At 63.2% G+C, this 56,174-nt stretch carries 53 protein-coding genes and 1 pseudogene (1 of these 54 running past the window's edge); 25 read left to right on the top strand and 29 right to left on the bottom strand.

What is annotated here, in order from left to right; genetic code table 11:
• Nucleotides 1–196 carry the 5' end (the start) of an inorganic phosphate transporter gene (locus NKI20_RS16445; protein WP_352831977.1) on the bottom strand. The gene continues 809 nt to the left of window position 1, outside the view, so only the first 196 of its 1,005 coding nucleotides appear in the window; its start codon is at nt 194–196; its stop codon lies off the left edge, out of view.
• 3 nt (nt 197–199) lie between these two features.
• Complete coding sequence (locus tag NKI20_RS16440) at nt 200–841, bottom strand: DUF47 domain-containing protein (protein ID WP_352733630.1); 642 nt, start codon at nt 839–841, stop codon at nt 200–202.
• Between the two features lie 151 nt (nt 842–992).
• Between NKI20_RS16440 and NKI20_RS16435 the strand changes: the two genes are divergently transcribed.
• The 9 genes from NKI20_RS16435 (at nt 993) to NKI20_RS16395 (ending at nt 9,684) form a co-directional block, all read left to right on the top strand.
• Nucleotides 993–1,892, top strand: a complete 900-nt coding sequence (locus NKI20_RS16435) for a LysR family transcriptional regulator (protein ID WP_023758219.1) — start codon at nt 993–995, stop codon at nt 1,890–1,892.
• A 137-nt stretch (nt 1,893–2,029) separates the two neighbouring features.
• Complete coding sequence (locus tag NKI20_RS16430) at nt 2,030–2,503, top strand: formate dehydrogenase subunit gamma (protein ID WP_502898127.1); 474 nt, start codon at nt 2,030–2,032, stop codon at nt 2,501–2,503.
• Entirely contained in the window at nt 2,500–4,056 is a 1,557-nt protein-coding gene (locus NKI20_RS16425) for a formate dehydrogenase beta subunit (protein ID WP_352831974.1), read from the top strand. The genes NKI20_RS16430 and NKI20_RS16425 overlap by 4 nt, the downstream gene beginning before the upstream one ends.
• A 10-nt stretch (nt 4,057–4,066) precedes the next feature.
• Nucleotides 4,067–6,979 (top strand): formate dehydrogenase subunit alpha, encoded by a 2,913-nt coding sequence (gene fdhF, locus NKI20_RS16420; protein WP_352831972.1) that lies wholly within the window; start codon nt 4,067–4,069, stop codon nt 6,977–6,979.
• Nucleotides 6,980–7,205: 226 nt separating this feature from the next.
• Nucleotides 7,206–8,036 (top strand): formate dehydrogenase accessory sulfurtransferase FdhD, encoded by an 831-nt coding sequence (gene fdhD, locus NKI20_RS16415; protein ID WP_352604021.1) that lies wholly within the window; start codon nt 7,206–7,208, stop codon nt 8,034–8,036.
• Nucleotides 8,026–8,337: a formate dehydrogenase subunit delta gene (locus tag NKI20_RS16410; protein WP_023758224.1), complete on the top strand. Its 312-nt coding sequence runs from the start codon at nt 8,026–8,028 to the stop codon at nt 8,335–8,337. The genes fdhD and NKI20_RS16410 overlap by 11 nt, the downstream gene beginning before the upstream one ends.
• 312 nt (nt 8,338–8,649) lie before the next feature.
• Entirely contained in the window at nt 8,650–8,799 is a 150-nt protein-coding gene (locus NKI20_RS16405) for a hypothetical protein (RefSeq protein ID WP_352831970.1), read from the top strand.
• Between the two features lie 82 nt (nt 8,800–8,881).
• Entirely contained in the window at nt 8,882–9,244 is a 363-nt protein-coding gene (locus tag NKI20_RS16400) for a nuclear transport factor 2 family protein (RefSeq protein ID WP_352604015.1), read from the top strand.
• A 125-nt stretch (nt 9,245–9,369) separates the two neighbouring features.
• On the top strand, nt 9,370–9,684 hold the full coding sequence (locus tag NKI20_RS16395; protein WP_352604013.1) for a hypothetical protein: 315 nt from the start codon (nt 9,370–9,372) through the stop codon (nt 9,682–9,684).
• A gap of 131 nt (nt 9,685–9,815) precedes the next feature.
• Here the strand turns inward: NKI20_RS16395 and NKI20_RS16390 are convergent, their stop codons facing one another.
• From NKI20_RS16390 to NKI20_RS16360, 7 genes are all read right to left on the bottom strand, one after another.
• Nucleotides 9,816–10,307: an ester cyclase gene (locus NKI20_RS16390; protein WP_352831967.1), complete on the bottom strand. Its 492-nt coding sequence runs from the start codon at nt 10,305–10,307 to the stop codon at nt 9,816–9,818.
• Nucleotides 10,308–10,342: 35 nt separating this feature from the next.
• Nucleotides 10,343–11,770 (bottom strand): gamma-aminobutyraldehyde dehydrogenase, encoded by a 1,428-nt coding sequence (locus NKI20_RS16385; protein WP_352831965.1) that lies wholly within the window; start codon nt 11,768–11,770, stop codon nt 10,343–10,345.
• Between the two features lie 103 nt (nt 11,771–11,873).
• Complete coding sequence (locus tag NKI20_RS16380; protein WP_352732749.1) at nt 11,874–12,689, bottom strand: ABC transporter permease; 816 nt, start codon at nt 12,687–12,689, stop codon at nt 11,874–11,876.
• A complete protein-coding gene (locus tag NKI20_RS16375) occupies nt 12,679–13,644 on the bottom strand; it encodes an ABC transporter permease (protein ID WP_352732751.1) in 966 nt (321 codons plus the stop codon). The genes NKI20_RS16380 and NKI20_RS16375 overlap by 11 nt, the downstream gene beginning before the upstream one ends.
• A 223-nt stretch (nt 13,645–13,867) precedes the next feature.
• Nucleotides 13,868–14,866, bottom strand: a complete 999-nt coding sequence (locus NKI20_RS16370; protein WP_352831962.1) for an ABC transporter ATP-binding protein — start codon at nt 14,864–14,866, stop codon at nt 13,868–13,870.
• A 216-nt stretch (nt 14,867–15,082) separates the two neighbouring features.
• Nucleotides 15,083–16,237, bottom strand: a complete 1,155-nt coding sequence (locus NKI20_RS16365; RefSeq protein ID WP_352831960.1) for an ABC transporter substrate-binding protein — start codon at nt 16,235–16,237, stop codon at nt 15,083–15,085.
• Between the two features lie 217 nt (nt 16,238–16,454).
• On the bottom strand, nt 16,455–17,300 hold the full coding sequence (locus NKI20_RS16360; RefSeq protein WP_352831958.1) for a class I SAM-dependent methyltransferase: 846 nt from the start codon (nt 17,298–17,300) through the stop codon (nt 16,455–16,457).
• A 75-nt stretch (nt 17,301–17,375) separates the two neighbouring features.
• On the opposite strand from NKI20_RS16360, the gene NKI20_RS16355 reads away from it, so the two are divergent.
• Entirely contained in the window at nt 17,376–17,867 is a 492-nt protein-coding gene (locus NKI20_RS16355; RefSeq protein WP_352732763.1) for a helix-turn-helix domain-containing protein, read from the top strand.
• Here the strand turns inward: NKI20_RS16355 and NKI20_RS16350 are convergent.
• The gene (locus NKI20_RS16350; RefSeq protein ID WP_352604124.1) at nt 17,864–18,769 is read right to left on the bottom strand and encodes a LysR family transcriptional regulator; all 906 of its coding nucleotides are present in this window, start codon (nt 18,767–18,769) and stop codon (nt 17,864–17,866) included. The two genes, NKI20_RS16355 and NKI20_RS16350, sit on opposite strands and share 4 nt — an antisense overlap.
• A gap of 69 nt (nt 18,770–18,838) precedes the next feature.
• Complete coding sequence (locus NKI20_RS16345) at nt 18,839–19,615, bottom strand: DeoR/GlpR family DNA-binding transcription regulator (protein ID WP_352732765.1); 777 nt, start codon at nt 19,613–19,615, stop codon at nt 18,839–18,841.
• Between the two features lie 403 nt (nt 19,616–20,018).
• Here NKI20_RS16345 and NKI20_RS16340 point away from each other — a divergent pair, with 403 nt between their 5' ends.
• Nucleotides 20,019–20,906, top strand: coding sequence for a phosphotransferase family protein (locus NKI20_RS16340; protein WP_023758238.1), 888 nt, complete (start codon nt 20,019–20,021; stop codon nt 20,904–20,906).
• Nucleotides 20,903–23,356: a GcvT family protein gene (locus NKI20_RS16335; protein ID WP_352831955.1), complete on the top strand. Its 2,454-nt coding sequence runs from the start codon at nt 20,903–20,905 to the stop codon at nt 23,354–23,356. The genes NKI20_RS16340 and NKI20_RS16335 overlap by 4 nt, the downstream gene beginning before the upstream one ends.
• 1 nt (nt 23,357) lies before the next feature.
• Here the strand turns inward: NKI20_RS16335 and NKI20_RS16330 are convergent, their stop codons facing one another.
• Complete coding sequence (locus tag NKI20_RS16330; protein ID WP_352831953.1) at nt 23,358–23,990, bottom strand: class I SAM-dependent DNA methyltransferase; 633 nt, start codon at nt 23,988–23,990, stop codon at nt 23,358–23,360.
• 102 nt (nt 23,991–24,092) lie between these two features.
• Between NKI20_RS16330 and NKI20_RS16325 the strand changes: the two genes are divergently transcribed.
• Nucleotides 24,093–24,995, top strand: a complete 903-nt coding sequence (locus tag NKI20_RS16325) for a phosphotransferase (protein ID WP_352831951.1) — start codon at nt 24,093–24,095, stop codon at nt 24,993–24,995.
• Nucleotides 24,996–25,069: 74 nt separating this feature from the next.
• On the opposite strand, the gene NKI20_RS16320 is transcribed toward NKI20_RS16325, so the two are convergent.
• The 3 genes from NKI20_RS16320 to ilvD form a co-directional block, all read right to left on the bottom strand.
• Nucleotides 25,070–25,993 (bottom strand): DMT family transporter, encoded by a 924-nt coding sequence (locus NKI20_RS16320; protein ID WP_352831949.1) that lies wholly within the window; start codon nt 25,991–25,993, stop codon nt 25,070–25,072.
• Nucleotides 25,994–26,205: 212 nt separating this feature from the next.
• Nucleotides 26,206–27,486 carry an amidohydrolase family protein gene (locus tag NKI20_RS16315; protein WP_352831947.1) on the bottom strand — a complete coding sequence of 427 codons (1,281 nt, stop codon included), beginning with the start codon at nt 27,484–27,486 and terminating at the stop codon, nt 26,206–26,208.
• Between the two features lie 69 nt (nt 27,487–27,555).
• A complete protein-coding gene (gene ilvD / locus NKI20_RS16310) occupies nt 27,556–29,400 on the bottom strand; it encodes a dihydroxy-acid dehydratase (RefSeq protein ID WP_352831945.1) in 1,845 nt (614 codons plus the stop codon).
• Nucleotides 29,401–29,673: 273 nt separating this feature from the next.
• Here ilvD and NKI20_RS16305 point away from each other — a divergent pair.
• Nucleotides 29,674–30,143: pseudogene (locus NKI20_RS16305) on the top strand (VOC family protein).
• Nucleotides 30,144–30,303: 160 nt separating this feature from the next.
• Here NKI20_RS16305 and NKI20_RS16300 read toward each other — a convergent pair.
• Nucleotides 30,304–31,896 carry a peptide chain release factor 3 gene (locus tag NKI20_RS16300; RefSeq protein ID WP_352831944.1) on the bottom strand — a complete coding sequence of 531 codons (1,593 nt, stop codon included), beginning with the start codon at nt 31,894–31,896 and terminating at the stop codon, nt 30,304–30,306.
• Between the two features lie 238 nt (nt 31,897–32,134).
• Here NKI20_RS16300 and NKI20_RS16295 point away from each other — a divergent pair, with 238 nt between their 5' ends.
• Nucleotides 32,135–33,208, top strand: a complete 1,074-nt coding sequence (locus tag NKI20_RS16295) for an NAD(P)/FAD-dependent oxidoreductase (RefSeq protein ID WP_352831942.1) — start codon at nt 32,135–32,137, stop codon at nt 33,206–33,208.
• Here the strand turns inward: NKI20_RS16295 and NKI20_RS16290 are convergent.
• The 3 genes from NKI20_RS16290 to NKI20_RS16280 form a co-directional block, all read right to left on the bottom strand.
• Nucleotides 33,202–34,575: an amidase gene (locus tag NKI20_RS16290; RefSeq protein WP_352831940.1), complete on the bottom strand. Its 1,374-nt coding sequence runs from the start codon at nt 34,573–34,575 to the stop codon at nt 33,202–33,204. The two genes, NKI20_RS16295 and NKI20_RS16290, sit on opposite strands and share 7 nt — an antisense overlap.
• Before the next feature lie 282 nt (nt 34,576–34,857).
• Nucleotides 34,858–35,082, bottom strand: a complete 225-nt coding sequence (locus NKI20_RS16285; RefSeq protein WP_023758248.1) for a hypothetical protein — start codon at nt 35,080–35,082, stop codon at nt 34,858–34,860.
• Nucleotides 35,083–35,180: 98 nt separating this feature from the next.
• Nucleotides 35,181–35,423 (bottom strand): hypothetical protein, encoded by a 243-nt coding sequence (locus tag NKI20_RS16280; protein WP_023758249.1) that lies wholly within the window; start codon nt 35,421–35,423, stop codon nt 35,181–35,183.
• Nucleotides 35,424–35,744: 321 nt separating this feature from the next.
• On the opposite strand from NKI20_RS16280, the gene NKI20_RS16275 reads away from it, so the two are divergent.
• Nucleotides 35,745–36,695: a hypothetical protein gene (locus NKI20_RS16275; RefSeq protein WP_352831938.1), complete on the top strand. Its 951-nt coding sequence runs from the start codon at nt 35,745–35,747 to the stop codon at nt 36,693–36,695.
• A gap of 147 nt (nt 36,696–36,842) precedes the next feature.
• On the opposite strand, the gene NKI20_RS16270 is transcribed toward NKI20_RS16275, so the two are convergent.
• Nucleotides 36,843–37,640 carry a class II glutamine amidotransferase gene (locus NKI20_RS16270; RefSeq protein ID WP_352831936.1) on the bottom strand — a complete coding sequence of 266 codons (798 nt, stop codon included), beginning with the start codon at nt 37,638–37,640 and terminating at the stop codon, nt 36,843–36,845.
• Nucleotides 37,641–37,656: 16 nt separating this feature from the next.
• Complete coding sequence (locus tag NKI20_RS16265; RefSeq protein ID WP_352604123.1) at nt 37,657–37,905, bottom strand: DUF6356 family protein; 249 nt, start codon at nt 37,903–37,905, stop codon at nt 37,657–37,659.
• A gap of 114 nt (nt 37,906–38,019) precedes the next feature.
• Between NKI20_RS16265 and NKI20_RS16260 the strand changes: the two genes are divergently transcribed.
• The 6 genes from NKI20_RS16260 (at nt 38,020) to NKI20_RS16235 (ending at nt 41,800) form a co-directional block, all read left to right on the top strand.
• Nucleotides 38,020–38,493 (top strand): Lrp/AsnC family transcriptional regulator, encoded by a 474-nt coding sequence (locus tag NKI20_RS16260; protein ID WP_352831934.1) that lies wholly within the window; start codon nt 38,020–38,022, stop codon nt 38,491–38,493.
• Between the two features lie 75 nt (nt 38,494–38,568).
• Entirely contained in the window at nt 38,569–39,054 is a 486-nt protein-coding gene (dut, locus tag NKI20_RS16255) for a dUTP diphosphatase (protein ID WP_352831932.1), read from the top strand.
• Nucleotides 39,054–39,713: an HAD family hydrolase gene (locus NKI20_RS16250; protein WP_352831930.1), complete on the top strand. Its 660-nt coding sequence runs from the start codon at nt 39,054–39,056 to the stop codon at nt 39,711–39,713. Before dut ends, NKI20_RS16250 begins: the two co-directional genes overlap by 1 nt.
• A 68-nt stretch (nt 39,714–39,781) precedes the next feature.
• Nucleotides 39,782–39,907 (top strand): hypothetical protein, encoded by a 126-nt coding sequence (locus NKI20_RS16245; protein WP_352831928.1) that lies wholly within the window; start codon nt 39,782–39,784, stop codon nt 39,905–39,907.
• Between the two features lie 76 nt (nt 39,908–39,983).
• Nucleotides 39,984–40,787, top strand: a complete 804-nt coding sequence (locus NKI20_RS16240) for an isocitrate lyase/PEP mutase family protein (protein ID WP_352831926.1) — start codon at nt 39,984–39,986, stop codon at nt 40,785–40,787.
• A gap of 14 nt (nt 40,788–40,801) precedes the next feature.
• The gene (locus NKI20_RS16235) at nt 40,802–41,800 is read left to right on the top strand and encodes a proline racemase family protein (RefSeq protein WP_352831924.1); all 999 of its coding nucleotides are present in this window, start codon (nt 40,802–40,804) and stop codon (nt 41,798–41,800) included.
• 7 nt (nt 41,801–41,807) lie between these two features.
• Here the strand turns inward: NKI20_RS16235 and NKI20_RS16230 are convergent, their stop codons facing one another.
• Both NKI20_RS16230 and NKI20_RS16225 read right to left on the bottom strand, forming a co-directional pair.
• Nucleotides 41,808–42,512, bottom strand: coding sequence for a sulfate transporter family protein (locus tag NKI20_RS16230; protein ID WP_352831922.1), 705 nt, complete (start codon nt 42,510–42,512; stop codon nt 41,808–41,810).
• A gap of 169 nt (nt 42,513–42,681) precedes the next feature.
• Nucleotides 42,682–43,584, bottom strand: a complete 903-nt coding sequence (locus tag NKI20_RS16225; protein WP_352831920.1) for a DMT family transporter — start codon at nt 43,582–43,584, stop codon at nt 42,682–42,684.
• A gap of 231 nt (nt 43,585–43,815) precedes the next feature.
• Between NKI20_RS16225 and NKI20_RS16220 the strand changes: the two genes are divergently transcribed.
• Together NKI20_RS16220 and NKI20_RS16215 are read left to right on the top strand one after the other, a co-directional pair.
• Nucleotides 43,816–44,808, top strand: coding sequence for an adenosine kinase (locus NKI20_RS16220; protein ID WP_352732817.1), 993 nt, complete (start codon nt 43,816–43,818; stop codon nt 44,806–44,808).
• 277 nt (nt 44,809–45,085) lie between these two features.
• Nucleotides 45,086–45,787 (top strand): antitoxin Xre/MbcA/ParS-like domain-containing protein, encoded by a 702-nt coding sequence (locus tag NKI20_RS16215; protein WP_352831918.1) that lies wholly within the window; start codon nt 45,086–45,088, stop codon nt 45,785–45,787.
• Nucleotides 45,788–45,817: 30 nt separating this feature from the next.
• Here NKI20_RS16215 and NKI20_RS16210 read toward each other — a convergent pair whose 3' ends face one another.
• The 3 genes from NKI20_RS16210 to NKI20_RS16200 all read right to left on the bottom strand — a co-directional run bounded on the left by NKI20_RS16210 (nt 45,818) and on the right by NKI20_RS16200 (nt 49,368).
• Nucleotides 45,818–46,567, bottom strand: a complete 750-nt coding sequence (locus NKI20_RS16210) for a GGDEF domain-containing protein (protein ID WP_352831916.1) — start codon at nt 46,565–46,567, stop codon at nt 45,818–45,820.
• On the bottom strand, nt 46,568–46,906 hold the full coding sequence (locus NKI20_RS16205) for a PAS domain-containing protein (protein WP_352831914.1): 339 nt from the start codon (nt 46,904–46,906) through the stop codon (nt 46,568–46,570). It abuts the gene before it with no gap.
• A 182-nt stretch (nt 46,907–47,088) separates the two neighbouring features.
• Complete coding sequence (locus tag NKI20_RS16200) at nt 47,089–49,368, bottom strand: NADP-dependent malic enzyme (protein WP_352831912.1); 2,280 nt, start codon at nt 49,366–49,368, stop codon at nt 47,089–47,091.
• Nucleotides 49,369–49,581: 213 nt separating this feature from the next.
• Between NKI20_RS16200 and mutS the strand changes: the two genes are divergently transcribed.
• A complete protein-coding gene (gene mutS, locus NKI20_RS16195; protein ID WP_352831910.1) occupies nt 49,582–52,308 on the top strand; it encodes a DNA mismatch repair protein MutS in 2,727 nt (908 codons plus the stop codon).
• On the opposite strand, the gene NKI20_RS16190 is transcribed toward mutS, so the two are convergent.
• The 3 genes from NKI20_RS16190 to NKI20_RS16180 all read right to left on the bottom strand — a co-directional run bounded on the left by NKI20_RS16190 (nt 52,309) and on the right by NKI20_RS16180 (nt 55,944).
• The gene (locus NKI20_RS16190) at nt 52,309–53,154 is read right to left on the bottom strand and encodes an aldo/keto reductase (RefSeq protein ID WP_352831908.1); all 846 of its coding nucleotides are present in this window, start codon (nt 53,152–53,154) and stop codon (nt 52,309–52,311) included. It abuts the gene before it with no gap.
• An 86-nt stretch (nt 53,155–53,240) separates the two neighbouring features.
• Nucleotides 53,241–53,636, bottom strand: coding sequence for a CopM family metallochaperone (gene copM, locus NKI20_RS16185; protein ID WP_023762740.1), 396 nt, complete (start codon nt 53,634–53,636; stop codon nt 53,241–53,243).
• A gap of 43 nt (nt 53,637–53,679) precedes the next feature.
• A complete protein-coding gene (locus NKI20_RS16180) occupies nt 53,680–55,944 on the bottom strand; it encodes a heavy metal translocating P-type ATPase (protein WP_502898122.1) in 2,265 nt (754 codons plus the stop codon).
• Nucleotides 55,945–56,174: the final 230 nt, after the last annotated feature.

Below are 56,174 nucleotides of genomic sequence, written 5' to 3'. Positions count from 1 at the left end.
CGTGGAGGCCGAAGAACATGAAGGCAATGAAATTGAAGAAGGCTGCCCACAACACCGCATATTGCGGCCTCAGCACCCGGGTGGACACGATGGTGGCGATGGAGTTGGCCGCGTCGTGCAGGCCGTTGAGAAAATCGAAGAACAGCGCGACGACGACGAGGCCGACCAGCACGGGAAAGGCAATGGTGGCTTCCATCACCTAAACATTCTCGATGACGATGCCGCTGATCTCGTTGGCGACGTCCTCGAAGCGATCGACCACCTTTTCCAGCTGGCCATAGATCTCTGAGCCAATCAGGTAGGCCATCGGGTCGCTGCTGCCATGCTTCCTGAAGAGATCCTTCAAACCCTGCTCGTGCAGATCATCGGCCCGGCTTTCGACGCGCATGACCTCTTCGGCGATGGCATTGAGGCGCACGGTGTGCGCACCAACCTTGCTGAGCAGCGGAATCGCCTCGGCCACCAACTTGGCGGCGGCGACGATGACGCCGCCCATTTCCTGCATCAGCGGATCGAATTCCTTCTTTTCGAACAGCCTCACCGTCTTGACCGTCTTGTGCATCATGTCGATGGCATCATCCATCGATTGGATCAGGTCCTTGATGTCGCCGCGATCGAAAGGCGTGATGAAGGAGCGCCGCACCGCCAGCAGCACTTCCGCGGTGATATGGTCGGCTTCGTCTTCGAGATCGATGATTTTCTGGCCCCAGCGCTCGATGTCCTTGCCCTGGAGAAGCTGCTCCAGCGCCTCGGCGCCGCCGACCACCGTGCGGGAATGTCGTTCGAACAGTTCGAAGAAGCGATCTTCGCGCGGCAAAAGCTTGCGGAACCAGCCCAGCATGGTCGATCTCCCAGTTTCATCCTCATAGCGCCGCATTCCGCCGGGGGGAACAGCTAGCCGGCTTAAAGATGTGGATGCAGGCCAATTGCGCATGGCGCTTGCGATAAAATGCAATTTCCCCGACCTTGCGTCGAACGACCGGAAGGATCGCATGATCGACAAGCTGGAATTCTTCATTGCGCTGGCCAGGGAGGAGCATTTCGGCCGGGCGGCGGAATTGTGCGGCGTGACCCAGCCGACGCTGTCGGCCGGCATCAAGCAGCTGGAGGGCCAGCTCGGGGTGATGCTGGTTTTGCGCGGCTCGCGCTTCCAGGGGCTGACGCCGGAGGGAAAACAGGTCCTGGTGTGGGCGCGCCGCATCGTCGGCGACACTCGTACCATGCGCGAGGAGATGCGCGCTGCGCGCTACGGTCTTTCGGGCCGCATCCGCATCGCCGCCATCCCGACGGCTCTGGCCATGGTGGCGCGGCTGACGACGCCGTTTCGGGCAAAGCATCCGGGCGTCACCTTCTCGGTGCTGTCGCGGACCTCGATTGAGGTGCTGTCGCTGCTGGGCAATTTCGACATCGATGCCGGCATCACCTATCTCGACAACGAGCCGCTGGGGCGGGTGACCAGCGTGCCGCTCTATGACGAGCGCTATCAACTGATCACCGCGATGGGAAATCCCTATTCCGACCGCGACAAAGTGACATGGGCGGAGCTCTCAAGCCTGCCGCTGTGCCTGTTGACGCCGGACATGCAGAACCGCCGCATCATCGACCAGCATCTGGCCGAAGCCGGCGTGCAGGTACGGCCGACGCTGGAATCCAACTCGATGATCGTGCTGTTTTCGCATATCCGGACCGGCAAATGGTCGTCGATCATGCCACTCAACCTCACTGAAACATTCGGCTTTTCCGAACCGATCCGGGCCATTCCGATCGTCGAACCGGACGCCAGCCACACGGTCGGCTTGGTGGCGGCGCCGCGCGAACCGCACACGCCGCTGGTCTCGGCGCTGTTGGACGAGGCGATGGCGCTGGCGGACGATTTCCACGCCCACCGCTAGGCTAACAATGCTGGATGGAGGACTGATAGAAATTTTCTATCAATCAACGAAACAGCTTTATTGATTCAGCAGGTTTCCTCTGATTTTGTAACGGCTTAGCGATAAAAGCTATCGACCAGGGAGGGCGCTGCTTGACGATGCAGCCTGCAAGTACCGAGATCACATCGCGCACAGCCGCGATCATCCATGAGTTGAAGGGCCTCGAAGGCCCGCTGCTGCCGATCCTTCACGGCATCCAGGAAGAGTTCGGCTATGTGCCCAAGGATGCGCTGCCGGTCATCGCCGAGGCGCTGAATATCTCCAGGGCCGAGGTGCACGGCGTCGTCACCTTCTACCATGATTATCGCAGCCATCCCGCCGGCCGGCATGTGCTGAAGCTCTGCCAGGCGGAATCCTGCCAGTCGATGGGTTCGGACGCCATCGCCGCCAAACTTAAACAGTTGCTTGGCATCGGCTTCCATGAGACGGCCCGCGACGGTTCGGTGACGCTGGAGCCGGTCTATTGCCTGGGCTTGTGCGCCTGTTCGCCCGCCGCAATGCTCGATGGCCAGGTGATCGGGCGGCTCGATGACGAAAAGCTCGACGAAATCGTTGCCGAGGTGCGCTCATGATCCCGCGTATCTACATTCCCGGCGACTCCGGCGCGCTGGCGCTGGGTGCCGAAAAAGTCGCGAAGGCGATCGCAAGTGAGCTTGCCGAACGCGGCATCGAAGCCAAAATCGTGCGCAACGGCTCGCGCGGGGCTTACTTCCTCGAACCGATGGTCGAAGTGGCGACCGCCAACGGCCGGGTCGCTTATGGACCGGTCAAGCCGTCTGACGTCAAAAGCCTGTTCGACAGCGGCTTCCTCACCGGCGGCCATCACAAACGCTGGCTGGGCGCGCCGGACAAAATCCCCTTCCTGGCCAAGCAGACGCGACTGACTTTCGCACGCTGCGGCGTCACGGATCCGCTGTCGCTCGAATCCTACAAGAAATATGGCGGGTTGAATGGACTGACGAATGCGTTGGGACTGACGCCGGCCGCCATTGTCGCCGAGGTGACCGAATCCGGACTGCGCGGTCGCGGCGGCGCGGGCTTCCCGACCGGCATCAAGTGGAAAACGGTGCTCGATACATCAGGCGACCGCAAATACATCGTCTGCAACGCCGACGAAGGCGACTCGGGCACCTTCGCCGACCGCATGATCATGGAGGGTGACCCCTTCGTGCTGATCGAAGGTATGACGATCGCCGGTATAGCCACGGGCGCGACCAAGGGCTTTGTCTATGTCCGCTCGGAATATCCGCATGCGGTGGCGGTGATGAACAAGGCCGTCGAGATCGCCCGCAAGGCCGGTGTTCTTGGCGCCAGCGTGCTGGGTTCGGCCTATGCTTTCGACATGGAGATCCGGGTTGGCGCAGGCGCCTATGTCTGCGGCGAGGAGACGGCACTGCTGGACTCGCTCGAAGGCAAGCGCGGCATGGTCCGGGCAAAACCACCGCTGCCGGCTCACAAGGGGCTGTTCGGCAAGCCGACGGTGATCAACAACGTCATCTCATTGGCTTCGGTGCCTGTCATCATGGACAAGGGTGCGGCCTTCTACAAGGATTTCGGCATGGGCCGCTCGCGCGGCACGATCCCGATCCAGATCGCCGGCAACGTCAAACATGCTGGCCTGTTCGAAGCCGCTTTCGGCATGACGCTGGGCGAGATCGTCGACGAGATCGGCGGCGGCACAGCCACGGGGCGTCCCGTCAAGGCAGTGCAGGTCGGCGGACCGCTCGGCGCCTATTTCCCGCGCGCGCTGTTCGACACGCCATTCGACTATGAAGCCTTCGCGGCCAAGGACGGGCTGATCGGCCATGCCGGCATCGTGGTGTTCGACGACACCGCCGACATGTTGAAACAGGCCCGCTTTGCGATGGAGTTCTGCGCCATCGAAAGTTGCGGCAAGTGCACGCCCTGCCGCATCGGCTCGACGCGCGGCGTCGAGACCATCGACAGAATTGCCGCGGGCATCGAACCGGAGAAGAACCTCGCTCTGGTCACCGACCTCTGCAACACGATGAAATTCGGCTCGCTGTGCGCGCTGGGCGGCTTCACGCCCTACCCTGTCATGAGCTCGATCACCCATTTCCCCGACGACTTCAAGCCCGCGCCCGTGCGCGTGGCTGCTGAATAGGAGCTGGCAGATGAACATCAAGGCCGACTTCCCGTCCCTCGTCGAAGAGATCGACTACGGAACCCCGGAATCGAAGGCGCAGAAGCAGGTCACGCTGAACGTCGACGGCCGCAGCATCACCGTCCCGGAAGGCACCTCGATCATGCGTGCCGCGATGGAAGGCGGGGTCGAGATCCCGAAGCTTTGCGCCACCGACATGCTGGACTCCTTCGGTTCGTGCCGTATCTGCCTTGTCGAGATCGAAGGGCGCGGCGGCACGCCGGCCTCCTGCACGACACCCGTCGGCGAGGGCATGGTGGTGCGTACGCAGACCGAGCGGCTCGACGCCATTCGCCGCGGTGTCATGGAACTCTACGTCTCCGACCATCCGACTGGCTGGAACGAGAAGGCCGGAACCGGCGCCAGCGAATTCGATGCGGTGGCGAAGTCGATCGGCCTGACCGAGAACCGCTACGGCATCGAGGGCCGCAACCACGTCAAGCCGGAAGGTGGCGTGGCGCCCGGCCACGGCTCGCTGGCGGTCGATTACATCGCCCGCGATGAGTCCAATCCCTATTTCACCTATGACGCCTCGCAATGCATCGTCTGCTCGCGCTGCGTGCGGGCTTGCGAGGAGGTCCAGGGCACTTTTGCGCTGACCATCGAGGGCCGTGGTTTCGAATCCAGGGTCTCGGCGGGAATGCACGAGGCATTCATCGATTCGGAATGCGTTTCCTGCGGAGCCTGCGTGCAGGCTTGTCCGACCGATGCGCTGCGCGAGAAAACGGTGCTTGCCAAGGGCCTGCCGGAACGCTCGGCCGTCACCACCTGCGCTTATTGCGGCGTCGGCTGCTCGTTCAAGGCCGAAGTGAAGGGAGACGAGGTCATTCGCATGATGCCCTACAAGGAGGGCAAGGCGAACCACGGCCATTCCTGTGTGAAGGGCCGTTTCGCTTATGGCTACGCCACCCACAAGGACCGCATCCTGTCACCGATGATCCGGGAAAAAATCACCGATCCATGGCGCGAGGTGAGCTGGGAAGAGGCGATCGCCCACACGGCCAAGGAATTTCGCCGCATCCAGTACCAGTACGGACGCACCGCGATCGGCGGCATCACCTCGTCGCGCTGCACCAACGAGGAAACCTACCTCGTCCAGAAGATGGTTCGGCAGGGCTTCCGCAACAACAATGTCGACACCTGCGCGCGCGTCTGCCATTCGCCGACGGGCTACGGGCTCGGCCAGACCTATGGCACCTCGGCCGGCACGCAGGATTTCGACTCCGTCGATTACACTGACGTCGCCGTCGTCATCGGTGCCAATCCCGCTTCGGCCCATCCGGTGTTCGCCTCGCGGCTGAAGAAGCGGCTGCGCCAGGGCGCCAGGCTGATCGTGCTCGATCCGCGCCGCACCGAGATGGTCAAGTCGGCACACGTCGAAGCGGATTATCATCTGCCGCTGAAGCCCGGCACCAATGTCGCCGTGCTGACGGCGCTTGCGCATGTCATCGTCACCGAAGGTCTTTTCGACGAAGCCTTCATCCGCGAACGCTGCGACTGGACGGAGTTCCAGGATTGGGCGTCGTTCGTCGCCCTGCCGGAGAACAGCCCCGAAACCGTCGGTAAGCTGTCCGGCGTCGATCCAGAGGCGATCCGCGGCGCGGCCCGTCTCTACGCCACCGGGGGCAACGGCGCGATCTACTACGGCCTCGGGGTGACGGAACACAGCCAGGGCTCAACCACGGTGATGGCGATCGCCAACCTCGCCATGGCCACCGGCAATATCGGCCGGCCAGGCGTCGGCGTGAATCCGCTGCGCGGCCAGAACAACGTGCAGGGCTCGTGCGACATGGGCTCCTTCCCGCACGAACTGCCCGGCTATCGCCATATCTCCGGCGAAGCCGTGCGCGACATCTATGAGACCTTGTGGGGCGTGAAGCTGGACGACGAGCCCGGCTTGCGCATCCCCAACATGCTGGATGCCGCCGTCGACGGCAGCTTCAAGGGTATCTACATCCAGGGCGAGGACATTCTTCAGTCCGACCCCGACACCAAGCATGTCGCCGCTGGCCTTGCCGCGATGGAATGCGTCGTCGTGCACGACCTCTTCCTCAACGAGACGGCGAACTACGCCCATGTCTTCCTGCCCGGCTCGACCTTCCTGGAGAAGGACGGCACCTTCACCAACGCGGAGCGCCGCATTAACATGGTGCGCAAGGTTCTGGAGCCGAAGGCGCGCTATGCCGATTGGGAGGCGACGCAGGAGCTTGCCCGCGCGATCGGGCTGGACTGGAACTATCAGCATCCTTCCGAGATCATGGACGAGATCGCGATGACAACGCCGAGCTTCGCCGGCGTCTCCTTCGAGCTGCTCGACCGTGTCGGATCCGTGCAATGGCCTTGCAACGAGAAGGCGCCGCTCGGCACCCCGATCATGCATATCGACGGGTTCGTGCGCGGCAAGGGCAAGTTCATCCGCACCGAATATGTGGCGACGGACGAGAGGACCGGCCCGCGCTTCCCGCTGCTGCTTACCACCGGCCGCATCCTTTCGCAGTACAATGTCGGAGCGCAGACCAGGCGCACCGACAACATCATGTGGCACGGCGAGGACCGGCTGGAGATCCATCCGCACGACGCCGAGAACCGCGGACTGCGCGACGGCGACTGGGTCCGGCTGACCAGCCGCTCGGGCGAGACGACGCTGCGCGCGCTGATCACGGACCGGGTGTCGCCAGGCGTCGTCTACACGACATTCCATCATCCGGACACGCAGGCCAACGTCATCACCACCGACTTCTCCGACTGGGCGACCAACTGCCCGGAATACAAGGTGACGGCGGTGCAGGTCGGCGCCTCGAACGGGCCGTCGGAATGGCAGCGCGATTATGACGAGCAAGCCAGGCAGAGCCGTCGCATCGGTAAGTTTTATGGGGGGGTTTAGTTGTGTCGTGGTTTTCTAAAGCAATAGTTTAAATCTCTCGGTTTGGTCCACCCACCCTCCGTCTTGCTTCGCTCGACACCTCTCCCCCGATCGACGGGGGAGAGGAAAGGCGCGAGCCTTTGCCGGGAGGCACCCTTCCTCTCCCTCCGGAGGGGGGAGAGGTGGCGCTGCGCAGCAGCGACGGAGTGGGGGACGGCTTTTCCGGCAGGCCAGAGGGGCGTGCTGCGTGACCCGCCAACGCCAGCCAATCAGCCAGATTTCCCGTCTCGCGCACCGCGCCAGCGGCACCGCCGCGGCCGACCGCATGGTGCCGGAAGAGACGCCGGTTGCGTTCTCCTTCGCCGGCACCACGCATGCGGTGATGATGGCGAGCCCAGCCGATTTCGAGGACTTCGCGCTCGGTTTCTCGCTAACCGAAGGCATCATTGCGCAGCCCGACGAGATCGAAGCGATCGAGGTCGAGGACCATGGTGCCGGCATCGACATCCAGATCCGGTTGAAGGACACCGCCAACACGCGTTTCGAGGCGCGGCGCAGGCGATTGGCCGGCCCGGTTGGCTGCGGGCTCTGCGGCATCGAATCCATCGAAGAAGCAATGCGCTCGGTCGACGCGGTTGGTGCGTCGAAACTTACACTTGATGCCGACGATATCGCCGCCTCGGTCAAGCTTCTGTCGAAAGTGCAGCCTCTGCACAGCGAGACCGGAGCGGTGCATGCCGCCGGCTTCTATGTGCCCGGCAAGGGCATCGTCATGGCGCGCGAAGATGTCGGCCGTCACAATGCGCTGGACAAGCTGGCTGGCGCGCTGGCCAAGGCCGGCATCGACGGCGCATCCGGTGCTGTCGTGGTGACGTCGCGCGTTTCGGTCGAAATGGTGCAGAAGGCGGCTTCTATCGGCTCGGCCTTCATCATCGCCGTCTCGGCGCCGACCGCATTGGCCATCCGCACGGCGCAAGAGGCTGGCATGACGCTGGTGGCGCTGGTTCGCGGCGACGATTTTGATATTTTCACCCACCCCGACCGGGTGGTTTGCGGAGTTGCCAAGCATGTCGCATGACGAAGAACACATCATGAGCACCAGCGAGAAGCTGGTGCGCATGGCGAACCAGATCGCCGATTTTTTCCATTCCAAGCCGCGCGAGGAAGGCATTGCCGGCGTCGCAGAGCACATCAACAAGTTCTGGGAGCCGAGAATGCGGCGGCAGTTCTTCGAGATGCTGGACGGCGGCACCGCGGATTTCAACGAGTTGGTGGTTGCTGCCTCCGCCAGGATCAAGCGACCGATCACACCAGCCGAGGCCGACATCAGGCTCGGGCTCAAGGCTTCTCCGGCCGACATCGCCGCCTCGCAAAAATAATCGTCGAGCCACGCCGGCGTATATTCCTTATCGCTAAGGTTTGGGCTGCCCCGATCGGCGTTGCTCTGCTATGGTTTACGACCAGAAATCGTCAGGCCGGGCGGAAAAACCTCGTGAGGCCGATCGAGACCCGATACGCCCATAGCGGCGATGTGCGGATCGCCTATCAGGTGGCCGGCCAAGGATCGTTCGTTCTCGTCTTCGTGCCAGGCTTCATTTCCAATCTCGACCTGCACTGGGAAGACGAAGGTTATACCAGGCGTCTGAAGCGGCTTTCCGCGTTCTCGCGGCTGATCCTGTTCGACAAGCGCCGTGGCCGAGGTGGACCGCGTGGAGGCGGTCGCGATGTCGGCGATCGTGCGCCGCTGGTCGACGATACTCAACGGCAGCCAGGTCGATCTCGCCACCTTCAAGAAGCAGACCGACGACCTGTTCGCCGCCGTCAAGGCGAAGTCGCAGTGAAGAAATCACTGCCCGGCGATGAACGCCGGGCAGCACTTCGACCATCAACCGCCCGTCGGAAGACGGGCCAATGGAGGATGAAATGCTGACCAAGACCCAAACAGTGAATGGCGCGTCGATCAAGAAGGCGATCGAAGGCCGTGATGGCAGGATGCTGTCGAGCTTCTATGCCGACGACGCGCTGGTGCGGGTGATCGACCGCAACAACCCGCCGAGCAAGCCGCGTGAAATTCGCGGGCGCGCGGCGATAAGCACGTTCTGGGACGACATCTGCAGCCGTGCGATGACCCATAAGGTCGACACCACCATCGCCGAGGGCGACAGCCTTGCCTTCACCCAGGCCTGCGCCTATCCAGACGGCACCAAGGTGTTCTGCGCCGCGACGCTGGAGCTGAAGAACGGGCTGATTGCACGGCAGACCGTCGTGCAGGCATGGGACGAGTAGGTCAACGGCGAAGCTGCCCATCCCGATTGAATCGGGATGGGCTCTGTTTCAGTGCTGGTGCCTGATCCCGATCGGATTCCACTTTTCGGGATCATGCCCCGGCCTCAACCCCGGAGGAGAAGACAATGTTCAGCGCCAGATGGCAGATCGACGCCAAGTTCGGACACAAGCAGACCGTGCTCGACCTGTTGAAGAAATGGGAACGCGAGATCGGGTCGCAGGTCGGTCTCGCCGATCTCGAGTTCAAGATCATGACCGGCTCGATCGGCGCCCGGGAAGCGACGGTCGAGTCGCACCACCAGGTCGAGAGCCTGGCCCAATTGGAGGCGTTCTTCGCCAAGATCAGCAAGATCGACGCGCACGCCAAATGGGGCAAGGAGATGGAGCCCTACGTCGTGTCAGGCACCAGCCTGTGGAATATCTACCGCATCGTGGAGTAGTGCTCTCTTCTCGCCGCTTACGGGAAGAAGATGCCGGCAGACAGATCGGGGCAGAGGCCAGCTTTTAAAGGTTGGCCCTGCCTCATATCGGTCCTTCGAGCCGTTCTTCCTGCTCCCCATGAACGGTGCCTCTACATCAGGCCAAGCTGCTTGTAGAAGCCGAGCGCGTCATAGTAGTCACTCTGGGTGGCTATCTTGCCGTCCTTGATCGAGAACATCGAAGCGCCGGTGAAGGAAAATTTCTTGCCGGTGGCGGCCGTGCCATCGGCCCAAGCGCCTGTGTTGGTGCCGGAAAACTCCCATTCGAAGGAGACGCGGTCGCCCTCCACCACAGGCGCGCCCTTCATCGTCCAGACGGCATCAGGAACGGCCTTGAGGAAGTTGTCGATGACGCCGGTCTTGGCGGCTTCCTTGCCTTTGACTGGGGTGCCGACCGAGGCATCGTAGTAGATGACGTCGTCGGCGAAATAGCTGGCGGCCTTGGTCGAATCATGGGCATTCCAGGCGGCGAGATAGGCTTCGACGACCGATCGGGCGGTGTCGGCAGCAAAGGATGGCCCAGTGGCCAACAGTGCTCCGGCGATGGCTGCGGATGACAGAAACTGGCGGCGATGCATGGTCATTCCTCCTTCTGAGTGCTTGCATTTCCAAGCGCTAGCTAGCTATGCGCAACCATCACGTGCCGGACGGCGGTGTAGTCCTCGAGCGCGTAGAGCGACATGTCCTTGCCGTAGCCGGACTGTTTCAGTCCGCCATGCGGCATCTCGTTGGTCAGCATGAAATGGGTGTTGATCCAGGTGCAACCATACTGGAGGCGCGCGGCAGTCGCCATGGCGCGCGACACGTCCTTGGTCCACACCGAGGATGCAAGGCCATAGTCGCTGTCATTGGCCCAGTTTACCGCCTCGTCGACTTCGGTGAAACGGGTGATCGAGACGACCGGCCCGAACACTTCGCGACGCACGATCTCGTCTTCCTGCAGGGCGCCGGCAACGACGGTCGGCTGGTAATAGAATCCGGAGCCCTCGCCCGGTTTGCCACCGGTGGTGATCTCGATGTGCTTCAGTTCCGAGGCACGCTCGACGAAGCTCGATACACGGTCGCGCTGGCGGCGCGAGATCAGCGGCCCGATCTCGTTTTCGGTGTCGTCTGGGCGATTGTACTTGATGGTCGAGACGGCTGAGGACAGATCGGCGACAAGCTTGTCGTAGATCTTCTTGCCGGCATAGATGCGGCAGGCGGCGGTGCAGTCCTGGCCGGCATTGTAGTAACCGAAGGCGCGCAGGCCGTTGACCACCGAGCGGAGGTCGGCATCGTCGAAGACGATGACCGGCGCCTTGCCGCCGAGTTCGAGATGGGTGCGCTTGACCGACTTGGCGGCCGCCTGCAGCACCTTCTTGCCGGTGGCGACGTCGCCGGTGATCGAGATCATGTTGACCTTGGGATGGTTGATCAGCGTGTTGCCGACGCTGTCGCCGCGGCCGAGCACGACATTGACCACGCCTTCCGGCAGGATCTCGGCAAGGATCTTCGCCAGTTTCAGGGCCGTCAGCGGCGTCTGCTCGGACGGCTTGAAGACGACGGTGTTGCCGCCGGCGATCGCCGGCGCCAGCTTCCAGGCCATCATCATCAGCGGGTAGTTCCACGGCGCGATGGAAGCGACGATGCCGATTGCGTCGCGGCGGACCATTGAGGTGTGGCCGGGAATGTATTCGCCGGCGACGACGCCCGGCATCGAGCGCAGGGCGCCGGCAAAGAAGCGGTAGCAGTCGACGATCGCCGGGATTTCGTCATTGAGCACGGCATTGATCGGCTTGCCGCAATTGAGCGCCTCGAGCGTGGCGAACTCCTTGGCGTCGGCCTCGATGCGGTCGGCGATCTTAAGCAAATAGCCGGAGCGCTGCGCCGGCGTGGTGCGCGACCACAGGAAGAACGCCTTTTCGGCCGCCAGTACCGCCGCCTCGATCTGTGCCTGGCTGGCCTCGGGCAGGTTGAGGATGGTCGCCCCGGTCTTCGGATTGAGGATGGGTTCCTCGGTTTCGGTGCCCTTCTCGAATTTCGAGCCGATCAGCATCTGGGTTTCCATCGGGTTCTCCTTGAACAGGAGCGAGTAGCGAATAGCGAGCAGCGAGCAGGTCTTGGCAGTCGGTTTCCCTATTCGCTATTCGCTACTCCCTATTCGCTGTTTTTCATTTCCCGCTTCCAGCGATCTGGTCGCTGTCGCGGGTGAGGTAATAGGCGGCAAGGATCGGCAGCAGCGTCACCAGCACCACGACCATGGCGACGACGTTGGTGACCGGGCGCTGGCGCGGACGGATCAGCTCTTCAAGCATCCAGATCGGTAGCGTCTGCTGCTGGCCTGCGGTGAAGGTGGTGACGATGACCTCATCGAAAGACAAGGCAAAGGCCAGCATGCCGCCGGCCAGCAGTGCGGTGGCGATGTTGGGCAGCACGACATGGCGGAAGGTCTGGAAGCCGTCGGCACCAAGATCCATCGACGCCTCGATCATCGAGCCTGATGTGCGGCGAAAGCGGGCGACGGCGTTGTTGTAGACGACGACGACGCAGAAGGTGGCGTGGCCTAGCACGATCGTCCAAAACGAGAACGGGATGTCTGCCAGCGAAAAGGCCGAGCGCAGCGCGATGCCGGTGATGATGCCGGGCAGCGCGATCGGCAGGATGACCAGCAGCGAGATGGTTTCGCGGCCGAAGAATTTTGTCCGCGACACAGCCGCCGAACAGAGCGTGCCGAGGACGAGCGCTATCGCCGTCGAGATGGCCGCGACCCTGACCGACAGCGACAGTGCCTGCCAGACGTCGGGCCGGTTCCAGGTAACGGCGAACCATTGCGTCGTCAGCCCCGGCGGCGGCCAGACGAAACTCTTCTCTTCGGTGGTGAACGCGTAGACGAAGATCAGCAGGATTGGCAGGTGCAGGAACAGCAGCCCGCAGGCGGCGGCCACCTTCAGGCTGAGAGGCGCGGATTGCGAGCCATCAGAGCGCATCGAAGGCCCCCATGCGCTTGGCGCCCCAGAGATACAATCCCATGATGACGATCGGCACCACGGTGAAGGCGGCGGCGAGCGGGATGTTGCCGGCGGTGCCTTGCTGCGAATAGACCGCCTGGCCGATGAACAGCCGCGAGGTGCCGATGATCTGCGGGATGATGTAGTCGCCGAGCGTCAGCGAGAAGGTGAAGATCGAACCGGCGACGATGCCCGGCAACGCCAGTGGGAACAGCACGTTGCGGAAGGTCTGTCCCGGCGAAGCCCCCAAGTCGGACGATGCCTCGACCAGATTGCCGGGCACGCGCTCGAGCGCCGCCTGTACCGGCAGGATCATGAAAGGCAGCCAGACATAGACGAAGACGATGAAGGTGCCGGTGAACGACACCGACAGCGAATTGCCGCCAACGACCGGCAGCGACAGCCAGGCGTCGAGTACCCACGACAGATGCAGCTTGGCGAGCAGCCAGGTCAGGATTCCTTCCTTGGCCAGGATAAGCTTCCAGGCATAGATCTTGACCAGGTAGCTCGACCACAGCGGCAGCATGATGCCGAGGTAGAACAGCGCCTTCCAGCGGCCGCGCGCATAGCGCGCCGCGTAGTAGGCGATCGGGAAGGCGACGACGGCCGAGGCCAGCGTGACCAGAGCCGCCATCGTCACCGTCCGCAGGATGATGTCGAGATTGGCGGCCTGGAACAGGTCGGCATAGGTCTTCAACGTGAACTCTCGGTTGATGAGGCCGGAAAACTCGTCGATGGAGAAAAAACTCTGCGCCAGGAGGGCGAATAGCGAGCCGATATAGACGATCCCGAGCCACAGCACCGGCGGCAGCAGCATGAGCAGCAGCAGGACCTTCGGCTTGCGCCAGAAAAGATCCGACAGCGCGCCTCGCAAGCCGCCGCTGCCCGGCAGGATGGCGGGGGTGGGATTGGAGTTGAGCGCGGCGATTGTCATCGGGCCGCTCTGTATTGCGGGAGATCATGAGACAGGTAGCGCTCTACGGCGCCCCCCTCTGTCCTGCCGGACATCTCCCCCTCAAGGGGGGAGATTGGCTGTCCATTCGGGTTTCGCCAATCTCCTACGTGGCAGAATTGGCGAGGCCGGGAAGCTACTGATCTCCCCCCTTGAGGGGGAGATGTCCGGCAGGACAGAGGGGGGCGCTTCGCGCAAACCTTCATCATGCCGGCTCATCCATCAGGTGCAGATGCTCGCGGTTGAAGGTGAGCACGACCGTCTCGCCTTCCCCTGGCAAGGCCGTGCCGGCCGGCACGATGGCGTGCAACCGCAGCCCGTCGGCGTCGAGTTCCAGCTTCGTCGTGGCGCCGAGATAATTGGTCGAGACGAGGCGGGCGGACACGCCTTCACCACTGGCCGCTCGTCCGACGCGAATGGATTCAGGGCGCAGGCTGCCCCAGCGATGCTGGCCGGAATAACGCTGGACGAAATCCGGCGGCAGTACATTGGATGAGCCGACGAAATCGGCAACGAAGCGGGTCTTCGGCCGCTGGTAGATATCCTCCGGTGTACCGATTTGCATGATCTTGCCGTCATTGAAGACGGCGACGCGGTCGGCCATCGACAGCGCCTCGCCCTGATCGTGGGTGACGAAGACGAAGGTGATGCCGAGGGCCTTCTGCAGCGACTTCAGTTCCTCCTGCATGTTCTCGCGCAATTTGAGGTCGAGCGCGCCAAGCGGCTCGTCGAGCAACAGCACCCTGGGCTGGTTGACCAGCGCGCGGGCGAGTGCGACGCGCTGGCGCTGGCCGCCGGAAAGCTGGCCGGGGCGGCGAGCGCCATAGCCGGGCAGCCGCACCAGAGCCAGAGCCTCTTCCGCAGCCTTGTGCCGTTCAGCCTTGCCGGCGCCCTTGACCATCAGCCCGTAGGCGACGTTGTCGAGCACATTCAGATGCGGGAACAGCGCATAGTCCTGAAACACGGTATTGACGTTGCGTCGATAGGGCGGCACGCCTTCGGCGCGTTCGCCAAAGATCGAGATCGAACCGGAGGTCGGCTGCTCAAAACCGGCGATGAGGCGCAGACAGGTGGTCTTGCCGGAACCGGACGGCCCCAGCATGGCGAAGAATTCGGCCGGCGCGATCTCGAGATCGACCGCGTCGACGGCGCGAACGCTGCCGAAATGGCGCGAGGCTTTCTGGAAGGAAACGGCTGATGTCATGGTGCTGTCAGTCTGTTGCCGGTTTAGTTCTGTTGATCACCTCGCCTGCAAATCCTGGCAGGGGATGGCGAATTCGCGCGCCACCCCACCTCCCGTCGATGGAGGAGACCGCAGCAAAGGCCACGGTGGGGGGCGGCCTCATAGGCAAAATCGTGTCCGGGACCCCACCCCGACGCTGCGCGTCGACCCTCCCCACAAGGGGAAGGGTAAGAGCGCTTAACGACCCCCGATGACGCCGATATAGTCCGATACCCAGCGGTAATAGGGCACGCACTGGTCGTTCTGGGTGGTGCATTTCGACACCGGGGTCTTCCAGAACTTGATCTTGTCGAAATTGTCGTAGCCGTTGGTCTTGCAGCCTTCGTCGGTCAAAAGCTCATTGCCCTTACAGGCGGCTGGCACGACGGGCAGCGAACCAAACCAGGCCGAGACATCACCCTGTACCTTGGGCGACAGCGAATGTTCCATCCACATATAGGCGCAGTTGGGATTGGCCGAATCGGCTTCCATCATCGTGGTGTCGGCCCAACCGGTGGCGCCCTCCTCCGGAATGGTCGAGGCGATCGGCTTCTTGGCGGCGACCAGCGTGTTGACCTGGAAAGGCCACGAACCTGAAGCGACGACGCCTTCGTTCTGGAAATCGTCGACCTGGATAGCTGCGTCATGCCAGTAGCGGCCGACCAGGGTGCGCTGGACGCGCAGCAGGTCGAGCGCTGCCTTGTACTGGTCCTCATTCAGTTCGTAAGGATCCTTGATGCCGAGTTCCGGCTTATGGAACATCAGATAGTTGGCCGCATCCGCGATGTGGATCGGCCCATCATAGGCCTGCACGCGCCCCTTGTTGGATTTGCCATCCGGCAGCTTCATTTCCTCGAAGACGACATTCCAGCTCTTGGGAGCCTCCTTGAATACGTCGGTGTTGTACATCAGGACGTTGGGACCCCACTGGTAGGGAACGCCGTAATGGACGCCGCCGACGGTAAACCACGGCGCGTCCTTGAGGCGCTCGTCGACCGTTTTCCAGCTCGGGATGAGATCGGTGTTGATTGGTTGCACGCGCTTGCCGGCAACGAGGCGCAGCGAGGCATCGCCTGAGGCGGTGACAAGGTCGAAACCACCCTCGTTCATCAGCGAGACCATCTCGTCGGAAGTATTGGCCGTCTTGACGTTTACCTTGCAGCCGGTTTCCTTCTCGAAAGAGGTCACCCAGTCATAGCCCTTGTCGGTTTCGCCGCGTTCGATGTAGCCCGGCCACGCCACGATGTTGAGCTGGCCTTCGCCCTTGCCAAGTTCCTTGACCTGGGCGACGGCCTGGCCGGAGAAGGTCAGCGCGATCGTCAAGGCAGTGCATGACTTGAGGAATGAATTCATCGTCGATCTCCCATTTTGGCGCTTGACTGCGAAAGCCGGTTTTCGGTCCTCGCCAGGGGTCACGCGCAGCCTGAAAAAGTCAGTTCGTCCGTTTGGACTTGATGCCGCTCTGATGGCGGCTTGTCCCTGAAATCGGAAAGTGCTGTGAAAAACCCGGTTTCGCAAATTGATTTATCAGAAAGGCGATATCGGTTTTACCGATAGCCAGACGCCCCCTTCAAGCCAGCGCCGTCACCAGCCAGCAGGCGGCATTGAAGCGAGCCTCACCGTCCTCCATGAAAGGCGCGAACGCAGCAGGCAACACCGTAGTGATTTTTTCGGCCACTGCCCGGTCAACCTCGCGCAGCGCGGCGCCGACCGACCCTAGCCGGGTGACGTACGTCATCAGATCGTCTTGGGCGATCTGACACAGGACGTCCACCTGTTCGACTTCGATTGATGCCCAGCCGCTGGCGTCAAGGATCTGCTTCACATTGGCGCCGTCGGCAAAGGCAAACTGCCCCGGCGCATCGGGGTCTGGCGCGGGTGCGGGCGGCAGGAAAGGCGCAGCCGCTCGCGCAGCGGTCGTCATGAAATCATTCTCGACTGGACTGCGCCAAGCAACAAAGGCGAGTTTGCCACCGCGCCTTGCGGCCCGTCTTATGTTGGTGAACGCGGCCACGGGATCATCGAAGAACATGACACCAAAGCGCGAGACAACAGCGTCGAAGTGCCCAGATTCGAATGCATACGCCTGGGCATCGCCCACTTCAAAACTTGCGTTTGCTACCTCTTCCCGCCGCGTGCGCTCCGTCGCCAGGGCGACAAGCGGCTGCGAGATGTCAAGCCCAACACAACGTCCGTCGTTGCCCACGAGGCGCGCCATCGCCAGAGTTGTAGCGCCGGCGCCGCAGCCGATGTCCAGGACATTGCCCCCTTCCCCGGGATAGCCGGCATCGACTACCAGCCGCTCGAACGGCGCCAGTACCTCGTCGAGGATCGGCTGCATCTCGACCCAGGCCTTTCCGCTGACATCATTCCAGAGCGCGGCTTGCCGTGTGTTTGGCTGCGCGGATTGTGGCATAACGGACCTCACTTGCTGTTGCTCTCACCGCTCGTCGCGAGCACTCTACGAGTTCAAGCCGACTTGAGGTCAAGCATGAAAGATATGGATATTGCCGAAGTGTCACGCCGCACCGGCGTGCCCGCCTCGACACTTCGCTACTACGAGGAGAAGGGCCTCATTGCCTCGATCGGCCGTCGCGGCCAGCGCCGCTTGTTCGACCCGGCCGTCCTGGAACGGCTCGCCTTGATCGCGCTTGGACGCGCCGGTGGATTTGCACTGGACGAGATTTCCGCGATGCTGACGCCCGACGGCCTGCCGAAAATGGATCGAGGGCGCCTGGATGCCAAGGCGAACGAACTTGACCAAACCATCCAGCGCCTGACCGCGATCCGAGAGGCTTTGCGTCACGCCGCCCGATGTCCGGCAGCCCGGCCGATGGAGTGTCCGACGTTCCGCCGCGCCGTCAGGCTTGCCGGCGCCGGCCGCTTCGAGGTTGCTCCAATCGGGCCGTTCAAGGCGGAGGCGGTCTCTGTCACAAGGCGCGAGCGCAGGACTGGCGACGTCAACTGGAGTAGGCCACACTAGCGGCGGACCGTCCGTTGCGATTGGGCAAGGCCGATGAAATCACGCGCCGCCTGCGGCAGGCCGGAACCGCGCCGCCAGACCATGCCGACCTGCACCACCGGCAAGGAGCCCGAAATGTCGCGCGATTCGATGCGGTCGCCTTCGAGCGACCAGGGCCGGTAGACGAGGTCGGGCAACAGCGCCACGCCGGCACCGGTCGCGACCAGACTGCGCACGGCTTCGACGGAACGCGTGCGGAAGGCGACATGTGGCTTGGCGCCGATTGCCGTCAGCAGCTTGCCAGTATTTTCCTCGATCTCATCGACGGTCAGCATAATTAGCGTTTCGGAGGCAATGTCGCCAATGCTGATGATGTCTGCGCTGACGAGCGGGTGGCCGAGCGGCAGCCACAGCCGATAGGCCGAGACTTCGAGGATTTCCGACTGCAGCGCGGTGCGGTCGCGCAGATTGGAGGTGACCATGACGGCAATGTCGAGCTTGCCGCCGATCAAGAGATGCTCGAGGTAGTCGCCATTATCCTCGATTGCCGAGACCTCGACGCCGGGATAGGCGCGGCGGTAGCGGGCAAGCAGATCCGATAGCACGTAACCTGCGACGAGCGAGGTGACGCCCAGCTGCAGCCGACCGCCTGCCACCGTTTGCTCGCCGGAGAAAGAACGGCGCGCGTCGGACACATCGGCGAGGATCTTGGTGGCGTGGCGCAGGAACTGATGACCCTTGTGGGTTATGTTGAGGCCGCGCGGATGGCGTTCGAACAGTTCGACGCCGAGATCGCTTTCGAGTTCCTTGATCGCTTCGGTGACCGACGACTGTGAGATCGAGAGGTTCTGCGCGGCACCCGAGACCGTGCCTTGCTCGGCCACGGCGATGAAGAACTGCAACTGGCGGATGGTGAAGGCCATAGCCGGACTAAACACGGCGGAGGCGGCGGTGGGAAGTGCCGGCCAAACCGTCGGCATAAGTTGGCTGGATCAGAACCCGCTCTCCGCGCCGACGATGCTGAGCCGCGCGCCGGCCTGCGCCAAGGCCGCGGCGATGTCGTGCGGCGGCGACCGGTCGGTGGCGATCTCGGAAAAACTGTCGAAGCCGCAGACCTGGACCAGACCGAGGCGGCCGAACTTCGAGTGATCGGTGATGACGAGCGAACGCTGACCGCGCGACAGCACCATGCGCGCGAATTCGGCTTCTTCCAGGTCATAGTCCATGACCCCCATCACCGCATCGATGGCACCGGTGGAGATGATGGCGTGGCTGACCGAGAAGCGGCTGACGAAGTCAATGGCCGAGGCGCCGAAGGCGGCGCCGGAATCGCTGCGCAGCTCGCCGCCGGCCATGTAGACCTTATTGCCGTTGATGGTGGCCAGCGTGCGGGCGATATCCGATGAGTTGGTGACGACCGTCAGGCGCCGATGGCCGAGCAGCTCGCGGGCCAGGAACGAGGTTGTCGTGCCGGTGTCGAGCATGATCGATTCGCCATCGCGGATGGTGCCGGCGACCATGCGGGCAATGATGCGCTTGGCATCGGCATTCTCACGCATGCGCCGCTCGAACGGCGCTTCGCCTACCATCGACGGCAGGCCGATGGCGCCATGCATCTTGAGGACGGAGCCGTCGCCGGTGAGAGGCTTGACGTCGCGGCGCACGGTCTCGAGCGACACGCCCAGCCGGTCGGCCAGGCTGGCGATGGTGACAGTGCCTTCTTCCTGCAGCAGCCGCAGGATCTCGCCGTGGCGCTTGGATTGAGCCATTTGGTTCCCCGAACTGAGACTCTGACCGATTTTAAGGTAATTCAAGCGTTTTTAAAGGAGCCATCTTAGGTTTCGGGCAAAACACCCAAAAAAGGTCACATCTTTTTCTTGACAACCGAGCAACCCGGGCGTGAAGTCAAGACAGGGTTCGGAGCTGCAACGGGAGGGTGATGGCAGATCCGCAACTCACGCACCAGGCCGTTTGTAACGTGCCGGGCGCGAGGAAGTTTCAGATCCGCGGGGGCGGATGCCGGGCTCAAAGACCTGGCCAAGGGGCTCGTCGGTGCGGTGCGGGATACCGATCCTGGCATCCCGCACCGACGAGATTTTTTGCGTTTCTCCCCGCCATCGTCGCTCTGTCCATGGCACCTTATCGAACCCCCAGCAAACCAGGGATGATTCCGTGACCGCCGAAGAACGCATCCGCGACCTGCCCTGCTGGACCGGCGGCATCGAAATCGCACCCCTACCCGGCGGTCTGAGCAACGCCAACTATGTGGTCACGGATGCGGCCGGCAAACATGTCGTTCGCTTCGGCAAGGACTATCCGTTCCACCATGTCTTTCGTGAGCGCGAGGTGATGACCGCGCGGGCGGCCCATGCCGCTGGTTTCGCACCGGCCGTCCTCCATGCCGAGCCGGGCATCCTGGTGACGGAGTTTCTCGGCGCCAAAACCTTGCAGGCGGAGGATGTGCGCACCAGTCTCGGGCGTATCGCGGCGCTCATGCGCGCCTTCCATCGCGAGATGCCCAATCACGTCTCCGGCGCCGGCTTCATGTTCTGGGTGTTCCATGTCATCCGAGACTATGCGCGCACGCTTGAAGAAGGCGGCAGCCGCAAACGCAGCGACCTGCCGCGCCTGCTGACGCTGGCTGACGAGCTGGAGCGCGCACAGAAACTGCTGCCGATCGTCTTTGGCCACAACGATCTGCTGCCGGCCAACATTCTCGACGATGGCAACAGGCTGTGGCTGATCGACTTCGAATATGCCGGCTTCAATACGGCGATGTTCGATCTCGCTGGCGTAGCCTCCAACGCCGGGATGAGCGACGAGGAATCCTTCGCCTTCCTGACCGCCTATTTCATGAAGGAACCGGACGAGGCGATCCGCCGCTCGCACGCGGCTATGCAATGCGCCTCGCTGCTGCGCGAGGCGATGTGGAGCATGGTGTCCGAGCTCTATCTCGACGCGCCTGGCATCGACTACGTCGCCTACACCGAGGAAAACCTGACGCGGCTCGACGCCGCGCTGGAAAACTACAGAACAAAGTACGGGACACAGAAATCATGACATTGCCCAGCCAGGCCGCCATCGTCGTCATTGGCGGCGGCATCATCGGCTGTTCGACAGCCTATCACCTGGCGCGCGACCACAAGGCTGATGTCGTGCTGCTGGAGCAAGGCAAGCTGACCTCGGGCTCGACCTGGCACGCCGCCGGCCTTGTCGGCCAGCTGCGCTCGTCAGCGTCGATCACCCGTGTGCTGAAATACTCAGTCGACCTCTACAAGGGACTGGAGGCCGAGACCGGCCTCGCCACCGGCTGGAAGATGACCGGCTGCCTCAGGCTCGCCACCAATGCCGACCGCTGGACCGAGTACAAAAGGCTGGCGACGACGGCGAAAAGTTTCGGCATGGACATGCAATTGCTGTCCGCGGCGGAGATCAAATCCATGTGGCCGCTCATGGAAACCGGCGATCTCGTCGGAGCCTCCTGGCTGCCGACCGATGGCCAGGCGAGCCCCTCCGACATCACGCAGTCGCTGGCCAAGGGCGCGCGCATGCATGGCGCGAAATTGTTCGAGGATGTCCGCGTCACCGGTTTCGAGATGAAGGACGGCCGCATCACGGCGGTGAAGACCAGCAAGGGCGACATCGCCTGCGACAAGGTGGTCAACTGCGCCGGGCAATGGGCACGGCAGGTCGGCGCGATGGCCGGCATCAACGTGCCGCTGCAGCCAGTGAAGCACCAGTACATCATCACCGAGAAGATCGATGGGCTGGCGACCGACGCGCCGACCATTCGTGACCCGGACCGGCGCACCTATTTCAAGGAGGAGGTCGGCGGGCTGGTGATGGGCGGCTACGAGCCGAATCCACAGGCCTGGACGACCGATCTCCCCGGGGGCGACGTACCCAATGATTGGGAGTTCAGACTGTTCGACGACGATTACGATCATTTCGAGCAACACATGATGCATGCGATCGCGCGTATGCCGGCGCTGGAAACCGTCGGCGTCAAGCAGATGATCAACGGCCCGGAGAGTTTTACGCCGGACGGCAATTTCATCCTCGGCACTGCGCCCGAATGCGCCAACATGTTCGTCGGCGCCGGCTTCAACGCCTTCGGCATCGCATCGGGCGGCGGGGCCGGCTGGGTGCTGGCGCAGTGGGTTGTCGACGGCGAAGCGCCACTCGACCTGTGGGTCGTCGATATCAGGCGCTTTTCCAATTTGCACCGCGACCGGCAATGGGTCCGCGACCGCACTCTGGAAGCCTATGGGAAACACTATACGATCGGCTTTCCGCATGAGGAGTACGTCAGCGGGCGGCCTCGTATCGTCTCGCCCCTTTACGACAGGCTGAAACAGCAGCGCGCCGTGTTCGGCTCGAAGCTCGGCTGGGAGCGGCCTAACTGGTTTGCGCCCGAAGGTGTCGAGCCCCAGGACATCTATTCGATGGGGCGGCAGAACTGGTTCGCCGCGGTCGGCGACGAACACAGGCACGTGCGCGAAAAGGTCGGCATCTTCGACCAATCTTCCTTCGCCAAATATGAGCTGAGCGGGCCCGATGCGCTGAAGGCGCTGGACTGGATCTGCGCCAACGACGTCAGCAAGCCTGTCGGCCGGCTGACCTACACGCAGCTTCTCAACACACGCGGCGGCATCGAGGCCGACCTGACGGTGGCGCGACTGGCCGAGGAGGCGTTCTATATCGTCACCGGTACCGGCTTCCGCACGCATGACCTGTCATGGATCAGCGATCACATCGGCGAGGGGCTCAATGCCACGCTTGTCGACGTCTCCGAGGATTTTGGCACGCTGTCGCTGATGGGTCCTCGGGCGCGCGACGTGCTTTCGGCCGTGACCGGTGCCGACGTGTCGAATGCGAGCTTCCCGTTCGGCCATGTGCGCGAAATCGCCGTCGCCGGTCACACAGTTCGGGCGCTGCGCGTCACCTATGTCGGCGAACTCGGCTGGGAACTGCATGTGCCGATCGCGGCCACCGGCGAAGTCTTCGACGCGCTGATGGCGGCAGGCAAGACGCATGACATCCGCCCGGTCGGCTACAGAGCGCTCGAATCGCTGCGGTTGGAAAAAGGCTATCGCGCCTGGGGCTCCGACATCACTCCCAACGACACGCCGCAGGAAGCCGGCCTCGGCTGGGCGGTCAAGCTGCGCAAGAACACCGATTTCATTGGGCGGCGAGCGCTCGAGACGGCCAGCGGCGCGGCGCTGAAGAAACGTTTCGTCGGCTTCACGGTCGATGACCCGGAGATCGTGTTGCTCGGCCGCGAGACCATCCTGCGCAATGGCGAGCTGGTCGGCTATCTCACCAGCGGCGGCTATGGCTACACGCTGGGCAAGAACATCGGCTACGGCTATGTGCGCAACGCCGATGGCGTCAGCGACGATTTTCTCACCTCGGGCGACTACGAACTGGTGGTCGCGATGGAACGAACACCGGCCAAGATCCATCTCGAGCCGATGTACGATCCGACAGCCGCCAAGATCAAAGCGTAGATCAGATCACTCGCAAAGCGAGACCGCGGCTGGGTACGGTATCGGCTTCGCCCGGCATGGAGATGTAAGGCCTCGTTTCCTCGACGCGGCTGATGAGGCCCTGCGCCTCGAGCTCAGTGATGCGTGCGGCAAAGCCCTGATCCCACAGCGTGTTCTTGACCGTCAGCACGATGATGCCACCCGGACGGCAAATGCGGATCAGTTCGTCCAAACCCTCGACACCGACATGGCCGGAAGTGAAGACGCCGGCCGAGATGATCCCGGCATAGGCGCCGTCGGCAAAGGGTAGAAGACCGCCGAGAGCCAGGCAATGAAGCGCCGAATAGACGCCCTTGTGCGCGGCCTGGGCCAGCATGCCTTCCGAGATGTCCAGCGCCTCGACCTGGGGATAGCCGGCAATGTTCAACCATTCGCCGATCAGCCCGGTGCCGGCCCCGGCATCGAGCAGCGGTGCGGCACCGCGCGGCAGATGGCGGGCCAGCAGCGCGAGGCAGATCGTCGGATGGCGATAGCCGGCGGCCGACATGTCGGCGTCATAGGTCAGCGACCAGCGGTTATAGAGCGCCGCGACCTCCTCCGGGCGCTTGGCCGCATAGACGGCGCCAAGTGCACCATGATGTTTGCTGTCCGCCACTTTTGTCCTGTCCACCATTCCTTGGGTCTCTCATCGGATGATAGCCAAAGCACGAAAATTGTGGAACCGTCGCTGCGACAAATAACAGCGTGGGGCGCAGGCATGGTGACAGACGAAGTGCGCGCGACATTGGCCGCCATTCCCATGCTCGCCGGCTACACCGGACCACTCGAACGACTTGGCGGTCTCACCAATCTGGTATTCAGGGCCGGCGACTTCTGCCTGCGCATCCCCGGCAAAGGCACCGAAGAATACATCAGCCGCGCCAACGAGGCAGTAGCGGCGCGCGAAGCGGCAAAGGCGGAGGTCAGCCCTGAGGTGCTGCATGTCGATCCCGCCACCGGAATCATGGTGACGCGCTTCATTGCCGGCGCCGAGACAATGTCGCCGGAAAAATTCAAGCTTCGGCCGGGCAGTCCCGCGCGGGCCGGCGAGGCCTTCCGCAAGCTGCACAATTCAGGCGCGGTGTTTCCCTTCCGCTTCGAGCTGTTTGCGATGATCGACGATTATCTCAAGGTGCTGTCGACCAAGGATGTCGCCCTGCCCGCCGGCTACCATGACGTGGTGCGCGAGGCCGGGACCGTGCGATCGGCGCTCGCCGCCCATGCGCTGCCGCTCGTCGCCTGCCACTGCGATCCGCTTTGCGAAAACTTCCTCGATACAGGCGAGCGGATGTGGATCGTCGACTGGGAATATTCGGGCATGAACGACCCGCTCTGGGACCTTGGCGACCTCAGCGTGGAAGGCAAATTCGACACGGCGCAGGATGAAGCGATGATGGGCGCCTATTTCGGCGGCGAGGCCAGGCCTGCGGGTCGCGGCCGCATCGTCATCTACAAGGCGATGTGCGACCTTTTGTGGACGCTGTGGGGGCTGATCCAACTCGCCAACAACAATCCGGTCGAGGATTTCCGCGCCTATGCCGACGGCCGGTTTGTCCGCTGCAAGGCACTGATGGAGACGTCGGAGTTTTCACGGCATCTGGCGGCGATCCGCCGGGGTTAGGCACCAGGAACCTTGAAGCTATCTTTGTGCATGTCGTTATCCCAAAACCGCTGCGCACTTTTGGGCGACATGCATCAATTCACGCCCTTCGGCACGTTCTCCGGCGGCACCGTGGTCTCGACGACTTTCTGACGGTGGAAGATGAACAGGCCGGCGAGAACGACGATGCCCGAGCCGATCAGGATGCGAGGACCCGGAACGTCGCCGAAGAACACCAGCCCGAACACCACCGCCCACAGGAGCAGCGTGTAGTGCAGCGGAGCCAGTGTCGAGGCCGGAGCCAACTTGAGCGCCCTGGTGATCATCAGATGCGCGCCGCAGGAGACGATGCCGAGCAGCAGCATGGCACCAAAATCGAGTGCTGACGGCGTTTGCCAGGCACCTATGGTCAGCACACCGCCGACCAGCAGCGTGCCGATGGTCTGCCACGTCACCAGATTGGTGTCGCTGGTGCCGCGCAGCCGCCGGTTGAGGATGATGGCGAAAGCGAAGGCGATGCTGCCTGCCAGCGCGAAGCCAGATGACAGCGAGAATGCCGCCGAGGACGGTTTCAGCATGATCAGCACGCCGCAGAAGCCGAGCAGGATCGCCATCCAGCGGCGCCAGCCGACCTTTTCGCCAAGCAAGAGATGCGAGAGTGCCGCAACGTAGATCGGCCCGGCCATGTAGAAACTCATCACATCCGCGAGCGGCAGATAGACGACGGCGGCATAGAAGAGCGCGGTGTCGAGCGTGGTCATGACAACGCGCAGCAGCTGCAGCTCCAGACGCTCCATGCGGAACAGCTTGGCGGTGCCCTGATGGGCGATCATCGGGCCTAGCACGAAGAAGGCGCCAATGGACCGGATCAGCACCACCTGGCCGACGGAGAAGCTGGCGACCAGCCACTTGCCCATGGCGTCGTTCAGCGCAAACAAGAAGTCGCCGGCCAGCATCAGCAAGATGCCGGCCAAAAGCACGTTCCGAACTGTGGAGTTCTGCGCCACGGGCTGCATCATGCCGATCCCGATTCCTCCCCTGCGTAAGCCGCGTCGTAGACGGAAGCGGCGGCTTTGACGAGGAGAATTCGGGCAATGGGTAAGACCAGCGCGGGGAATCGGCTGTATCTGGAGCAATTCCAGGAAAAGTGTGAAACGGTTTTCTGTCCGGAATTGCGTCAAAAACAAAGAGCTAGCAGTGGTTCGCCGTTTCCGCGAAACGGTGACCCGCTCTAGCTGGATATGTGCCGCCGGTTCACCATCCCCGGCCGCCCATCGATCGAAAGCCGGGTCTCCTGCTTCGTCCGCTGCGCCACCACTTTGCCCCTGGCGATGACGCACAGGCGCTCGGCGCGCAGGCGCAGGGCCTCGACCGGATTGCCGGCGTCGAGGATGACGAGGCTGGCGCGCTTGCCTACCGCCAGGCCGAGATGATCGAGTCCCATGATCGACGCGTTGACATTCGTGACCATGTCGAAGCAACGCGCCATGTCGGCCGGGCTCGACATCTGGGCGACATGCAGACCCATGAAGGCGACGTCGAGCATGTCAGCGGTGCCCAGAGAATACCAGGGATCGAGCACGCAATCCTGGCCCCAGCCGACGCGAATGCCGAGCGCCAGCATCTCCCTGACCCGGGTCAGCCCTCGGCGCTTGGGGAAGGTGTCATGGCGGCCCTGCAGCATGATGTTGATCAGTGGATTGGGAATGACCGAGACGCCTGCCTCGGCGATCAGCGGCAGCAGCTTCGAGACATAGTAATTGTCCATCGAATGCATCGAGGTGAGGTGCGATCCGACCACCCGGCCGTGAAGACCAAGGCGCTGCGTCTCATAGGCAAGCTGTTCGATGTGACGCGACAGCGGGTCGTCAGTCTCGTCGCAATGCAAGTCGACCATCAGGCCTCGCCTGGCCGCAATCTCGCACAGCTCCGTTACCGAGCGCGTGCCGTCGGCCATGGTGCGCTCGAAATGCGGGATGCCTCCGACAATGTCGACGCCCATGTCCAGCGAGCGGATGGTGTTCTCCCGTGCCGATGGCGAGCGATAAAACCCGTCCTGCGGGAAGGCGACCAGTTGCAGATCGATATAAGGCGCCACCGTCTTCTTGACGTCGAGGAGGGCCTCGACCGCCAGTAGCCTGTCGTCGCAGACGTCGACATGGGTGCGGATGGCGAGCAGACCCATCGACACCGCCCAGTCGCAATAGGCCAGCGCGCGGTCGCGCACCGCCTCATGCGTCAAAAGCGGCTTCAACTCGCCCCATAGTGAAATGCCTTCGAGCAGCGTGCCCGAAGCATTGATGCGCGGAATGCCGTAAGAGAGCGTTGCGTCCATGTGGAAATGCGGATCGACGAAGGGCGCGGAGACCAGGTTGCCTCGGGCGTCGATCTCGGTTTGCGCGGAACCACGCAGAGCGGGCTCGATCGCCGCGATGGTCTCACCGGAGATGCCAATGTCGGCAACCCTGCCATCAGGCAGCGTGCCGCCGCGTACGATAAGGTCGAAATCCATGTCGCCATCCCGCTTGAAGAATCATCCAGCGCGGCTCCTCCTTCTCCCTTGTGGAGAAGGAAAAACTCCCTACTCCGGCACGAACCTTATCGCGCCCTTGGCCGCGCTGGTGGCCATCGCGGCATAGGCGCGCAAGGCGGTCGTCACCTTGCGCTTGCGCTTTTCCTCGGGCTTCCAGGCCAAGGCGCCCTTTGCTTCCATCGCAGCCCGGCGGGCAGCGATTTCAGCGTCGCTAACGGCAAGGCGGATGCTGCGGTTGGGGATGTCGATCTCGATCGTATCGCCTTCCCGCACCAAGCCGATCAGGCCGCCTTCGGCGGCTTCCGGCGACGCATGGCCGATCGACAGGCCCGACGTGCCGCCGGAGAAGCGCCCATCGGTGACCAGGGCGCAGGCCTTGCCGAGCCCCTTCGACTTCAGATAGCTGGTCGGGTAGAGCATCTCCTGCATGCCGGGGCCGCCGCGCGGTCCCTCATAGCGAATGACGACGACATCGCCGGCCTTGATCTCGTTGGACAGGATCGCTTTGACGCTAGAATCCTGGCTTTCGAACACGCGGGCCGGGCCGGTGAACTTCAGGATCGATTCGTCGACGCCGGCCGTCTTCACTATGCAGCCGTCGAGCGCCAGATTGCCTTTCAGAACGGCGAGGCCGCCATCCTTGGAAAAGGGATGTTGCGCCGAGCGGATAGCACCCTTTTCGCGGTCGAGATCGAGCTCGTCCCAGCGACGGTCCTGGCTGAAGGCGACCTGCGTCGGCACGCCGCCAGGGGCAGCGAGGAAGAAATCGCGCACGCTCTGGCTGGTCGTACGGGAAATATCCCAATGGTCGAGTGCTTCACCGAGCGTTGACGTATGAACTGTCGGCAGGTCGCGGTTGATCAAGCCGGCATTGTCGAGCTGGCCGAGGATGGCCATGATGCCGCCGGCGCGGTGGACGTCTTCCATATGGATGTCCGCCTTGGCGGGAGCCACCTTGCACAGCACCGGCACCTTGCGGGACAGCGCGTCGATGTCATCCTGATCGAAGTCGATCTCACCCTCATGCGCGGCGGCGAGGATGTGCAGCACGGTGTTGGTCGAACCGCCCATGGCGATATCGAGCGTCATGGCGTTCTCGAAGGCGCCTTTTGAGGCGATGTTGCGCGGCAGAGCGGTCTCATCATCCTGCTCGTAGTAGCGCTGCGCGAGATCGACGATAAGGTGACCGGCCTCGACGAACAGACGCTTGCGGTCGGCATGCGTGGCCAGCGTCGAACCGTTGCCGGGCAGCGAAAGACCCAGCGCCTCGGTCAGACAATTCATCGAATTGGCGGTGAACATGCCCGAGCAGGAGCCGCAGGTCGGGCAGGCCGAGCGCTCGATGACCTTGACGTCTTCGTCGGAGATCTTGTCGTCGGCGGCCGCCACCATGGCGTCGACCAGATCGAGCGCCTGCGTCTTGCCGGCCAGCACCACCTTGCCGGCTTCCATCGGCCCGCCGGAAACGAAGACGGTCGGAATGTTGAGGCGCAACGAGGCCATCAGCATGCCGGGGGTGATCTTGTCGCAATTGGAGATGCAGACCATGGCGTCGGCGCAATGCGCATTGACCATGTATTCGACGGAATCGGCGATCAGCTCGCGCGACGGCAGCGAATAGAGCATGCCGTCATGGCCCATGGCGATGCCGTCATCGACGGCGATGGTGTTGAATTCCTTGGCGACACCGCCGGCCTTCTCGATCTCGCGCGCGACCAGTTGGCCGAGGTCCTTCAAATGGACATGGCCGGGCACAAACTGAGTGAAGGAGTTGACGACGGCGATAATCGGCTTGCCGAAGTCGCTGTCCTTCATGCCTGTGGCGCGCCACAGACCGCGGGCGCCGGCCATGTTGCGGCCATGAGTGGTGGTGCGGGAGCGATAGGCAGGCATGTTTTTTCCTTGGTGGCTGGCCGCAGCCGAAGATATGGCGCGGCGGCGCTGAATTCGGACCGCAGGCGTTATAGACGCGCAAACATGGTCTGGCCACAATTTTGCAATGCGCCAGATTCCCCTCAAAAATCAGATCTTCCAAAAAAATTGCACCCTGTTGTCGGATTGCGTGCCGCACGGCCGTCCTTAGGCAAACGGCATGGAAATGGCAGCACCATTCCCGGAGTCAGCCGTTTCGCCGTAACCGCAACCAAAACACCCGAGGAGCACGACATGCAAAAGATCACCACCTGCCTGTGGTTCGACGGCCAGGCCGAAGAGGCCATGAATTTCTACGTCTCCATCTTCAAGAATTCGAAGGTGCTGAGCGTGATGCGTTGGCCCGAAGGCCACGCCGACGAAGGCAAGGTTTGGTGACCACGTTCGAACTCGACGGCGTGCAGTTCCAGGCGCTCAATGGTGGACCGCAGTTCAAGCACACCGAAGCGATGTCGCAGTCGATCGACTGCAAGACGCAGGAAGAGGTAGATTACTTCTGGGACAAGCTCATCGAAGGTGGCGGCCAACCGTCGCAATGCAGCTGGCTGAAGGATAAATTCGGCGTCTCCTGGCAGGTTGTGCCGGAGCAGCTGCCGCACCTGCTTCTGGATCCGGACCGGGCCAAGGCCGGCCGCGTGATGTCCGCGATGATGCAGATGAGCAAGATCGACGTCGCCAAGATCGAGGAAGCGGCGAAAGGGTGAGAAGCGGTCCGCGTGGCGGACGGAAAGCCACTTGCTTCGAACGCCTGGAGCCTGCGACGGGCGGGGGACGTTGGAGTCTATTAGACCCAGGTCGACGCTGCCCCTCATCCGCCCTCCGGGCACCCTCTCCCCGTGAACGGGGAGAAGGAAAAACTGGCGCCTACGCCGCTCTGTCGCGGACCTGATAGTCCTTGATCGTGGCAAACTTGATCGCCTTCCAGCGCTCGGCTTCGTAGTTCAGCGAAAAGGCGTGCTGGGCCAGAAACACCGGATCATTGTCGAGGTCGCGGGCGATGTCGCCGCGATGCCCCTCGATGAAGCGGTGTACCTCGGCCTTGTCGTCGGCCGAGATCCAGCGGCAGACGGAAAAGCGCGACATCTCGAATTCGACGGGCAGTGTGTATTCGAAGTTCAGCCGTTCCTTCAGCACGTCGAGTTGCAGCGCGCCGACGACGCCGACTATCGCTGGTGAACCATCCTCGGGTGAAAACAGCTGCACGACGCCTTCCTCGGCCATCTGCTGCAGCGCCTCCTTGAGCTTCTTGGCCTTCATCGCATCGCCGAGGCGGACACGACGCAGGATTTCGGGCGCGAAATTCGGCACACCGCGGAACAGGATCTCCTCGCCCTCGGTCAGCGTGTCGCCGATGCGCAGCGTGCCGTGGTTGGGAATGCCGACGACGTCGCCGGCGAAGGCCTCATCGGCGGTGACGCGGGTGCGGGCAAAGAAGAATTGCGGCGCCGACAGCGACATCGGTTTTCCCGTGCGCACCAGCCTGGCCTTCATGCCGCGCTCGAGCTTGCCCGAGCAGACGCGGACGAAGGCGATACGGTCGCGGTGATTGGGGTCCATGTTGGCCTGGATCTTGAAGACGAAGGACGTCATCTTCTCTTCGGTCGCCTCGACCTTGCGGGTGTCGGCCTCCTGCGCGCGCGGCGGCGGCCCAAACGCGCCAAGCGCCTCGATCAGGTCGCGGACGCCATAATTGCGCAGCGCCGAGCCGAAATAGACCGGCGTCAGATGACCTTCCCGGAACGAGTCAATATCAAGAGGTCGGCAAGCCTCCCGCGCGAGCTCCAGCTCCTCGATAAAGGCCTCGCGCTCGTTTTCCGGCAGCAGCCCGGCAACGCGGTTGGAATCGGGACCGTTGACCGGCGTGCGTTCCTTCTCGTCGTCGCCTTTGCGCACCGCGTTCAGCGCCAGATGGTAGGTGCCGGAAAAGGTTCTTCCCCGACCAATCGGCCACGTGATGGGCGCGGTATCCAGCGCCAGCTTCTGCTCGATCTCGTCGAGAATCTCGAACGGGTCGCGGCTTTCGCGGTCCATCTTGTTGACGAAGGTGATGATCGGGATGTCACGCAGCCGGCAGACCTCGAACAGTTTCAGCGTGCGCGGCTCGATGCCCTTGGCGGCGTCGATGACCATGACGGCCGAGTCCACCGCCGACAGCGTGCGGTAAGTATCGTCGGCGAAATCCTCGTGGCCGGGCGTGTCCAGCAGGTTGAAGACGGTGTTCTCGTACTCGAAGGTCATCACCGAAGTGACGACCGAAATTCCGCGCTCGCGCTCGATCTTCATCCAGTCGGACCGGGTCTGGATCCTGTCCTTCTTGGCCTTAACTTCGCCGGCAAGCTGGATGGCGCCGCCGAACAGCAGCAGCTTTTCGGTCAACGTCGTCTTGCCGGCGTCGGGGTGCGCGATGATCGCGAAGGTGCGCCGGCGCGCCACTTCTTCTTCTATTGCTTCGGGCATTCTCTGGTATTTCCGTGTGACAGGCCGGGCTTCTAGCAGCGCAGTGCCGGGCTGTCGACCGCTCCGGCGGCACGGACATCGCTTGGATGCCGCTCGCCCTCGGAATAAGGAACTTGATCACGTTGCGCCTCGGGCCAGCGCATTGCGCATATTTCCTGCTGCGCGATGTTGGCAAGCGGGAAACAGGATGGCACTTGGGTGGATGTCCGTCAGGAATTGCGAGGCAGAGGGAATCAGCATGAGCGCTGCGAAGCAAGTGATCGTCATCGGCGCCGGTATCATCGGCGCCTCCATCGCCTGGCATCTGAGCAAGGGGGGTGCGCAGGTGACGGTTATCGCCGACAGTGCTGCCGGCGGGGTGGCGACGCCGAACTCGTTCGCCTGGATCAATGCCAGTTGGGGCAACCCGGAGCCGTATTTCCGACTGCGCACCCGCGCGATGGCCGAGTGGTCGCGGCTGGCGCAGGACCTGCCCGGCCTCCCGCTCAGCTGGTGCGGCGGCCTGTGCTGGGACCTGCCGGCCGCCGCAATGGAAACTTACGCCATGGAGCATTCCGCCTGGGGCTACGGCATCGAGCGCGTCGACCGCGCCAGCGTGGCGCGCATCGAGCCAAATCTCGCCGAGCTTCCCGACTTTGCCCTGCATGTCGCTGAGGAAGGTGTCGTCGAGCCGGTGGCCGCCGCCAAAATGCTGCTGGCCGATGCCGAACGACAAGGCGCGCGCACCATCTCCAGCACCGCTACGGCGCTGGTCCAGACCGGCGGCCGGATTACTGGCGTGGACACATCGCATGGCCTGATTGCCGCCGACGAGGTCGTGATCGCGGCTGGCGTCGGCTCACCGGATATTGCCGCGACGGCAGGGATCAGACTGCCTATCGAGACGCCGCCCGGGCTGATCGTCCACTCACAGCCCTACAAAAAACTGCTCAACGGCCTGGTGCTGGCCGAGCGGCTGCACATGCGCCGGACAGCCGAAGGCCGGATCATTGCCGGCTCCGATTTCGGCGGTGCCGACCCGGGCATGGATCCGCGAGGCACCGCCCGCGGGCTTTTTGCGGCCATGAAAGCAATGCTGCACGGCAGCGATGGGCTGGAATTGGATTTCCACACAGTCGGCTATCGTCCGACACCGATCGACGGCTTTCCAATCATCGGCCGCGCCGAGGGCATGGAAGGTGTCTATGTCGCGGTCATGCATTCGGGCATCACCCTGGCGCCGGCCGTCGGCCTGTTCGTCGCACGGGAGATACTGGAGGGCGAGCGCGACCCGCTGCTTGGCGCTTATGGATTGTCGCGCTTCGCTCAATAGCCAGGCGGGCGGCGAAAGCCGCCAGCCAAGGGTTCGATTGCCTTGGCGATGCCGAGCAACTGCTCCTCCGACCAGCGTCTGCCGACCAGCTGCAGGCCGACTGGCAGGCCGGCGCTGTCTTGTCCGCACGGGATCGAAAGCGCTGGGTGGCCGCTGTAGTTAAAGACGGCGCCATAGGCCGGCAGCATCCAATAGCTCTGCTCTTTGCCGTCGACCTCGATGGATGTGCCCGGCTCGCAATGCGGGAAGGCCGTGGTCATGGCGACCGGGCAGAGCAACGCGTCATAATTTTCGAAAAACCGGTCCCAGGCGAGAATGGATCTGTCACGGCGGGCGAGCGCCTCGAACCATTGCGATATCGGTGTCGGGACCTCCCGAGGTTCCGGCTGCGCGGCCTCCATCATCATGCCGATCAGAGCGCCGCCCTGTTCCAGATCGCCGTGCAGATCGAGTCCTGGCAGTTTTGCTTCTTCAACGACAGCGCCGGCGCCTTGCAATTGCCTAGCGAGGTCTTCCACCGCGGCACTGATGTCGCCGGCCACCGGAAACCCGGGAAAGGACGGCGCGAAGGCAATGCGCACTGTCTTGAGATCGAGCTTCGGCACGTCCTTGACCGGCACAGGCGCAAGATCGGTGTCGCTTTCATCCGGACCAGTAATGATTTGATAGATCAGCGCCAGATCTTCCACACTGCGCGCCAGGGGTCCAAGACAGGACATCAGCCGCACACTGCGCGCAGCACCGCCTGGGTTCGGGAAGGCGGCGGCCAGCGAGACGCGATGCTCCGTCGGCTTTAGGCCATAGACACCGCAGAAGGCGGCCGGCAGCCGGATCGAATCCTGCATGTCGCTGCCGACGTCGAACGGCGTCATCCCTGCGCAAATCGCCGCTGCCGCACCGCCACTGGAGCCGCCGGCGGTGCGCTCGAGGTTCCATGGATTGCTGGTGCGGCCAAACAGCGGATTGTTCGACTGCCAGTCAGACAGCATGGTCGGGACATTGGTCTTGGCCATCAGCACGCCGCCGGCTGCCTTCAATCGCGCGACTACGGGGCTGTCTTGTCTGGCGATGTAATCGGCGAAGGCCGGGAAGCCGACTGTGGTCTTCATGCCAGATGTCTCGTGCATGTCCTTCAGCGTGAACGGTACGCCATGCAGCGGCCCAAGTGCGGCGCCGCGCACCAGTGCCGCGTCGGCTTCTTTGGCTCGGCTGCGGGCCCCTTCCCTGTCGAGCGAGATGACGGCGTTGACCGCATCGTTGTGCGCATCGATCTGCGCCAAGTGCGCGTCGAGCGCTTCGATGGCGGAAATCTTGCGGTCAAGTATCGCGGCGGCCAGTTGGCCGGTTGAGGAAAAGATGCTGTCCATAACCATGCTCCGGCTTGACGCGCTCGCCCTGGTCAAGATGGCGGATGGCGTTGCGATTTCAAGCGAAATTGAGCAGTTGAGGATCGGCTGCGTTTGATCGAAGTCGCGCAGGCTGGAACTGTCCAAGTCTGCGCTCTACGGCGCCCCCTTTGTCCTGCCGGACATCTCCGCCACAAGTGGGGAGATCAGCAGCTTCGGTGCCGCGCTCGATCCTGCAACGGTAAGTCTCAGTGACGGCTCAAGATCGGCGCCGCACGGGTCGTCGATCGGCAAGCAACCGGCCTACAGGAAATTGAAATACAGCGCCGGCGGGTACTGCGGCCCGTCGGTGGCCGGCGCCTGTGGATTCGCGGCCGGCCTAATCCCGCCTGTCGATGCATTGTCGAGCGGCGGCCGGGGCGCCTGTGCCTTGGCGACATTGTCCAGCGTCACCAAGACTTTCTTCTTCGCCTCCGCCACCTGCGACAAGGCAAGCAACACAAGCAACGCGGACAGAACGAGTCTCATGACTGTTTCCTCTCAGGTTCCAAAGCGCTCCGCATTTTCTGGATCAGCCATGCGTCGCGCCCAAATTCTTGCCTCATGCATTCAAAACGGCCGGCGCCTCACTGCCTGAAACCGGACTGATCGAGCAAGGCGACCTGCTTGCCATCGATGTAGAAGCGTATGGCGTGCGCTTCATTGTCGACGTCGATACGGGTTGGATTTGCGGCGCGTGCCACCGGTGCGACCTTGGTATATTTCGAAGGAAATTCACCGGTCGGCGCGTATCGGAAGAGCAGCGCCAACGCGATACAGCCAGCGGTAAATACAATGAACGTCAGTCTGGAAGAGGCGTTCGAGGTCATCCGGTCGTTCCTTCAGGTTGAGATGGCACTACGGTTCTGTTGCCAGCAGGCTCCTTAAGCTTGGTTGCCCGTTGCTCGATAGGAGCGTGTCACTGCTCTGCAAAGGAAGGGACGTGCTCAGCCCACGTTCAGCACGTTCTCGCGGATGATATGCCCCTAGCCCTCTGCGAGCTTAGCGCCGGCCCGCGACCGGAAAAGGCAGCGCGGATGGAATACCGTGGAATTCTCTGGAATTCCTGGAATATTAGCTAATGGAAATATATCATGGAAGGATAGGTACAGCATGTTATGGCAGAGTAACGAGCAGCAAGAGGCAGCCGTATGGCACAGCACATTGCGCAGAAATTGCGGTTGACGTCGGCGTTGTTGGGGACCGTCACCCGTAAGGATCTGGCGGCGGCGTTCCGGGCCGTTAATCCCAAGACCGCGTTCGATCTCGGCCGCGCCGACAAATGGCTGCAGGGTCGCGCCCAGCCGCGCGAGCACAGTGTCTATGACGATTGGGCGAAGCTGCTTGGCCTGGAGCAGTCCGGTTCATGGATCGCCGACTGCGACCTGCCGCACTTCACCGCCGCCATCGCAGCCCGCCACGGCGTCGACAGCGCGGTGCTCGAACGCCGCGCCGGCACTCAATTCGATGCCTCCTCCAACCATGATGAGCGCAGCGTCGTCTTCGCGCTGACTGGTACTTATGCATGTTATTCGCGCGCCTGGTCGCCTTACTATCGCGGCCAGATCATCAAGGGCATTCTGTCGATCGAGGCAGGGCCTGGCCTGCATGGCTTGACCGCCACATATCGCGAAGCCTTGCCGACCGGCCAGTTGGTGCTTGGCGGCCCGGTCACGCCAGCCAAGCGCGCTCTTTACGTGCATCTGAAGGAAGCCGGCGGCGACGCCCAGTTCTTCATCAGCCTGTTGCCGCAGTCGCAGCCGGGAAGTGTGCTTGGCGGGTATATGTGCGGAACCGCTATTATCGGCCCGGAGGCGCTGCCGTCATTGACCCGAATCCTCATGGTACGTCTGCGCGATCCGGCGCCTAGAACCACCTCGTGGGGCGGATACCTGCTGGGCGACCAGTCGATATCGGAGGATTTGGCATCGCTCGGCATATCCATCGACCAGCCGGAGCAGGTCGACCGACAACTCGTACGGTTCCTCGTGGGAGGCAGCGATGGTGGCGTCCACCAGATCCCGCCAGCCGAGTTCCGCGCCATTCTCGATGTCTTCGACCGCCATTGGCTGAGACAATCCAGCGCGCCGCAAAGCCCCTGAAAGTGACTGCCAGCCGATGCCCGCGACGACGCCGTGATTTGCGACTAAAGCGCGTCGCGTCGAAATGGATTCATGCACCGCGCTTTAGGTCTTCGCTTCCATGCATGTCGTTGTCTCAAAACCGGGGCCACTTTTGAGCGACATGCATTAGACGGCCAGCGCCAGCTTCGCAGCCGGAGCAAAGGGACGAATAGCCATGCCATCCCTGGTCATGGTGACAAAGCTCGATGGCGGAATAGCCTGCCAATCGCCGCCCTCGCGGTCAAACGGTTCGGACATGATGCAGCGGCCGCCGCCCTTGCGTAAGGTGGAGGTGTAGAGCGTCGGCGCGTGGGCGTCGGTCGCATAACGCACCGCGTGAAGTGCCTGCCCGTCCGAGAAGGCGGCGGTGAGTTTCAGTGACGGATCGAGACCGGCGCGGCGCGAAGCGTCGAGCACGCGGCTGGTGGCACGCGAGACGGCACCTTGCGGGTCGCCGGCCAACCCTTCATCGATCATCAGCAGGAAAAACAATTCGGAATCGGTGGTGCCTTCGCGCTGGTCGAAGACGGCGTCGGACAGCGAGTTCTCCAGCGCGCGGCGGATTTTTTCGAAGCCGCCGATCTGGCCGTTGTGCATGAACGACCAGGAGTTGGAGATGAACGGATGGCAGTTCATGCGGCTGGTGGCGCCGCCGGTGGAGGCGCGCACATGGGCCAGGAACAGGCCGGATTTGATCTGCCGGCACAGGCTCTTCAGATTGGGATCCGACCAGGCCGGCAGGATATCGCGATAGAGACCCGGCTCAGGGCGGTCGCCATACCAGGCAAGACCAAAGCCGTCGCCATTGGTCGGCGACTTTGCTTCCTGGGCGCAATGGCTCTGGGCGATTAGCGAGTGACAGGGCGCGGTAAGGATGTCTTCGAGAAAGACCGCTTCACCGAGATAGGCCGCCCATCGGCACATCGCTTTCTGTCGTCCTCTAGGCGCGATCCATAAGAGCCGCAGGCTCCTTGATCGGGTGTTTGCCTCTGTTGTGCGTCCGTTCGTAAAGCTCGCGAACGATTCGGCTGGCCGTAGTTTCAAACAGAAATGGCAAGAAAGCGTGAACGAGCGCGGCGCCCGCCGCCATCAGCAGCCGCGACGAAAACCAGGCGGCAAAACCCATGTGACCGAAATAGGTCTCGCCGACCTTGGCCGGATGAGAGGTGAAAATCCTTGCGATCGACATGCTGGTTCCCTTCAGCGCTTGACGTTCCTGACATGAGTATCCTGACATGCTTCGCAGGTTCATCGGTCTCAAATTGTCCTTGTATTTGGCCATCTCATGGGACAAACATCCCGCATGGCGTTGGAAATCGACGAAATCGATCGGAAATTGCTGGCAGAGTTGCAATGTGACGGCACGCTGTCGGTCGACCAGCTGTCGGAACGCGTGGCGCTGTCGCGCAATGCCTGCTGGCGCCGCGTGAAGCGGCTGGAGGAGGATGGCGTCATCACCGGCCGGGTGGCCCTGGTCGATGCCGAAAAACTCGGACTTGGCCTTTCCGTCTTCATCCTTATCCGCACGTCCAACCACGACCCGGAGTGGCTGCGGAAGTTCCGGGCGGCGGTGACAAGCTTTCCCGAGATCACCGGCGTCTACCGCATGTCCGGCGACCTCGACTATGTCTTGCGCGCCCGTGTCGCCGACGTGAAGGCCTATGACCGGCTCTACCAGCGGCTGATCGCCAAGGTGGCGCTGTCCGATGTATCGGCCTCCTTCGTGATGGAAGAGATCAAGGAGACGACCGTCGTTCCGATGGCTAGGTCGTCGTAACGCCACAAAGAAAGCCGTTGATAGGATTGTAGTCGAGTTGACCGAATCGCCGTTCGCGCCGATAGGATCGATTTTATGCGCGCAGCCCTTCAAACTCCCTCCGTCATCGGTCCCACCGTCGGCTTCGTCAGGTTGCCGCATGCTGAAGGGCTTCCCCTTCCTGGCTATGAAAGCGCAGGTGCGGCCGGCATGGATCTGCGCGCCGCGGTGCCCGAGGACCGGCCGCTGCTGATCCTGCCTGGCAAACGCGCTTTGGTGCCGACTGGGCTGATCCTGGAAATTCCGGAAGGCATGGAAGGTCAGGTCAGGCCTCGCTCGGGCCTTGCCTTCAAACATGGGTTGACCGTCCTCAACACGCCCGGCACCATCGACAGCGACTATCGCGGCGAGGTGAAGGTGCTTCTGATCAACCTCGGCGACGAGGATTTCGCGGTGACGCGCGGCATGCGCATCGCCCAGATCGTCTTCGCGGCGGTGACGCAGGCGGCCGTGGAAGAACGCACATTGGCCGGCGGCACGGCGCGTGGCTCGGGCGGGTTCGGATCGACCGGCACCGCCTGATGCGAATTCCTAAACTTGTCATCTTCGACTGCGACGGGATCCTGGTCGATACAGAGAACTTAGCCAATCGCCGTCTCGCCGAATGGCTGAGCGCTGCCGGTTATCCGACAAGCTTCGAATATTGCCGCAGGAATTTCTCCGGCCGCAGCATGGCGTCGGTGCAGAAAGAGATCGAAGGGGAGACCAGCGGCAGACTCGGCGCCGATTTCGTCGATCGCTGGAATGCCGGCCTTCCGGACCTGTTTGCCCATGGTGTCGAGGCGATCCCCTACGTCCGCGAGTTTGTCGAAACCGTGCGCTCAGCCGGCATCGCCTATTGTGTGGCCACTTCCGCCCGGGTGTCGAAGATGCACATCACGCTCGGCCAGACCGGGCTGTTGCCGCTGTTCGAGCACGCGATGTTTTCTTCCACCATGGTCGCGCGCGGCAAACCGTTCCCCGACCTGTTCCTGCATGCGGCCAAGACCATGGGCTTCGCGCCCGCCGACTGCATCGTCATCGAAGACAGCGTCGCCGGCACGCAGGCCGGCATCGCCGCCGGCATGCGGGTGTTTTCCTATCATGCCGATCCCTATTCCGACCGCGATGGCCTGATCCAGGCAGGCGGCATCCTGTTCGACGACATGCGCGAACTGGCCGGGCTGGTGCCGATCCACTGACCTGATCTGATCTCCATCAAAGGTGATCGTGACCGATGCTACGACGCTGAGCGGCGAAATCTGCGACGATGTCCGTCGCAGCCTGGAACTCACGCGATTCCGTCACCTGTCACTGGGAAAAGAAGACATCGCGCTACGACAAGAATTCCGACGCGCTGGACAGATTGGCAGGAGAGAACGCCAAACATTTCTGAACCAACGGCATTCGTTTGCCCGACCTGATGGGGCAGGCTAAAATCCGCTTAGCCACACCGCACAGGGGGAAATACCGTGGACAAAGGCAAGATCTTTCGCGACCTGCATGCCTCGACCTTCGTCATGCCCAATCCCTGGGATATCGGCACGACGAAGCTGCTGGCTTCTTTCGGCTTCACGGCGCTGGCGACGACCAGCGCCGGCTTTGCCTTTTCGCGCGGCTTGCCGGACGGCGCCGTGACTTTCGAGACGATGATCCATCACTGCCGCGAGGTGACGGCGGCGACCAGCCTGCCGGTCTCGGCCGATCTGGAGAAGGGCAAGGGCGACAGCCCGACCAGTGCCGCCGAAACCGTGTTCGCGGCGGAGGCGGCCGGCCTTGCCGGCTGCTCGATCGAGGACCACACCGGCGACCCGGACAGGCCGATCTATGATTTCTCGCACGCTGTCGAGCGCGTCGCGGCGGCAGTGGAGGCGGCGCGGGCGCTGAGGCGCGATTTCGTCTTCACCGCGCGCGCCGAGAATTTCCTATGGGGCAAGTCCGACCTCGACGACACCATCAAGCGGCTTCAGGCCTTCGAAGCGGCCGGCGCCGACGTGCTTTATGCGCCGGGCATCGGTGACGTCGAGATGGTGCGTGCGATCTGCTCGGCGGTCACTAAGCCGGTCAACGTCATGGCGAGGCCCGGCTTCACCATCGCCGATCTGGCCACGGCCGGAGTCAAGCGTATTTCGCTCGGGCCGTGGCTGACCAATTTCGCCTATGGCATGCTGGAGACGGCGGCGCGCGAGATCCAGCAGGACGGTACATTCGGCTTCACCCGCGCCGCCATGCCGTTCGGCAAGTTGCAGGCGCTGTTCGGCAAGTCTTCAGCTTAGATGGGGTCCGCGGCATGACGCTTACCGTCGTCGATATGCATACCGGCGGCGAACCGCTCAGGATCGTCACTGGCGGCTATCCGGATATCCCCAGCGGCACGATCCTGGAAAAGCGCGCCTATGTGCGCGACCATCTCGATCATCTCAGGAAAATCCTGATGTTCGAGCCGCGCGGCCACTACGACATGTATGGCGCCTTGCTGGTCGATCCGAACCTGCCCGGTGCCGATCTCGCCGTGCTGTTCATGCACAATGAAGGCTATTCGACTATGTGCGGCCACGCCATCGTCGCGCTCGGTCGCTACGCAGTGGACGAAGGGCTGGTGACGAAACGCGAGCCGGTGACGACGGTCAACATCGAGGCGCCATGCGGGTTGGTCGTCGCCTCGGTCGAGGTCAGGGACGGCAAGGCCGGTGCGGTGTCGTTCGAAAGCGTGCCGGCCTTCCTGTTCGCCGGCGGGCAGACGATAGAGCTGGCGGGCCATGGCAGGATCGGTTTCGACATCGCCTATGGCGGCGCCTTCTACGCGCTGGCCGATTGCCACCAATTCGGGCTCGAATTCGGCCGCGACCGGGTACGCGATTTCGTCGATGCGGCGACGGCCCTGACAGGCAGGCTGAAGGCCGAATTTCCGCTGTCGCATCCCGACCACGCCGACCTTGCCTTTCTCTACGGCACCATCCTGACCGACGGAAAGGATGCCTTTTCCGGCGAGGTGACCAAAAACATCTGTGTCTTCGCCGAGGCCGAGGTCGACCGCTCGCCGACCGGCTCCGGTGTCACCGCGCGGCTGGCGGCCATGCATGCCAAGGGCGAGATTGCGATCGGGCAGACGCGCATGTTCGGGAGCATCGCCGGCTCGCGCTTTTCCGGGTCCGTGGTGCGGACGGCGAAGGCTGGCCAGCACGAGGCGATCATCGCCCGCGTCGGCGGCCGCGCCTATTATTCTGGGCGAGCTGAGTTCATCGTCGAGCCCGACGACGAACTGGGGTGCGGGTTCCTCCTACGCTGAATAGAGCTTAGCCGCGGCGGGCAACTTCCCGCGCGCTGATTGCCTTGTGCAGATGCACCATCATGGCGGCAGCAAACAGCGGCGTCACCAGATTGAGCAGCGGCACCGCGAGGAAGGCAGCGATGAGCATCCCGGCGAGGAACACGGTGCCGGCATAGTGCCTGCGCAACGCCCTTGCCTCGTCTTCCCTGCGAAAGCGCATGGCGGCGAATTCGAAGAACTCGCGCCCGAGCAGATAGCCGTTGACGATGAAGAATGCGGCAATGTTGACGCCCGGCACCAGCAGAAGCAGCAAGGCGACGATGTTGCCAAGAATGATGACGCCGAGAAATCGCGTCGACAGCACCAGCGAGCGCAGCGCCGGCATGGCGCGGCCGGGCGGATCGCCGGGATAGTCGGTATGCTCGACCACGTCGGCGATATCGTCGAGAAACAGGCCGGCGACAACAGCCGTCACCGGCGCGATGAGCAACGCCATGCCGAAGGCGAGCGCGATGGCTGCGATGATGCCGCCGAGCCAGCCGGCCCAGGACGGCATGCCGGGCAACAGCGTCTGCAGCCACGGCAGGGCCAGCCACTCGACAAGGCTGGTCAGGCCGAACCACAAGGCCACCAGCGCCAGCAAGGTCAGCCCGAGCGTCTTGACGAACACGGCACGAAACGGAGGCGAGAGCAGCTCAAGGGCCGCGGTGCGTGCTGCGTCGAAAATCACCGTGCTTCACCCCAGATCAGCGGACACCGCCGAGCGGCGGAAGCTTCCGAGATAGGCAGCTTAGGTCACGCGCACAAGCGGGCTGGTTCTTTGCTTTGACGCAATTCCCAAGGGAAAGCGCTATGCGCTTTTCCCGGGAAAACCGCTTCACACTTTTCCTGGAATTGCTCTACCGAGCAAACGCCGGCTTGCGAACCGGTATGGTCATGGCAGCAACGCCGGCAACGACGAAACCCATGCCCAGCCATGCCGTCGAACCCAGGCTTTCGCCGAGGAAGAGGGCGCCGATGCCGACGCCGATGGGCACGCGCAGGTAGGCCTGAGAAGTGGTGCCGACCGAGCCTAGCGTGTGGATGAGGCGGAAATAGATGACGAAGGCCAGCGCCGTCGAAAATACCGACAGGCCGAGCAGCGCCAGGATCGATGCCGTCGACGGCGCCAGCGTCCAAGGCTGGTCGAACACAAGGCTGAGCGGGACCAGAATGATGGCGCCGCACAACATCGAACCAGCCGCCGGCAGCATCGGGTCGAGGCCCTTGAAGCCACGGCCAAAGATCGCCGCACCGGCATAGCAGATCGTCGCCGCGACGATAGCCAACTGCGCCCACAACTCGTGTCCGAGACCACCCAGCGCCTGCGTGCCGATGATGAGGCAGATGCCGGCAATGCCGGCGCTGACGCCAATCAGTTTGCGCAACGTGACCGGCTCGTGGCGGGTGACGAGCGCGGTCAAGAGGAAGGTGAAGATCGGTGAAGTCGCGTTCAAGATGGTGGCGAGGCCGGCATCCACCGAGCGCTCGGCCGCGGCGATCAGCGTGAACGGCACGACGCTGTTGAGGCATGCCTGAAAGGCAAAGCGGCGCCAGCTTGCCGCATCCCCCGGCATTGCAAGCCCGCGCCAGCGGATGATCGCGAACAGGATACCGCCTGCGATCAGGGTGCGGGCGGCAATGAAGGTGACCGGCGGGATGGTCTCGACGCCGATCTTGATGAAGGTGTAGGAGGCGCCCCAGAGCAATGCCAGCACGGCGAGCAGCGCCAGATCGGTCGTCATGTCGATTCTTGCAGGCATCGCCCCGGCTCGTCTTAAACGCGATCGTCTGAGCCAAGCTTGTAGCCGATGAGACGACAAAATGCTTCGGCCACGGTCGAATTGTCATAGCGCCTCGCAGCACCTTTGGCCTGTTCCGGCCTGTTTCGCCAAAGTTCCGTATCACGCCCTAGGCAAACCGGTTTCAAATCGCTAGACCCGCGCCGGGCCGGCATGGCAAGAAGCCGGCTCGGGTTTTTGGCGGAGACTTTGATGCCGAAATATGACGTGCTCTGCATCGGCAATGCCATTGTCGACATCATCGCCCAGTGCGACGAGGAATTCCTCGAAACCAACGGCATCATCAAGGGCGCGATGAACCTCATCGACACAAAGCGCGCCGAACTGCTCTACAGCCGCATGGGCCCGGCGATCGAAGCCTCCGGCGGCAGCGCCGGCAATACGGCGGCCGGCGTTGCCAGCTTCGGCGGCCGCGCCGCTTTCTTCGGCAAGGTCTCGAACGATACGCTGGGCGAAATCTACGCTCACGACATCCATGCCCAGGGCGTCGCCTTCGACACCAGGCCGCTCAAGGGCGAGCCGCCGACGGCGCGCTCGATGATCTTCGTCACCCCCGATGGCGAGCGTTCGATGAACACCTATCTCGGCGCCTGCGTAGAGCTCGGACCGGAGGATGTCGAGGCCGACAAGGCATCTGGCGCCAAGGTCACCTATTTCGAAGGCTATCTGTGGGATCCGCCGCGCGCCAAGGAAGCAATCCGGCAGACAGCCAAGCTGGCGCACGCGGCGGGCCGCGAAGTCTCCATGACCCTGTCGGATTCGTTCTGCGTCGACCGCTACCGCGACGAATTCCTCGACCTCATGCGTTCGGGCACGGTCGACATCGTCTTTGCCAACAGTCACGAGATCAAGTCGCTCTACCAGACATCGTCGTTCGACGAGGCGCTGGCGCAGATCCGCAAGGATTGCCGGATCGCCGCCGTGACCCGCTCGGAAAAGGGCTCGGTTATCGTGCGCGGCGACGAGACCGTGATCATCAAGGCGACCGCGATCAAGGAGCTGGTCGACACGACGGGCGCCGGCGATCTCTATGCCGCCGGCTTCCTGCATGGATACACCCAAGGCCGCGACCTGCAGACCTGCGGCGACCTTGGCTCACTGGCGGCCGGATTGGTGATCCAGCAGATTGGCCCCAGGCCGCGGCAGAATTTGCGCCGCGAGGCTGAGCAGGCGGGGTTGCTGTAGCGGCCATCAAGCCGCCGATATCCCTCCTTGGGGGAGATCGGCAGCTTGGCCGTACGTGCGCTCACCGTCGCGCGGCTGTCACACATCGCACCTACACGCAATCGAGGCGCCCTGCGACTGACCTTTCGGGGCGCCAATAGCCAATTGGGGTGTCCAGAAAATGCAAGACAGCAAGCTGTCGGGCCGCTGTATTTTTTGCCGCCGCGATTTCCGCTTTCCGCTCTAGAAGTTCAACAACCCGCCGCTGGGAGGAGCGCGCGGTCCGGAAGACAGATGCATGAACAGATTTCAGATCCAGGACACCAAGCAGGACGACTTCGCGGAGATGGTCGCGGAGGACGTCGAACGCGCGCTTGCCCACTATGATGAGGCCATCAACAAGCCCACCATGGTCTCGGTCGGCAAGATCGCCGGCAGCATTGCGTCCGCCGTCACCTTGCTGTCGCCAAAACACCAGCGCGCCATCGATACCATCCGTGCCGACCTGCCCGGCCTGGCATCGAAATTCGTTCGCGCGCTGGCGGCGGAGGCCGCGCGCCGTAGCGAGGCAGGCATAGGCCGCGCGACAGGACTGGCATCCCCGGCCGATATCGATGGGCCTGTTTCTTCATCGCCGCGAGCCGACGACCTCGAATCGATGCTGATCGAGGACTGGGCGGGCCGCGTCGCAGGATCGACCTATCTGGAAGAAAACCTGCGCATCGCCCGCTCGACCCTGCATCGCTGGCAAAGGCGGGGCGAGGTCATCGCCTTGCGCAAGGGCGGCCGCAAACATGTCTTCCCGTTGGCGCAGTTCGTCGACGGCAGGCCGGTTGCGGGCATCCGCGCCGTGCTGTCCCTGATCAGCAATCCGAGGCTGGCGTGGCTGTGGCTGACGCGGCCCTCGGCCGACCTCGAAGGCCAAGTCCCAATCGACCTGCTTCGCCAGGATCAGGTCGAGGAGGTCGTCGAGGCCGCACGCGTGTTCGCACCGGCTTGAAAGCTTTGCTACACCCAGGTCGCTCCTGCTCTAGGCAGTCTTGCGAATCGGCTGGCGAGATCCGGACTGTTCTTGCGAAGTCAGTTCCCTGGCAGTGACCAATCGGTTGCGGCCATTTCTTTTGCCGATATACATCAGCCGGTCGGCGAGAGCGACCAGGGCATCCGAATCGGCGGCGTCCACAGGATACATGGCGATACCGACGGTGCAGCCGATCTGGATGGCGCTATCTGGCGCCGGGATTTTGATCTGCAGCCTTTCCAGGATGCGCTCGGCGACCCGCACCGCCTTTTGCCGCGCGAGATCCGGCTCTCCCGAAAACAGGAAGGCGAACTCATCGCCACCGAGCCGCGCCACGAAATCGTCACTGCGCAAGATGGAGCGAAGGTTCTTCGATACGCGCTGCAGCAGCGCGTCGCCGGCCTCGTGGCCGAGCGTGTCGTTGACTTGCTTGAACCGGTCGAGGTCGATGAACAGAAGACCGGCCGCCTCGCCGGTGGCGCCGCAGCGGGCGACCACCGATTTCAGTTCGTCGTGGAAGGCGCGCCGGTTGGGCAAGTCGGTCAATGCATCGTGGTTGGCCGAATGGTCGCTCTGCAGCTTCGCCAGCTCGATCTCCCGCTTTTGCGCGGACAGTTCCTCGTTGGCTGCCTTCAGATCCAGCAGCAGCTGGGAATTGAGGTCCTCGACAACCTTGCGGTCGCTGATGTCGACGACGAAGCCTTCCAGGAATTCGAGTTTCCCGGTGTCGTCCCAGACACCGCCGCCGATCTCGCGCACCTATAGCGGTTCGCCGACCTGCGGGACGATGCGATAGTCGACGTTCCAGTTGCAGCGCGCCTCGAGCGCGCCGTCGACGGCGGCATAGACGGCGGCGAGATCATCCGGATGGATGGCCGAGACATAGTCGCGCACCGCGTTGTGAATGAAATCGCTCGGCCAATAACCGCTGACGGTGAAGATGCCGTCGCTGATGTAGAGCATGGTGTAGGACGCATCATTGCGACAGCGGTAGAGATAGCCGTCCATGCGGCCGGTGATGCTGAGAAGCGCATCCAGGCGTTCGTCCTGATAGGCCCCCTCGCCGACCACCGATGCTGGAACTCGATCATGCTTCATGGCCGCACCCCCGTTTTGGCGGTCTGAGCGAGCCGTAGATGCCATCACGGCACGTCGGCAGGACATCCCCTATATCAGCTGAATCTTATCAATCTCTTATGGCTGAGCGTCGGCGGCCTTCTGGACGCCGTACGGTCAGAAAGCCAGGTCGTCGGCTTTTCGTCCGCGGCGCGGACCGTTCGTCAAGTCCCCGCCGTATACGCCGCGATCGCCGCCATGTTGACGATGTCTGAGTCCTTAGCGTTGAGAGACACGATCTGCACAGGCTTGTTCAGCCCGACCAGCAGCGGGCCGATTACCGTCGAGCCGCCGAGTTCCTGCAGCATCTTGGTCGAGATCGAGGCCGAGTGGAACGCCGGCATGATCAGCACATTGGCCGGGCCAGTCAGCCGGATGAACGGATATTGCGCCATGGCGCGGGCGTTGAGCGCGACATCGGCGGCCATTTCGCCGTCATATTCGAAATCGACACGACGCTTGTCGAGGATGCGCACGGCTTCCTGGACGCGTTCGGAGCGCTCGCCGTGCGGTTGGCCGAAGGTCGAATAGGCAAGCATGGCAAGCCTCGGCTCGTAGCCCATGCGGCGGGCGAAGCCTGCCGCCTCCTCGGCGATGTCGGCGATCTGCTCGGCGTTCGGCATATCGTGCACGGCGGTATCGGCGACCAGCACGGTCCTGCCCCGCGCCAGCACGATCGAGACGCCGATGACGCGGTGGCCGGGCCTGGCATCGATGACGCGACGGATGTCGTCGAGCGCGGTGGAATAGTTGCGGGTCACGCCCGTGACGATACCGTCGGCATCGCCCAACGCCACCATGCAGGCGGCGAAGTGGTTGCGGTCGTTGTTGATCAGCCGCTGGCAGTCGCGGAACAGGAAGCCTTTGCGCTGCATGCGCTCGTAGAGGTAATCGGTGTAGACGCCGTTGCGGCGCGACAGCCGTGCATTGATGATCTCGATGCCTTGCTTGTTGAGGTCGATGCCGGCGAGCCTGGCGTTGTCCTTGATGACGTCGTCGCGACCAAGCAGGATGGCGGTGCCGAGCTTCTGGTTCACATAGGAGACGGCGGCGCGCATCACCTGTTCCTCCTCGCCCTCGGCGAAGACGATGCGCTTGGGCTGGCGGCGCACACGGTCGTAGATGCGCTGCAAGGTCGAGGCGATCGGGTCGCGGCGGGCTGACAGTTCCTGCGCGTAGCGGTCGAGATCGAGGATCGGCTTGCGAGCGACGCCTGAATCCATCGCCGCCTTGGCCACCGCTATCGGAATGGCCGAGATCAGGCGCGGGTCGAACGGCACCGGGATGATGTAGTTGGGGCCGAATTTCGGCCGGTTGCCCTGATAGGCGGCGGCGACGTCGTCGGGCACGTCCTGGCGCGCAAGTGCTGCAAGTGCCTGGGCGGCGGCGATCTTCATGTCGTCATTGATGGTGGTGGCCCTGACATCCAGCGCACCGCGGAAGATGTAGGGGAAGCCGAGCACGTTGTTGACCTGGTTAGGATAGTCGGAACGCCCGGTCGCCATGATGGCATCGGTCCGGATCTCGGCCACTTCCTCCGGCGTGATCTCCGGGTCGGGATTGGCCATGGCGAAAATGATCGGGTTCTTGGCCATGGACCGCAACATTGCGGTGGTCAGCGCACCCTTGGCGGAAAGGCCAAGGAAGACATCGGCGCCGTCGAGCGCCTCGGCGAGGCTGCGTGCCTCGGTCTTGACCGCATGCGCCGATTTCCACTGGTTCATGCCTTCGGTGCGGCCTTGAAAGACCACGCCCTTGGTGTCGCACAAAATGATGTTTTCGGGCGTGAAGCCCATCGCCTTCATCAATTCGATGCAAGCGATGCCGGCGGCACCGGCGCCGTTGCAGACCATCTTCGTGGTCTTCATGTCGCGGCCGGTGACCTCCAGCGCGTTGATCAGGCCGGCGGACGAGATGATGGCCGTGCCGTGCTGGTCGTCGTGAAAGACCGGGATGTCCATCAATTCGCGCAGCCGCTGCTCGATGATGAAGCATTCCGGCGCCTTGATGTCCTCGAGATTGATGCCGCCGAAGGACGGGCCGAGGAAGCGCACGCAGTTGATGAACTCCTCGGCATCCTCGGTATCGACCTCAAGATCGATGGAATCGACATCGGCGAAGCGCTTGAACAGCACCGCCTTGCCTTCCATCACCGGCTTGGAGGCCAGCGCGCCGAGATTACCGAGGCCGAGAATGGCGGTGCCGTTGGAGATGACGGCGACCATGTTGCCGCGCGTCGTGTAGTCGAAGGCGCGGCTGGGGTCCTCGGCGATAGCGAGAACCGGAACCGCGACGCCGGGCGAATAGGCGAGACTCAGATCGCGTTGCGTTGCCATCGGCTTGGTGGCGACGACTTCCAGCTTGCCGGGGCGCCCCATGGCGTGGAATTCGAGTGCTTCCTGCGCGCTGACGGACGGACCGCTGTTCTCGGTTTTCCTGGCCATGATGTGCTTGATTTCCTCGCCGGTGCAGCACCTCGTTGAAGCGGGTGCTTTGTTTCGATTCGAATTAAGACCACGCGCCGCCGCGTGTAAACCGCCAGCGCTTGGGAATCGCGGATCGTCCGGGAAATTGCGAACACCCGGCAGCCCGGTCGTCCCCTGTTTTTCGAAGCCCCGGCATTAAACCGCGCGATCACATCTGCTAGCGTGCCGTGCATGAACATGCATGCCCCGAACGAGCCGGACGCCCCCGAGGCCATGACGCCGTTGCCGACCGCCGGCGCCACGCCGATGATAGAGCAGTTCATCGAGATCAAGGCGGCGAACCCGGATTCGCTGCTGTTCTACCGCATGGGCGATTTCTACGAGCTGTTCTTCGACGACGCCGAGAAGGCGAGCCGGGCGCTGGGCATCGTGCTGACCAAGCGCGGCAAGTATCAAGGGCTCGACATTCCAATGTGTGGCGTGCCGGTGCATGCGGCCGACGATTATCTGCAGAAGCTGATCGGCCAGGGATTTCGCGTTGCCGTCTGCGAGCAGATCGAGGATCCGGCCGAGGCGAAGAAACGCGGCTCGAAATCCGTGGTGCGCCGCGACGTGGTGCGGTTGGTGACGCCTGGCACCATCACCGAGGACAAATTGCTGGCACCGTCGGAATCGAGCTTTCTGATGGCCCTGGGGCGGGTGAAGGGTGGCGGGACCGATCACGCCTTTGCGCTGGCCTGGATCGACATCTCGACCGGCGCCTTCCGCGTCACCGACACAACCGCCGACCGGCTGCTGGCCGACATCTTCCGTGTCGATCCGCGTGAGCTGATCGTCGCCGAACCAGTGTTTTACGATCCGGAACTGAAGCCGGTGTTCGACGTGCTCGGCCGCGTCGCCAGCCCGCAGCCGCCGTCGCTGTTCGATTCGGCCTCGGCCACCGGGCGCATCGCTCGCTTCTTCGACGTGGCGACGCCGGACTCCTTTGGCGCCTTTTCGCGCGCCGAACTGTCGGCAATCTCGGGCGCCATCGCCTATGTCGAAAAGACGCAAAAGGCCGAGCGGCCACCGCTGTCGCGGCCCGAGCGCGAGGAGCAGGGCTCGACCCTGTTCATCGACCCGGCGACGCGCGGCAATCTCGAACTGCTGCGCACGCTGTCGGGCAGCCGCGAAGGCTCGCTGTTCAAGGCGATCGACCGGACGGTGACGGGCGGCGGTGCAAGACTGCTCGCCGACAGGCTGATGGCGCCTCTGACCGACCCCGCCGCGATCGGCGCCAGGCTGGATTCGGTGTCGTTCTTCCGTTCCGAGACGCGGCTCTGCCAGGCGGTGCGGTCGAGCCTGAAGAGCGTCGCTGACATGCCGCGCGCGCTGTCGAGGCTGGCGCTCAACCGCGGCGGCCCGCGCGATCTCGGCGCGCTGCGCGCCGGTTTCGAGGCGGCAGGCGCGATCGCCGAAATCTTTGCCACGACCGCCCTGCCCCTGGAACTCGCGGCCGCACTCGCCGCCATCCATGCGCTGCCTCAGGCGCTGGCTCAGCATTTGACGCAGGCGCTTGGCGAGGAACTGCCGCTGCTGAAGCGCGACGGCGGCTTCGTTCGCGGCGGCTATCACGCCGAACTCGACGAGATGCGGGCGCTGCGCGACGAATCGCGAAAGGTCATCGCCGGGCTGGAGCGCTCGCTGATCGACGAGACTGGCATCCGCTCGCTGAAGATCCGGCACAACAATGTGCTTGGCTACTACATCGAGGTGACCGCCAATCACCATGCGACCATGACCGGTAGCGACGGCGCCAAGGCGCGCTTCATCCACCGGCAGACCATGGCCAACGCCATGCGCTTCACCACGACCGAACTTGCCGGACTTGAGACCAAGATCGCCAATGCCGCAGACCGGGCGCTCAGCATCGAGCTAGCCGCCTTCGACGCGCTGACGGCGGAAGCGGTCGGCGAGGCGGAAAAGATCCGCGCCGGCGCCGATGCGCTGGCCGTGCTCGACGTGTCGGCGGCGCTCGCGCTTTTGTCGGAAAGCGAAGCCTGGTGCCGGCCGGTGGTGGATTCCAGCCTTGCCTTCGAGATTGCGGGCGGGCGCCATCCGGTGGTCGAGCAGGCGCTGCGCCGCTCCGGCGAAGGCCCGTTCGTCGCCAACGACTGCGACCTGTCACCGGAAGGCAGCGCCAAGAACGGCGCGATCTGGCTTTTGACCGGCCCCAATATGGGCGGCAAGTCGACGTTCCTGCGGCAGAACGCGCTGATCGCCATCCTGGCCCAGACCGGCTCCTTCGTGCCGGCGACATCGGCCCATGTCGGCGTCGTCGACCGGCTGTTCTCGCGCGTCGGCGCCTCGGACGATCTGGCGCGCGGCCGCTCGACCTTCATGGTCGAGATGGTCGAGACGGCGGCGATCCTCAACCAGGCCGGTGAACGGGCGCTGGTCATCCTCGACGAGATCGGCCGCGGCACCGCCACCTTCGACGGCCTGTCGATCGCCTGGGCGGCGGTCGAATATCTGCACGAGAAGAACCGCTGCCGGGCGATCTTCGCCACCCATTTCCATGAAATGACCTCGCTCGCCGGCAAGCTGGCGCGATTGCACAACGTCACCATGCGGGTCAAGGAATGGGAAAACGACGTCGTCTTCCTGCACGAGGTCGGCAAGGGTGCGGCCGACCGCTCCTACGGCGTGCAGGTGGCGCGGCTGGCCGGCCTGCCCGAAGCGGTGGTCGACCGGGCCAAGGAAGTGCTGCACCAGCTCGAAGAAGGCGAGGTCTCAGGCAAGACCAACCGGCTGGTCGACGACCTGCCGCTGTTTTCGGTGGCGGTGAAGCGCGAAGCGCCGAAGCCGGTGAAAAGTGATGCGCTGGGTGCAGCGCTGGGCGAGATCAATCCTGACGAGATGACGCCAAGGGAGGCGCTGGAAGCGCTTTACCGGCTGAAGGGGCTGGCGGGCAAGTAGTCAGATCATCTCCAGGCCGCGCTTGCGCGTCGGCGGCGGGAAGGCGCGGTCGAGATCGGCGAGATCTTCGCCCGTAAGCTTGATGTAGAGCGCAGCAGCATTCTGGCGGACGTGTTGCTGGCTGCTGGCTTTCGGAATGGCGATGACGCCCTCCTGGTGCATCACCCAGGCCAAGACGATTTGCGCCGGGGTGGCATTGTGGCGGGCGGCAATTGCGTCGAGCCGGGCATTGCGGGCCAGCGCGCCCTGCTCGACCGGCGAATAGGCCATCAAAGGGATGCCGCGCTGCCGACTCCAGGGGGCGAGATCGAATTCGAGGCCACGCCGGACCAGATTGTAGAGCACCTGGTTGGTCTGGACGTTGCCGCCATCTGGCAGGCCGACCAGTTCTTCCATCTCGTCGGCGTCGAAATTGCTGACGCCCCAGTGGCGGATCTTGCCGTCCTCTTTCAAGGCCTCGAAGGCCGCGACCGTCTCGGTCAGCGGCACGCCACCGGGCCAATGCAGCAAATAGAGATCGATGCGGTCGGTGCGCAGGCGTTTCAGGCTGTTTTCGCAGGCGCGCTGCACGCCCTCGCGCGAAGCGTTTGATGGTAGAACCTTTGAAACCAGGAAGGTCTCGTCGCGGCGCCCGGCAATAGCCTCGGCCACCACCTCCTCGGCGCGGCCGCCGGCATACATTTCAGCGGTGTCGATCAGTGTTATGCCGAGGTCGAGGCCGAGCTTGAGAGCATTCACTTCATCGGTGAGGCGGCTGATATCCTCACCCATCTTCCATGTCCCCTGACCAAGCACCTGAACGGCTTCGCCAGACGGCAATTTGGTGGTTCTGATGATCGATGGCATGACAAGCTCCAGTGGGGCCGGATCGCATCACAGGCTGGGCGAGAAATCCAGAGGCGTTCTCGATTGCCTTGGCGATTGCCTGAAGCTTACTTCACCGGGTGGGCGGCGAGCCATGCCTGCATCTGCTTGATCTCGGCTTGCTGGGCGGCGATAACGCCTTCGGCGAGCTTGCGGATTTCCGGATCCTTGCCATTGGCAAGCACGACCTTGGCCATGTCGATGGCACCTTGATGGTGCGGGATCATGCCCTTGACGAAATCGACGTCGGCATTGCCGGTGTACTCGGACGCCATCATGTCGGTGTGCATCTTGTCCATCGCCGCCTTGTAGCCTTCCGTCGAAGGGCTAGTCGCCGCGCCCGTCGCCATGGCGCCCATGTCGTGTTTCATCTCTTCGCTCTGCGCCGGAACGCTTTCGAGGAAGACGGCAACCAGCATTCCGGCCGCCATCAGCAAAAGCACGATTTTCTTAGCCAAGGTCATTCCTGGTCTCCTGTTGATTGGTTTTCGTATTTGGGGGCTTGGATCAGAGTTTCAATGTTCTGAGCCGCAGGGCGTTTGATATCACCGACACCGAGGACAGGCTCATCGCCGCCGCCGCCAGCATCGGCGACAACAGCGTGCCCGTGAGCGGATAGAGCACGCCGGCAGCGACCGGCACGCCAAGCACGTTGTAGAGGAAGGCAAAGAACAGGTTCTGGCGGATGTTGCGGATCGTCGCCTGGGCCAGCGTGCGGGCCCGCACGATGCCATTGAGGTCGCCCTTGACCAAGGTGATGCCGGCGCTTTCGACGGCGACATCGGCGCCGGTGCCCATGGCGATGCCGACATCGGCCGCGGCAAGCGCGGGTGCGTCGTTGACGCCGTCGCCGGCCATGGCGACGCCCGCGCCTTTTGCGCGCAGTTCCTCAACGAGGCCCGCCTTCTGTTCCGGCAACAGGCCGGCGCGAACCTCGTCGATGCCGAGGCTCCTGGCAATGGCGTTGGCCGTACGCTCATTGTCGCCGGTCGCCATGATGATCCTCAGGCCGCTGCCATGCAGCGCCTTGATCGCCTCGGCGGTGGTCGCCTTGACCGGATCGGCGACAGCGACAATGCCGCCCAGTTTCTTGCCGACGGCGACGAACATCGCCGTCTTGCCTTCCGCCTGCAGCGTCTCGGCCTGAGCCGAGATGGATGCGGTGTCGATGCCGATATCGGCCATCATCGCGGCATTACCGAGCGCGACCTTCTTTCCCGATACGGTGCCGGAGACGCCCTTGCCGGTGACCGCCTCGAAGCCGCTGGCATCGGCGACGGCTATGCCGCGCGTAGCGGCGCCTTCGACGATGGCTTCGGCCAGCGGATGCTCCGACCCCTTCTCCAGGCCTGCGGCAAGCGCCAGCAATTCGTCTTCGGAAAAGCCCTTTGCCGCAACGACATCGGTTAGTTTCGGCCGGCCTTCGGTCAGCGTACCCGTCTTGTCGACAATCAGCGTGTCGACGGAGGCGAAGCGTTCGAGTGCCGCGGCTTCCTTGATCAGTACACCGGCGTGCGCCCCACGCCCGGTGGCCGTCATGATCGACATCGGCGTGGCGAGGCCGAGCGCACAGGGGCAAGCGATGATCAGCACCGACACCGCCGAGACGATGGCAAAGATCAGGCTGGGCTCGGGTCCGAACATGGCCCAGGCGACGAAAGCGGCAATCGCGATGAGGACGACGGCCGGGACAAAGTAGAAGGAAACGCGATCGGCCAGCCCTTGAATCGGGGCGCGCGAGCGTTGCGCCTTGGCGACGAGCTCGACGATGCGCGCCAGCGTCGTCTCGGAGCCGATCCGCTCGGCGCGCATGATCAGCGAACCGTTCTTATTGAGCGTGCCGCCGGTCAAGGCATCGCCTTCAGTCTTTTCGACCGGCAACGGCTCGCCCGTGATCATCGATTCGTCTATCGAGGAACGGCCCTCCAGCACGATGCCGTCGACCGGCACCGCGTCGCCGGGACGAATGCGCAGGCGATCGCCGGCCTTGACCGCATCAAGCGACACATCGCTTTCGGAACCGTCGGCGGCGATCAGCCGCGCGGTCTTGGGTGCGAGATCGAGCAAGGCACGGATTGCCGAGCCGGTCTTTTCACGCGCGCGCAATTCCAGCACCTGGCCAAGGAAGACCAGCGCGACGATGACGGCGGCAGCCTCGAAATAGACCGGCACGGCACCGCCATGGCCGCGGAACTGATGCGGAAAAATGTCCGGAAACAGCGTCGCGACGACGCTGTAGAGATAGGCAGCACCTACACCTAGCGAGATCAGGGTCCACATGTTGGGGCTGCGGTTGAGGATCGAATCCCAGCCACGATGAAAGAAGGGCAGCGCCGCCCACAGCACGACGGGACTGGCCAGCGCCAGCTCCAGCCAGACCATCGTCCGCTCGTCGATAAAGGCCTGGAACGTCAGGCCGAGCATTGGCGCCATGGCGACGATCAGCAACGGCACGGACAGTGCGGCACTGACCCAGAACCGCCTGGTGAAATCGACCAGTTCGGGATTTGGCCCTTCATCGCCTGTCGGGACGCCCATCGGCTCCAGCGCCATGCCGCAGATCGGGCAGGAGCCGGGCTTGTCGCGGATGATTTCGGGGTGCATCGGGCAGGTGTATTGCGTGCCCTTGGGCATCGCCTGGGGCGCCGGCCTGTCGCCGAGATATTTTTGCGGCTCCGCTTCGAATTTCGCTTGGCAGCCAGCGGAACAGAAGTAGAAGCCACGGCCTTCGTGGCGGACGAAGTGCCTGGCTGTCGCACGATCGACGCTCATGCCGCAGACCGGATCGGTGGCAGTCAGGAATTTTTCCGGCTCGGCGACGAACTTCGTGCGGCAGCCTTGACTGCAGAAATGATAGAGGTGGCCATCATGCCCGGGCCCCCGCGTTGCCGGGGCCGGGGGGACCGGGAATGCCCAGCCCCGGTAGCCGGCCCCGGCCAGTTGGGGAGGTGTTGGGGGGGTTTGCGAACAACCCCCCCCCAGGGGGGGGTTGAGGGGGTAGG

It is taken from the genome of Mesorhizobium sp. M0830, assembly GCF_040319965.1.
In the GTDB taxonomy this organism is placed as follows: domain Bacteria; phylum Pseudomonadota; class Alphaproteobacteria; order Rhizobiales; family Rhizobiaceae; genus Mesorhizobium.
The sequence above is the reverse complement of the archived record's forward strand: the minus strand, read 5'-3'. Positions and strand labels throughout refer to the sequence as shown.

Excerpts from the sequence above, each read along its gene's own strand:
- NKI20_RS16440 (WP_352733630.1), bottom strand. The coding sequence starts at position 841 with ATGCTGGGCTGGTTCCGCAAGCTTTTGCCGCGCGAAGATCGCTTCTTC.
- NKI20_RS16435 (WP_023758219.1), top strand. The coding sequence starts at position 993 with ATGATCGACAAGCTGGAATTCTTCATTGCGCTGGCCAGGGAGGAGCAT.
- NKI20_RS16430 (WP_502898127.1), top strand. The coding sequence starts at position 2,030 with ATGCAGCCTGCAAGTACCGAGATCACATCGCGCACAGCCGCGATCATC.
- NKI20_RS16425 (WP_352831974.1), top strand. The coding sequence starts at position 2,500 with ATGATCCCGCGTATCTACATTCCCGGCGACTCCGGCGCGCTGGCGCTG.
- fdhF (WP_352831972.1), top strand. The coding sequence starts at position 4,067 with ATGAACATCAAGGCCGACTTCCCGTCCCTCGTCGAAGAGATCGACTAC.
- NKI20_RS16410 (WP_023758224.1), top strand. The coding sequence starts at position 8,026 with ATGTCGCATGACGAAGAACACATCATGAGCACCAGCGAGAAGCTGGTG.
- NKI20_RS16400 (WP_352604015.1), top strand. The coding sequence starts at position 8,882 with ATGCTGACCAAGACCCAAACAGTGAATGGCGCGTCGATCAAGAAGGCG.
- NKI20_RS16395 (WP_352604013.1), top strand. The coding sequence starts at position 9,370 with ATGTTCAGCGCCAGATGGCAGATCGACGCCAAGTTCGGACACAAGCAG.
- NKI20_RS16390 (WP_352831967.1), bottom strand. The coding sequence starts at position 10,307 with ATGACCATGCATCGCCGCCAGTTTCTGTCATCCGCAGCCATCGCCGGA.
- NKI20_RS16385 (WP_352831965.1), bottom strand. The coding sequence starts at position 11,770 with ATGGAAACCCAGATGCTGATCGGCTCGAAATTCGAGAAGGGCACCGAA.
- NKI20_RS16380 (WP_352732749.1), bottom strand. The coding sequence starts at position 12,689 with ATGCGCTCTGATGGCTCGCAATCCGCGCCTCTCAGCCTGAAGGTGGCC.
- NKI20_RS16375 (WP_352732751.1), bottom strand. The coding sequence starts at position 13,644 with ATGACAATCGCCGCGCTCAACTCCAATCCCACCCCCGCCATCCTGCCG.
- NKI20_RS16370 (WP_352831962.1), bottom strand. The coding sequence starts at position 14,866 with ATGACATCAGCCGTTTCCTTCCAGAAAGCCTCGCGCCATTTCGGCAGC.
- NKI20_RS16365 (WP_352831960.1), bottom strand. The coding sequence starts at position 16,237 with ATGAATTCATTCCTCAAGTCATGCACTGCCTTGACGATCGCGCTGACC.
- NKI20_RS16360 (WP_352831958.1), bottom strand. The coding sequence starts at position 17,300 with ATGCCACAATCCGCGCAGCCAAACACACGGCAAGCCGCGCTCTGGAAT.
- NKI20_RS16355 (WP_352732763.1), top strand. The coding sequence starts at position 17,376 with ATGAAAGATATGGATATTGCCGAAGTGTCACGCCGCACCGGCGTGCCC.
- NKI20_RS16350 (WP_352604124.1), bottom strand. The coding sequence starts at position 18,769 with ATGGCCTTCACCATCCGCCAGTTGCAGTTCTTCATCGCCGTGGCCGAG.
- NKI20_RS16345 (WP_352732765.1), bottom strand. The coding sequence starts at position 19,615 with ATGGCTCAATCCAAGCGCCACGGCGAGATCCTGCGGCTGCTGCAGGAA.
- NKI20_RS16335 (WP_352831955.1), top strand. The coding sequence starts at position 20,903 with ATGACATTGCCCAGCCAGGCCGCCATCGTCGTCATTGGCGGCGGCATC.
- NKI20_RS16325 (WP_352831951.1), top strand. The coding sequence starts at position 24,093 with ATGGTGACAGACGAAGTGCGCGCGACATTGGCCGCCATTCCCATGCTC.
- NKI20_RS16320 (WP_352831949.1), bottom strand. The coding sequence starts at position 25,993 with ATGATGCAGCCCGTGGCGCAGAACTCCACAGTTCGGAACGTGCTTTTG.
- NKI20_RS16315 (WP_352831947.1), bottom strand. The coding sequence starts at position 27,486 with ATGGATTTCGACCTTATCGTACGCGGCGGCACGCTGCCTGATGGCAGG.
- ilvD (WP_352831945.1), bottom strand. The coding sequence starts at position 29,400 with ATGCCTGCCTATCGCTCCCGCACCACCACTCATGGCCGCAACATGGCC.
- NKI20_RS16300 (WP_352831944.1), bottom strand. The coding sequence starts at position 31,896 with ATGCCCGAAGCAATAGAAGAAGAAGTGGCGCGCCGGCGCACCTTCGCG.
- NKI20_RS16295 (WP_352831942.1), top strand. The coding sequence starts at position 32,135 with ATGAGCGCTGCGAAGCAAGTGATCGTCATCGGCGCCGGTATCATCGGC.
- NKI20_RS16290 (WP_352831940.1), bottom strand. The coding sequence starts at position 34,575 with ATGGACAGCATCTTTTCCTCAACCGGCCAACTGGCCGCCGCGATACTT.
- NKI20_RS16285 (WP_023758248.1), bottom strand. The coding sequence starts at position 35,082 with ATGAGACTCGTTCTGTCCGCGTTGCTTGTGTTGCTTGCCTTGTCGCAG.
- NKI20_RS16280 (WP_023758249.1), bottom strand. The coding sequence starts at position 35,423 with ATGACCTCGAACGCCTCTTCCAGACTGACGTTCATTGTATTTACCGCT.
- NKI20_RS16275 (WP_352831938.1), top strand. The coding sequence starts at position 35,745 with ATGGCACAGCACATTGCGCAGAAATTGCGGTTGACGTCGGCGTTGTTG.
- NKI20_RS16270 (WP_352831936.1), bottom strand. The coding sequence starts at position 37,640 with ATGTGCCGATGGGCGGCCTATCTCGGTGAAGCGGTCTTTCTCGAAGAC.
- NKI20_RS16265 (WP_352604123.1), bottom strand. The coding sequence starts at position 37,905 with ATGTCGATCGCAAGGATTTTCACCTCTCATCCGGCCAAGGTCGGCGAG.
- NKI20_RS16260 (WP_352831934.1), top strand. The coding sequence starts at position 38,020 with ATGGCGTTGGAAATCGACGAAATCGATCGGAAATTGCTGGCAGAGTTG.
- dut (WP_352831932.1), top strand. The coding sequence starts at position 38,569 with ATGCGCGCAGCCCTTCAAACTCCCTCCGTCATCGGTCCCACCGTCGGC.
- NKI20_RS16250 (WP_352831930.1), top strand. The coding sequence starts at position 39,054 with ATGCGAATTCCTAAACTTGTCATCTTCGACTGCGACGGGATCCTGGTC.
- NKI20_RS16245 (WP_352831928.1), top strand. The coding sequence starts at position 39,782 with ATGTCCGTCGCAGCCTGGAACTCACGCGATTCCGTCACCTGTCACTGG.
- NKI20_RS16235 (WP_352831924.1), top strand. The coding sequence starts at position 40,802 with ATGACGCTTACCGTCGTCGATATGCATACCGGCGGCGAACCGCTCAGG.
- NKI20_RS16225 (WP_352831920.1), bottom strand. The coding sequence starts at position 43,584 with ATGCCTGCAAGAATCGACATGACGACCGATCTGGCGCTGCTCGCCGTG.
- NKI20_RS16220 (WP_352732817.1), top strand. The coding sequence starts at position 43,816 with ATGCCGAAATATGACGTGCTCTGCATCGGCAATGCCATTGTCGACATC.
- NKI20_RS16215 (WP_352831918.1), top strand. The coding sequence starts at position 45,086 with ATGAACAGATTTCAGATCCAGGACACCAAGCAGGACGACTTCGCGGAG.
- NKI20_RS16205 (WP_352831914.1), bottom strand. The coding sequence starts at position 46,906 with ATGAAGCATGATCGAGTTCCAGCATCGGTGGTCGGCGAGGGGGCCTAT.
- NKI20_RS16200 (WP_352831912.1), bottom strand. The coding sequence starts at position 49,368 with ATGGCCAGGAAAACCGAGAACAGCGGTCCGTCCGTCAGCGCGCAGGAA.
- mutS (WP_352831910.1), top strand. The coding sequence starts at position 49,582 with ATGAACATGCATGCCCCGAACGAGCCGGACGCCCCCGAGGCCATGACG.
- NKI20_RS16190 (WP_352831908.1), bottom strand. The coding sequence starts at position 53,154 with ATGCCATCGATCATCAGAACCACCAAATTGCCGTCTGGCGAAGCCGTT.
- copM (WP_023762740.1), bottom strand. The coding sequence starts at position 53,636 with ATGACCTTGGCTAAGAAAATCGTGCTTTTGCTGATGGCGGCCGGAATG.
- NKI20_RS16180 (WP_502898122.1), bottom strand. The coding sequence starts at position 55,944 with ATGAGCGTCGATCGTGCGACAGCCAGGCACTTCGTCCGCCACGAAGGC.